The organism is Microvirga mediterraneensis, from assembly GCF_013520865.1.
Taxonomy (GTDB): Bacteria; Pseudomonadota; Alphaproteobacteria; order Rhizobiales; family Beijerinckiaceae; genus Microvirga; species Microvirga mediterraneensis.
On record NZ_JACDXJ010000001.1, the window covers coordinates 4632938 to 4690608 of the forward strand.

A 57671-nucleotide genomic window follows, 5' to 3' on the forward strand; every position below is an offset into this window, starting at 1 on the left:
GGAAGAATTAAGCCGTCTGTCGATTGATGGATCAAGGAGACCTGGGATGGTGGGCGAGACATCGACTGCACCGATTGTAGCAATTGACATTCCGATCCACGGCATGACCTGCGCGTCATGCGTGGGACGTGTCGAGAAGGCGATCCGCGCCGTGGAGGGCGTCACGGCCGCGAACGTCAATCTGGCGACGGAGCGGGCGCATGTGGAGTTCGCCCCGTCCGGAGCCGATCCCGCGGCGGTCGCGGAGGCGATCCGGGCCGTGGGCTACGAGCCGTCCGAGAGCACGGTCGAACTGAAGATCGACGGCATGACCTGCGCCTCCTGCGTCAACCGGGTCGAGAAGGCGCTCACGCGCGTACCCGGCGTGGTGGGAGCCTCCGTCAATCTCGCGACCGAGCGGGCTGCCGTCCGCTATCTCGGCAGCGGGGCTATCGTGAGCCGCCTGATCGGCGCCGTCGAGCAGACCGGCTACGAGGCCAAGCCGGTCCAGCGGGAGGGGGGCCAGGCTGACCGGGAGCGCGAGGCTCGGGAGGCCGAACTGGCCTCTCTGCGGCGTTCGCTCGTTTTATCCGCCGTTCTGACGCTGCCTGTCTTTGTCCTGGAAATGGGCTCCCACTTCGTCCCGGCGATCCACGACTGGGTCATGGACACGATGGGACACCGGGAGAGCTGGTATCTGCAGTTCGCTCTCACGACCCTGGTGCTGTTCGGCCCAGGCTTGCGCTTCTACCTCAAAGGCCTTCCGGCCCTCGTGCGCCTTGGCCCCGACATGAACTCGCTCGTCGCCCTGGGAACGCTGTCGGCCTACGGATACTCCCTCATTGCGACCTTCGCGTCCACACGCCTGCCTGAGGGCACGGTGAACGTCTATTACGAGGCGGCGGCCGTGATCGTGACCCTGATCCTGCTCGGCCGCTTTCTCGAAGCCAAGGCCAAGGGCCGCACGTCGGAAGCGATCAAGCGCCTCATGGGCCTGCAGGCGAAGACCGCCCGGGTGCTGCGCGACGGCGCGGCCCGGGAGGTCCCCCTCGACCGGGTCGAGGCCGGTGACCTCGTCCAGGTCCGGCCCGGCGAGCGGATCCCGGTCGACGGCATCGTCGTGGACGGATCGTCCTATGTGGATGAATCCATGATCACGGGCGAGCCCCTTCCCGTCGAGAAAGCAGCCGGCCAGGAAGTGGTCGGCGGCACCGTCAACCGCACCGGCAGCTTCACCTTCCAGGCCACCCGCATCGGCGCCGACACGGTGCTGGCCCAGATCATCCGCATGGTCGAGCAGGCGCAAGGCTCGAAGCTCCCGATCCAGGCCCTCGTGGACCGGGTGACCGCCTGGTTCGTGCCCGCCGTCATGGCCGCGGCCGCCCTCACCTTCCTGGTCTGGCTTGTCTTCGGCCCCGACCCGGCCCTCACCTTCGCGCTGGTCAATGCGGTCGCCGTGCTGATCATCGCCTGCCCCTGCGCCATGGGCCTGGCGACCCCGACCTCGATCATGGTCGGCACCGGCCGGGCGGCGGAGCTCGGGGTGCTGTTCCGCCAGGGCGAGGCCCTGCAGAGCCTCAAGGAGGTCGGCGTCGTCGCGCTCGACAAGACCGGCACCCTGACCCAGGGCCGCCCCGCGCTGACCGACTTCGTCACGGCTCCCGGCTTCTCCGAGGCCGAGGTGCTGGGGCTGGTCGCCGCTGTCGAGAGCCGCTCCGAGCATCCGATCGCGCAGGCCATCGTGGCGGCGGCCGAGCGGCGCGGCCTGCCTCTCTCGTCGCCCGACGGCTTCGAGGCCGTGCCGGGCTTCGGCGTCTCGGCCCTGGTCGAGGGACGCAAGGTGGAGGTGGGGGCGGACCGCTTCATGGCGAGGCTCGGCTACGACACGGCTGAGTTCATGCCGGCCGCCACCCGGCTCGGCCTCGAGGGCAAGAGCCCGCTCTATGCCGCCCTCGACGGCCGGCTCGCGGCCATCGTGGCGGGGGCCGGTCCGGTCAAGGCGACGACGCCGGAGGCGATCGCGGCGCTGCATGCGCTCGGGCTCAAGGTCGCGATGATCACCGGCGACAACCGCAGGACCGCCGAGGCCATCGCGCGGCGGATCGGGATCGACGAGGTGGTGGCGGAGGTTCTGCCCGACGGCAAGGTCGAGGTGGTCAAGCGCCTGCGCCGGGCGCACGGCTCGATCGCCTTCGTGGGCGACGGCATCAACGACGCGCCGGCTCTGGCGGAGGCGGATATCGGCCTCGCCATCGGCACGGGCACGGACATCGCCATCGAGAGCGCCGACGTGGTGCTCATGTCGGGCGACGTGCGCGGCGTCGTGAACGCCATCGCGCTCTCGAAGGCGACGATCCGCAACATCCGGCAGAACCTGTTCTGGGCCTTCGCCTACAACGTGCTGCTGATCCCGGTCGCGGCGGGCGTGCTCTATCCGCTGGACGGCACCCTGCTCTCGCCGATGGTCGCCGCCGGCGCCATGGCGCTGTCCAGCGTCTTCGTCCTCGGCAACGCCCTGCGCCTGCGCGGCTTCAAAGCGCCCATCGCTACGGAAACGGGCTCACCTGCGGCTTCCGTCCCAGCTGCCGCAGCCGCTTAAGAGGATCGGCGATGGGTCATTCCATTCACATTCGTTCAGCGAACCGAACCGTATCGCCTAGTGATGGCCAGACAATCCTCGCTTCCGCTCTCGATGCGGGTATCGCCTACCCTCATGGTTGCCGCTCCGGGCGCTGCGGTGCCTGCAAGTCGCGTCTCGTCGAAGGTGAAGTCGAGTTGCTACCGCATACGCCTTTCGCTCTGACGGAGCAGGAGCGCCAACAGGGCCTGATCCTCGCCTGCCGCGCCGTTCCGGTTACATCGGGAGAAGTGCTGTGGCTTCAGGACGACGCAGATTCTGTTGTGCATCCGGTCGTCGATCTCAAGGCGCGCATCATCGACATCGTGGATGCAACCCATGACATAAAGCGGATCCGCATGACTGCCGAGGACGGCACTTTCAGTTTCTCGGCCGGACAATATGCGCGGTTGACTTTCCCTGGCGCTCCGGCGCGAGACTATTCAATGGCGAGCCATCCGAAAGTTGAAGAGATCGAGTTCCACATTCGCCGTGTGCCGGAGGGGCGAGCCAGTTCTCATATCGCAACCTCCGCAGATGTCGGCGACATCGTGCGCGTGGAGGGGCCGTTCGGCAGTTCGTATCTGCGAGAACGACATACGGGTCCTATCGTCTGCGTGGCGGGCGGGTCCGGTCTGGCGCCGATCCAATCAATTGTCGAGACAGCCCTGTCGCGCGGCATGCGACAACCGATCAAGATCTACTTCGGAGCTCGGACCGAAAAGGATTTATACCAGCTCGACCTGTTCGCGAAGTTCGAACTCAGCCATGCCAATGTTCGCTTCATCCCGGTTCTGTCGGCTCCATCAGGTCCGACGGTTCGCCGCATCGGGCTCGTGTCGGAGGCGATGGTACAGGACCTTGCCGATTGTGATGGATGGAAGGCCTATGTAGCGGGCCCACCCGCCATGGTGGAGGCGGTCGGCGCCGTTCTCGCCGAACGGGGCTTGCGAGTCGACGACATACATGCCGACGTTTTCTTTACACCCGATTCAGTGCCTGCCGCCTAATCAGACATTGCTGCCAGGAAATGTGCCATGAACATCGGACAAGCCGCCGAGTCGTCGGGCGTATCCGCCAAAATGATCCGCTATTATGAATCCATCGGACTGATCGCGAAGACCGCTCGGACCGCTGCCGGATATCGCGTGTACTCGAACAACGACGTTAACACCCTAGGCTTCATCCGAAGAGCTCGAGACCTTGGCTTCTCCGTGGAGCAGATTACCGAATTGGTGTCGTTATGGCGGGATCGGCAGCGGGCAAGCACGGACGTGAAGCGTATAGCCCTCGAACATGTCGCTCTTCTGGAAACGAAAGCGCGTGAGTTGCAGGAAATGGCCTCCACGCTCCGGCATCTCGCGAAGAGCTGCCACGGTAACGAGCGGCCCGACTGCCCGATCATCGAAGGACTGGCGGATAGTAACGGTCTTCATGCAGTCAATCCGCGACTCAAGCCGCGCTTCGGGACGACAGGCCTACAATCTGCGAACCGGGCGAAGACCGCGATCTGAGCCGCCCGAGGATCGCCCGGATGAGGGCAGAGATTTCTGCGCTTGACCTTACCACCGTTGGAAGCCGCAGCATTCGATTCGCCAACACCCCGGCAGGAGGAACAAGAGATGTGCGGCTGCTCAACCCATGAAATCACGGAGCCCGTGCAGATGAAGCAGATAAAGAATGCCGATCTGACGCTGCGGGTCGATGACATGACCTGCGGCCATTGCGCCGGCACGGTCAAGAAGGCAGTTGAGTCGGCGTTGCCTGGAACACAGGTCGATGCGGACCCCTCTTCGAAGCTGGTGACGATCCGGGGCACGGTCAACCTGTCGGCTGTGAAGGCCATTGTCACGGAAGCCGGGTACACGCCTTCCGAATCCGCTTGATCGACGGACAACACGGGCGAGGCGACCGGAAAGCTGCATATCCTTCGGGGCTGTCTTGCCGAACTGGTTCCTTCATGACACAAATTCGAATCTGACGAACGGAGACTTTCTTTGCGCCTGACGGGCCTCATCATCGCTGCTCTGTTTGCCATCGCCGCGGGGATCCTCACGATCTCCGCGCCGCACGGGCGCGCACCGACAGGTCAATATGCCGTCTCGACATCCATCGACAGCCATGGGAACCATGTGCGCGCGAGCACGGAGATGGGCCATGGCGGCCAATCCATGCTTCATGATCGCGCGTCTGCTCAAGCGGACTGCGATCCTCCCGTCTCAGGTTTCCAAAAGGGCACCGGCACCGAGTGCTGCAACATGGGCGCCTGTCATGCCGTCCAGGTTTTCGCCGCGCCCGTGATCCCTTTACCCTTCGGGTCGGCCGTGACCATCCTTATGGAAGGCGACGAGCAGGTGGAGGGCACCATCCCCGGGGGCCCCGACAGGCCACCGCGAATCGTCTGATTCAGACGCGGGCGATCAAGTCCGCACGAACCGGCGCGCCTGCTCCTGAGAGCCAGCTGCGACCGTCCTGAAGCTCGAACCGGTCACTTTTCCCAGAACGCGATCAGACCGTCAGGCTCGTGATGGATGGACTCAGGGTCCACCAAGCACCTCGCCTTGTCTCTGAACAGCGTTGGGGGAGGTCCGCCCGGAGATAGATCCCATGATCAGACTCTTTTCCCTGCCGGCGCTCGGTCTGGGCTTGGCTGCCTGCGTGCCTTCCCACCACCCCTCCTACCTCGTGTCGGCGGCCGATCCTGCCGTCGGCACTCGCCCCCCGGCCTACTCCTCCGTCACCGCCGGCATCCGCGGTTACGACGTCGTCGAGCCCCTTGACTGGCGCGAACTGAACCGGCGCGTCGGCCCGCAGGGCGATCCCGAGCGGGGCGACTCGGACGACGCCGCGCGACGGGGACGCTAGGCGATGACACACACACTAGTTTCACCCGCCGGCACAGCGACAGCACGGCAGGGCACGCGCAAGGACAATAACGCGATGAAACACAACGGGGGCAGTAGCCGGGCAAGGCCGCGACTTAAGCTGCTTGCCAGCGTGGCCGCCACGATCTTCCTGGGCGGCTGCGTGTCCTTCTCACAGGACGCAGGGCTCTCTGTCGCGCAGACGGTCGCCTACACCGAACTCAACAAGGATGTCGGTAAGATCACGAACGAGGCCGAGGCCATAGGGGCTCAGCAGCGGGTCGAGGAGCTTCTGCGGCGCCCGCTCACGCCGGACGCGGCCGTCCAGATCGCATTCCTGAAGAACAGGGGTCTGCAGGCGGCCTTCAATGACCTCGGCGTGTCCGAGGCCACCTACGTTCAGGCCAGTCTGCCCCCCTCGCCGCGAGTCGTCCTGGGACGAAGCGGCCTTCTGGGCGGCGCGTCCTTCGAGGTCGAGCGGCAGCTTCTGATAGGATTGTTCGAGCTCGCGACCCTGCCGCAGCGCTCGGCTGTGGCCCAGCAGCAGTTCCGCGCCGCCCAGTTCCGGACGGCCGAGGCCGTGTTGAGCCTCGGCGCCGAGGCACGGCGCCAGTACTACCGGGCCATTGCCGCGAACCAGCGGGTCGCCTTCATGCAGCAGGCGCTCGTCACGGCGGAGACGGCTTCCGAGCTGGCCAAGCAGCTCGGTGAGACCGGCGCCCTCAACAAGCTGGAGCAGGCCCGCGAACATGCCTTCTACCAGGAGATCGGGGCCCAATTGGCCCAAGCTCGCATCGACCAGAAGGTCGAGCGCGAGCGCCTGATCCGTCAGCTCGGCCTGTGGGGCCGAGACATCGACTTCAGCCTGCCGGGCAGCCTGCCATCGCTGCCGTCCCGGCTGGCGAGCCTGAAGGACGTCGAGAGCGAAGCCTTGTCCCGGCGCGTGGACCTGCAGGCCATGCGCAACGACCTGAACGCCGTCGCGGGACAGTACAGCCTTGACGTCGTCAACAGCGTCGTCAGCGACATCGAGCTGGTCGAGGGATCGAACTTCGGAAAGAACAAGGTCATCAACCAGGAAGGTCAGGTCGAGGTCGAGAAAGAGAAGACCCGGATCAGGGGGATCGAGGCCTCCTTCACGATCCCGATCTTTGACTTCGGCGAGTCGACCCGGCGGGGTGCCCAGGAAGCCTACATGGCCGCAGCGAACCGGTTGGCGGAGCGAGCGGTCAACGTCCGGTCCGAGGCGCGCGAAGCCTACGTGGTTTACCGAGGCAAGCACGACCTTGCCCGCCACTATCAGAGCCGGGTCCTGCCCCTGCAGAAGAGGATCCAAGACGAGGCCCTGCTCCAGTACAGCGGCATGCTTGTCGATGTGAGCCAGCTCATCATCGACGCCCGCACCCGCATCTTGAGCAACGTCGACGCCATCAACGCCCGCCGCGACTTCTGGATCGCCGCCACCGACCTTAAGGCCGCCCTGGTCGGCGGTCTGGCCGGCGGTGGCGCAAGCGGAGGCGAAACGACTACGGCTGCGGCCGGTGGGGAAGCTGCCGCCGGCGGACACTGAACATCGAGAGGAGTTATCCAATGACCGTATCGCGAAGAGGTTTCCTCGGCGCCGGGGGATTGGCCCTCGCCGGAGCCACCATGGTCAGCGGGCGCACGCAGGCGGCGAGCCTGCCCGAGGCGCCTACCATGACCGAAGCCACGATGCAGCCGCCGCTTTATCCGAAGAGCGGACCGGACTATCAGCCGGTCGTCACCCTCAACGGCTGGACCTTGCCCTGGCGGCAGAGCGGCGATTGGAAGGAGTTCCATCTCGTCGCCGAGCCCGTCGTGCGCGAGATGGCACCCGGCATGAAGGCGCACCTGTGGGGCTACAACGGTCAGTCGCCGGGACCGACCATCGAGGCGGTGCAGGGCGACAAGGTCCGCATCTTCGTCACCAACAAGCTACCGGAGAACACGGCGGTGCACTGGCACGGCCAACTCCTGCCCAACGGCATGGACGGGGTAGGCGGCCTGACCCAGCCGCACATCCCACCGGGCAAGACCTTCGTGTACGAGTTCATCTGCCAGAAGTCCGGCACCTTCATGTATCACCCGCACTCGGACGAGATGGTACAGATGGCAATGGGCATGATGGGCTTCTTCGTCGTGCATCCGCGAGATCCGGTCGAGCGCCGCGTCGACCGCGACTTCGTGTTCCTGCTCAACGCCTTCGATATCGAGGCCGGCTCGTACGTGCCCCGGGTCAACGAGATGACGGACTTCAATCTCTGGTGCTGGAACACGCGCGTGTTCCCTGGCATCGACCCGCTCGTGGTGCGTCAGGGCGACAAGGTTCGTATCCGGTTCGGCAACCTGACCATGACCAACCACCCGATCCACATGCACGGCTACGACTTCAAGGTAACGGGCACGGACGGCGGCTGGGTGCCGGAGACGGCGCAATGGCCCGAGGTTTCCGTCGACGTGGCGGTCGGCCAGATGCGCGCCTTCGAGTTCGTGGCCGACGCGCCGGGCGACTGGGCGATCCACTGCCACAAGTCGCACCACACGATGAACGCCATGGGCCATGACGTGAAGACCTACATCGGCGTCAACATGAAGAAAACCGCGCCCGCCATCAAGAAGGTTGCGCCCGGCTACATGCCTATGGGCTCAACCGGGATGGGCGAGATGGGCTCGATGGAGATGCCTTTGCCCGACAACACCCTGCCGATGATGACGGGCTTTGCCCAGTTCGGTCCCGTCGAGATGGGCGGCATGTTCTCGGTCGTGAAGGTGCGCCCCGGCTTGGCGGCCGACGATTACAAGGATCCGGGCTGGTACAAACACCCGGAGGGTACTGTCGCGTACGAATGGACGGGCGGGAAACTTGCCGAACCGGCCCGTGCGACACCGTCCGACAGTGGCGTGAAGGCTGCGGAGTTCCGCGCCGTCGATCCACGGAAACGGCCCGCCCGGACCTCAGGCGGCCATAGCAATCACTGATCCCACAGGGACCGACTCCGAAGGAGCAATCGATGAAGATGCGCCCATCCACTCTCATGACCACCGCTGTGGCGCTGGCCCTCTCAACCACGCTGACACTGGCCGAGCCTGGCGAGGCCGGCCACAGTCACAAGTCCTTCGCGACCGGTGAACCGGGCGATCCGAGGAAGCCCGTCGCCCGCACCATCGAGGTCGCCATGAAGGAGCTCGAGGACGCCAGGATGCTGTTTGATCCCAACAAGGTCGAGATCAAGCGCGGTGAGCAAGTGAGGTTCGTGCTCAGGAACCAGGGATCGGTCGATCACGAGTTCATGCTCGACACGGTCGAACGCAACGCCAAGCACAAGATCGCCATGGAGAAGAACCCGGACATGGAGCACGACGACCCGAATGGGAAGCGGCTCGCGCCGAAGGGATCCAACGAGATCGTCTGGCGCTTCACCAAATCCGGAACCTTCGAATTCGCCTGCCTGATCCCGGGCCACTACGAGTCCGGCATGCACGGCACCGTCGTCGTCAAGTGACGGTGCTCTTTCCTCACACCCCAAGATAGGAGTCTTAAAATGAAGCGTATCAATATCAGTCTGATCGCAGCCCTGAGCCTCTCCGGCATGGCTTTCGCGCAGAACCTGCCGCTTGTCTCCGGCACGGTAGAGAAGGTCGACACCGCACAGAACAAGATCACGATCGACCATGGTCCGATCAAGAACCTCGACATGGAAGCCATGACCATGGTGTTCCGCGTGCAGGATGCAGCCCTGCTGAAGGACATGAGAGCCGGCGACAAGGTTCAGTTCACGGCCGACCGCGTGAACGGCCAGCTCTCCGTCACTTCGATCAAGAAGGGCAAGTAAGGTCCGAGCCGCCCCGCACAGATGTTCAGCATTACAGGTGCGGGGCGAACCGCTCATTTCGGGAGAACCTCATGAAACGCTTGATTGCCCCCCTCATTGCTGTCGGAGCCATGGCTACCGTAACCATCGCTGGAAGTACCGATGCCTCGCAGGCTCAGCCCGCCAGGGGGACGCCGGCGGCCTACGAACGTGTCCGCGAGGTCATGGACGACCGCTTCAAGGACATGAAGCTCAGCGGCGACCCCGACAAGGATTTCGCGGCGCTCGCGATTGCCCATCATGAGGATCTGATCTTTCTCGCCCGAACCCAGTTGGAGCATGGCGCGGATGAGCAGCTCCGCCGCCTTGCGCAGAAATTCGTCGACGAGCAGCAGAAACAGATCAGCGAACTGAAGGAATGGCAGGTCCGTAACCGTCGGCCCGACTACCGGGCACGACTTGATCAGCCGCCGCACGGATCCGGACCGCTCGATGGAACGGCAGCACCAACGCCTGAATCACAGCTTCAAGCCGCGGCTCCGGCACAGCCCACGGCGCAGCCGGCATCGAAAGACTTGCCGATGGTATCCGGAATGGTGGAGAAAGTTGACGCGGCAGCGGGAAAGGTCACGATCGACCATGGGGCGATCCCTAATCTGAACATGGACGCCATGACGATGGTGTTCCGCGTCCAGGATCCTGCCCTCCTCCAGGGCGTTAAGGAAGGCAACAAGGTGCAGTTCCAGGCCGACCGCGTGAACGGCCAGATCAGTGTCGTCAGGATCCAGAAGCAGAGATGACCAGGATCCGCGGCCATGCGTTGCCTTGAATTAACGCCGCAATGAGCAGCCGCCGATCATCCGATGTTTGGAGCGACTTGACCTTCCCACGATAGGAAGCTCGAGCATTCACCGCAACGTATCAGGCGAGGTGAGCCATGTCCGATAAGCATACTGTCGACCGCCAGTCCCACGATGGGCATCATCATGCTCTCCATGCCCATGGCGACCATACTCAACACCGTCATCATCCCGATCCAGCGGCGGATGCCCGAAAGGTGAAGGATCCGGTCTGCGGGATGGTGGTCGATCCGAATGAAACCAAGCACCGGGCCCAGTACCAAGGCAAGCTGTATCACTTCTGCTCCGCGGGCTGCCAATCGAAGTTCATGGCCGAGCCTGCCGGATATATCTCGCCACAACCTGCGATGAAGGCGGAAGCAATCCTCGAAGGCACGATCTATACTTGCCCGATGCATCCCCAGATCCGCCAGGCCGAACCCGGCTCCTGTCCAATCTGCGGCATGGCGCTCGAACCTGTCCTCACCACTGCCGAGACAGGCCCAAGCCACGAACTCATCGACATGAGGCGCCGCTTCTGGATCAGCCTTATCCTGTCACTCCCCGTGGTGGCCCTTGAGATGGGCGGCCACCTCACGGGCTTGAGCCATTACATCAGCCAGCAGACCTCCAACGGGATTCAGATGCTTCTCGGCACCCCAATCGTGCTCTGGGCGGGCTGGCCCTTCTTTGTCCGCGGCTGGCACTCTCTCGCTACGCGCAGCCTGAATATGTTCACGTTGATCGCAATGGGCACTGGGATAGCCTGGATCTACAGCATGGTCGCCACGCTCGCGCCCAACGTCTTTCCGGCAGCCTTCCAAGGCCCTGACGGCGCAGTGGCGGTCTATTTCGAGGCGGCGTCCGTGATTACGGTTCTCGTCCTACTCGGGCAGGTGCTCGAATTACGCGCCCGAGAGAGTACAAGCGGCGCAATCCGCGCCCTGCTCGACCTCGCGCCCAAGACGGCCCGCAAGATCATGCCGGACGGCTCGGAGCAAGAGGTCCAGCTTGACACCGTGCAAGTCAGCGACCGTTTGCGTATACGCCCCGGCGAGAAGATCCCCGTTGATGGCGCCGTGATAGAAGGGCGCAGTGCTGTCGATGAATCCATGGTTACCGGAGAGTCGATGCCGGTGACCAAAGAGATGGGTGCCACAGTGATCGGTGGTACGATGAACCAGTCCGGCGCGCTTGTCATCGAGGCCCAAAAGATCGGCCGCGACACCATGCTGTCGCAGATCGTGCAACTTGTAGCGGAAGCCCAGCGCAGTCGCGCGCCGATCCAGCGCCTGGCTGATCAAGTCTCCGGTTACTTCGTGCCGGCCGTAATCGTGGTATCCATCCTGGCCTTCGGTGCCTGGGCGATATTGGGACCGGATCCGCGTTTCTCTTACGGCCTCGTCGCCGCCGTGGCGGTCCTGATCATCGCCTGCCCGTGCGCACTGGGTCTTGCGACGCCGATGTCGATTATGGTCGGCGTCGGGCGGGGCGCTCAGGCAGGCGTATTGATCAAGAATGCCGAAGCGCTGGAGCATATGGAGAAGGTCGACACACTGGTCGTCGACAAAACTGGAACGCTCACAGAAGGCAAGCCGTCCGTCACGGCAATCGCGCCAGCTTCAGGCTTCACCGAAGAGGAAGTTCTGCGCTTTTCCGCCAGCGTCGAACGCGCAAGCGAGCATCCGCTCGCCATCGCCATCGTGGCCGCCGCCGAGAAGAGGAACATTGCAATCGCTCAAGTCAGCGATTTTGACTCACCGACGGGCAAGGGTGCCCTCGGAACGGTAGAAGGCAAGCGCATCGTGCTTGGCAACAAGACATTCCTGGCCGAACATGACATTGACGTCTCTCCCTTAGCGGAACAGGCGGACAAGTTGCGTGAGGACGGCGCCACGGCAATCTTCGCCAGCATAGACGGGCGTGTGGCAGGCGCCATCGCCATCGCCGACCCGGTCAAGACGTCGACGCCGGAGGCCCTGGCCGGCCTGAGAGACGAGGGCATTCGGGTGGTGATGCTCACTGGCGACAACTGGACGACAGCTAAGGCGGTCGCCCGCCGGCTCGGAATTGACGACGTGGAAGCGGAGGTTCTGCCTGACCAGAAAAGCGCAGTGGTTCAGCGCTATAAGGCTGCCGGACGCGTGGTCGCCATGGCTGGCGACGGCGTTAACGATGCACCGGCTCTTGCCGCGGCGGATGTCGGCATTGCGATGGGGACCGGCACCGATGTCGCGATGGAGAGCGCAGGCATTACACTGCTCAAGGGCGACCTGACGGGGATCGTACGGGCGCGGCGTTTGTCTCAGGCGACAATGCGCAACATCCGCCAGAACCTGTTCTTTGCTTTCATCTACAATGCGCTTGGTGTACCCGTCGCGGCTGGCGTTCTCTACCCATTTTTTGGCATCCTGCTGTCGCCGATCATCGCGGCAGCCGCCATGGCATTATCGTCGGTGAGTGTAATCGGCAATGCCATCCGCCTGCGGACCGTGAGGCTCTAAACCATGGGGCGCCCACTCAAAGCTGCGCCTGACACTCTAGCATTCTGGCTGGACAAGCAGCTCGCCGTTGTCCAGCCATCTCCAAGGATCGGTTACGGCGGGCTGGCATCAAGGGCCTAAGGTTTGGTAGAATCGCTCAGGATACACGGAAATGAATGACTTATAAGCCCGTCTGTGCCATTACTGGATAGCTTGTTGGTAGTGCTCATCATTGCGTCTTTAGGTTGGATTCTTATACTTCTCCTGGATGCCCTGTGTTCATCTTTTGACGTATCATACGAGCCACGATGCATCTGTTCACACCGAGCCCATAGACATCACCACGGCCGACTCAGATTCTCTTCGGCGCTGCGCAAATTCGGCAAGCGATCATCGACACTCCGGGCTACTTCAAGCGTTGCCCGGTGCCGAACGACCGCGAAGGCCCTAACGGCCATCGCCGCATCACCATGCAATGCATGACGCGGGGAAGATAATTCCCCAGGAATCCGAGAAACCGGCCGCGAAACTAGCGTGCGCGTCGAGGCTCATTAGTGGGCAACAGTTTGGAACTGGCACGGCGCACCGCCTTGGACGAACTCGGGCTGGCCGAATGCCCCTTGCCTTAGCGGCATGCTGGAAGCGCTCCGCTTTCGTGTCTGACGGCGTCAACCTCCCGGCCAGCAGGCTTCAGCGATAGCGACACGCTGTTCCCTTCATTGCCTTATGGACCCAATCCAGTTGTTGCGCGGAAGGCAATGCGCGCGATCAATCGAACCAGATTACTTTAAATGTTGACCTCCACATCTAGAAGCGGAGCATATTGCTGTGCCCCGAAAATATCTGAGTCTCCCGCGCTCCCGCTCGGGCGGCGCCGGAAGATCGTGAACTTAATGGCGCAGGCCGGATCGTATTCGACGAAATCGGCGATGCGGCTTTCCTCGATTCTATAGAGCTTCGCCACTGCCGTTGGCGTGAGCACCTTACTCCGCAGGACCTGCTCGTAGATGTTCCGGTCAGTGAAGATGATGTCGAAGGTGATCTTATCGACGCCGGCATTTTTGCTGCGAATGGTTTTTGCGAGGTCTGACAGCTTTTTCATGAAGAATATCCTCAAGCGCCGATCGTGACGGTGTGGATCGGGAAGAGTTCGATCGGATCGTCGACGGCAAGCGTATGGTTTACCGTCCAGCGATAGGCGGGAGATGCTTTCAGGACTTCATCCAGCACGAAGGCGACACCGCCAGCCGTTCCCTTCACGTCGGGCAGGCGTGCATAGAAGAGTTGGCGCGTCCCGGTCATACAGACTTCCTCGGCCATTTTTTCTGTCGGAGCGACGCCTTGCACGATGATACAGAGTTCATGGGCCGGTGTTTTTACGGGCTCGAGCTCTCCCATCACGCCGTTCTTGCCATAAACGCCGTAGTGCAGCTCGTAGCCCGATTGGCCGAAGCGCTCGAAAACCTGCGCCTGTGCCCAGGCAATGACCTCGTCGATGTGTGCGATGGTATAGGGATCCCGAACCGAGGCGATGCCAATGAAGCGCTCACCGACCTTGCCCGCGCCTTCGAGCTTGACGCGAGTCCGCTCCGCGGGAACGAAGCGCTGCCCCGTGACGCGTGTCGTGCGCGGATCGATCTGCTCATAATGGCAATCCCGCATGTCCAGACGCCCTCCTGCGACGAACTCGTCGTAAGGGTTCGAACGCTCATACATCGCATGTCCCGCCACTGACGCGATGGTGCAGCGCTGATCGGGGTGCATGGCCGTCACCGTCACGCCACTGCCGTTCACCGCGCCGAGAACGGTTTCCTTCGCACCATAGGGCTCGGCACAGAAAGAAGCGCATTCGAGAACCTTGCCGAGGTAATAGGCATCGGCCTCGCTCGTGCCGCGGTGAAGAGCGGCGGCCGCAAAGATTGCACAATCGCTCGATCGGCCCCCGATGATGACGTCGCACCCCTCCTCCAGCAACTTGCGGTAGGGATGAACGCCCGCCATGGCAACGATCCGGTCCGTCGAGTCGAGTTCGGATTGCGTGAGCGGATCGCGTCCGTCGAGGCCGAGCACGGGCTCGTCGCTTCCAATGGCCCCGCGCACCCTCTCCCTGTCAACCTCCGAGTAGAAGTAGCCGAGCTTGAAAGGCGCAAGGCTGTGCTTCTTCGCAAGCTCCCGGATGATAGCAACGTACCGATCAACCCGGCTGTTCGTTCCCGTGTCGCCAGCGGAGCCGATGATCATCGGAACGTTGATCCGGCGTGCGGCCAGGAGCATGGCCTCCAGGTCCTGGCGCTGCCAAGCCTCCGGCGATGTGGACGTGTCCGTCCCAAGAGGAACCGGGCCGATGTCGTCACTCCCGGAATCCGCCGCGATGAAATCCGGCTCTGCCGCCACGCCGCGCTGGAAGCTATCGGGCTTGAGAGGGGCAAAGCCCAAATGACCATTCGGGCAAATGATTTTGATGGACGGCATGATAGGCGTTCTCCGGTAAGCGTCACAGCGCGACGATCAGGGTTAAGCAAGCACCATGCCAAGAAGACAAACCTAAGATAATGTCTTGTAATGCAATGACAATTTTCGCAGCCGTGACGCAGGTCACCGCCCGGAATTTTCAGGATTTGCGGCTTCCACGCATGGATGCGCGGGATACGCGCGCTCAGGTGATGTCGAGCTTCAGCATTTGGTGTCGCAGGGCATGGCGCGAGAGCCCCAAGCGCGTCGCCGCTTCAGTCAGGCTGCCATTGGTCGCCGCCAGCATGTGGCGAATGAGCTTGATCTGGAAAGCCGTAGTCGCTTCATAGTAATCGACATTGCCCTTGGCGATCGCCTCCCTGATCTCGGGTGGCTGCTCGGTCTTCTCGCCCTCCTTGATGTCCCGCAGGATGCGGGCGGGCAGATGCTTCACCATGATCGTATTCTCATCCTCGAGAATGAAGATGCGCTCGAGCAGGTTCTCCAGTTCCCGCACGTTTCCAGGCCAGCGATACCGCCGGAAAACATCGGCCGCATCGATGTCCAGACCCCGGATGACGCGTCCGTAGCGGCTGGAGAGGCGGCGGAGAAAATGATCGGTGAGCACGAAGATGTCCTCACCCCGCTCTCGTAGGGGCGGAACATTGATGGCGACGACTTGCAGCCGATAGTAAAGATCCTCCCGAAACCGGCCTGCATTCACCTCGGACAGGAGAATTCGGTTCGTAGCGGCGATGAAACGTACGTCGACCTCGACTGGATTGATCGCTCCGACGCGACGCAGGCGTTGCGTATCGAGTACGGTCAGCAACTTCGCCTGTATGACAAGGTTCATGTCGCGGATTTCGTCGAGGAAGATCGACCCGCCGTTTGCGGCCTCGATCAAACCGGATTTCCGGGAAATCGCCCCGGTGAACGCCCCCTTCTCATGCCCGAACAACTCGGATTCGAGCAATTGATCGGGAATGGCAGCGCAGTTGACATCGATGAACTCCTGCGATCTTCGAGGCGATTGCTGGTGCACCAGCCGGGCGATCAGACCCTTGCCCGTACCGGTTTCTCCATAGATGAGGACGGCGCGTGCCGCACTCCTGGCGACACGATCAATGAGGCGCCTGACTTCGAGAATCGAGACATGTTCGCCGATCAAGCCTGCTTCGTAGGCCACGCTGGTCCACCCAGGTTAGGGCCTTCTCAGACGAAGTGGACCCCAGTTCGCCGTCCAAAAAGGCACAGAAACAAAGGAATCCGGAGCTGCTTGCGGTGATGGATCCGTAAGTGGCTCTAGGGCCGGCACTCGAAGGAACTCCACTGGCCGGCACAGGGTTCACGGGATGAAAAGTAAAGGCGAAGCTCGGCTGGTGCAAATATGGAACAGGATATCGTCCTCGCATCGCCATCCTGGCCGTGGCGGCACAAGGCCTCACGGCCGTCCTCCGCGTGATATCCCATCAGAGCGGCAATCTCGGAGAGAGGCGGGCAATCGTTCTGGCCTCCAAGCCACGCCTCGATCCGAGCATAACGCCCTCTCGTGCTGACCGCCATGGGATCGCTTGGCGCCGGGAGCCACGAGGGAGCGCATGCCGAAGACATGAAATGGTTCGTCCGCACCACGTAGGGACCGGTCTGGATGGAAAAGGCCTTGTGCCCCAGTTCGACCGCCGCGCAATCTCCCGACGCGTCCGTCATGACGATCGTTCCTCCACCGGCATGCGGGGTCTCGGCGATGAGTTCCAGGGCCTCTTCCACGGAACCGCAGTTCCAAAGAAGACGGGTCATGAGGAAGTAGCGCAGAAGACCCGGACCGTGATCGCTCGTCGAGACATGGGTATCCACAAGGGCGAGGCCGTGCGCGTTCAAGCCGCTGGAAAATGCCCCTGGACTGCCGAGACTTCCGACACAGAGAATCGCCCTGCCCGGCCTCTCCGGATCACGATGGAGAAAAACCCTCTGCAGCAGGGCGTGCTCGCCGCGATAATCGCGATTCTTGACGAGGACAGGCCTACTCGTCGGTGAGGCTCCCCAACTCCAGGCGGAGCAGCCATCCGTCGCGAAGTCGGCAAGAACTCCGAGGTGCAGATAGGCGAGGATGCTATCGAAGCCTCGGTCAAAACCGTCCGCGATGCCGCGCACCTCCGCTGTGGATTCTGGATCGAGGAACTCGAGCAGGCGTGCCTGCTCATCGAGGAAGGCCCGTACGGACGGCTTTTCCAATAAGGGGCCTGCCTGCGCCAGACGCGTATCGATGGCACTTTGCACGGCGTCACGGAGCAGCTCGCCGCAGCGAGCCTGCATCCGTCCGCGCATGTAGGAGTCACCGGTCAGGAGAACGGGAGAAGCAGGTTCGACTTTCATCAGGATGCACTCACCAGGTGACAGGCTGCCTTCATGTCCCCTCCAACATCGCGAAGAACGGGGATCTCATGACGGCAGGGTTCGATGGCAAAGGGGCAGCGCGTATGGAACTTGCAACCGGGAGGCGGCGCCAAGGGAGAAGGCAGATCGCCCGTGAGCTTTACCCTCTCACGCTTCTCTGCCGCGTCGATCTGCGGTACAGCCGAGAGGAGAGCCTTGGTGTAAGGGTGTTTCGGCGCCCTCAACACCTCGCGGCTCGGGCCCATCTCGACGATATCGCCCAGGTACATCACGGCAATGCGATCGCTCACATGGCCGATGACTCCGATGTCGTGCGAGATGAACAGGTAGGTCAGCCCCAGCTCGCGCTTGAGCGATCCTAAGAGGGCGATGATCTGCGCCTGGATCGAAACATCGAGAGCCGAAACCGGCTCGTCGCACACGACGAAGGTCGGATTGAGGATCAGGGCCCTGGCGATCCCGATACGCTGGCGCTGGCCACCGGAGAACTGATGCGGGAAGCGGCCCAGATGCGCGGCTTTCAAGCCGACGCTTTCGAGCATCGCGACCACGCGATCTCGGATCTCTCCACGTCGGGCAACCCCATGGATGGACAAGGGCAGGCCAACGATGTCCTCGACGGATTTCCGCGGATTGAGGGAGGCATATGGGTCCTGGAAGATGATCTGCATGCGGCGGCGCAGGGCTGTCATCTCTCGATGCGACAGCTTCGTGATTTCGGTGCCTTCGAAGCTGATGCTGCCGGCAGTGGGTTCGTGCAAGCGCAGGACTGTCCGTGCAAGTGTCGATTTCCCACAGCCGGACTCGCCGATGAGGCCAAGCGTCTCGCCCGGCTGGACAGAGAAGCTCACCTTATCGACGGCGCGAAGATCGAGCGCAGGCTGCCGGGCAAGCCTTTGCATGATGCCGCTGTTGAGGTGATAGACCTTTTCGAGATCACGAACGTCAAGAAGAGGGTGGCGCTGCGCATCGCTCATGAGAAGTACTCCTCGGCTCGGATGCAGCGCGCTTGACGGTCGGGCCCGATATCGATCATAGGAATATCGGACCGGCACTGGGGTAATCGGTCGTCGCAGCGATCATGGAAGCGGCAGATTCCGCCGAGCCCGATGAGTTCCGGGACCTGCCCCTCGATCGGCCTGATCGGGGCGTCGAGATCCGATAGGCGCGGAATCAAGCCTATGAGGCCGCGGGTATAAGGATGCTTGGGAAGGCTGATGAGATCGCGGGTCGGACCCGTTTCGACGACTTGGCCAGCATACATCACCGCGACCCGGTCGGTATGCTCGGCCACGACGCCGAGATCGTGCGTGATGAGAACCACGCTCATGCCGAGCTCACGGCGAAGATCCCCGATCAGGTCGAGCACCTGCGCCTGGATCGTCACATCGAGCGCAGTTGTCGGCTCGTCCGCGATCAGTAGCTTCGGGCGGCACGACAGGGCGATGGCGATCATGATGCGCTGGCGCATTCCGCCCGAGAACTGGTGCGGGTAATCGTCAATCCGCTTGTCGGGAGCTGGAATGCCGACAAGCCGGAGCATCTCGATCGCACGTGCCCGTGCGGCCTCCCGGCGTCCCGTCCGGGGTAGATCCGTGGTATGGGCGAGCAGGACCTCCTCGATCTGCTCCGCAACCGTGAGGGCCGGATTGAGCGCAGTGAGCGCGTCCTGCATCGTCATGGAGATGTCGCGACCCCGGAGGCGCCGCCACTTCTCAGCGTCGAGATGCCTCAGATCAATGCCATCGAAGCGGATCGTCCCCTCGGCAACATAGCCCGGCGAACGCACGAGGCCGATGACGCTGGCGAAGGTCACGCTCTTCCCCGAGCCGCTCTCGCCCACGATGCCGAGGCACTCGCCAGGATAGAGATCGAGATCGACCCCGTCGACGGCCGTTACCAGACCTGCGCGGGTGGGAAAGCAAGTCTTGAGGTTGCGGATCGAGAGGAGAGGCTCCGGCATCTCAATCACTGAACTTCGGGTCAAAAGCATCGCGAAGGCCCTGGCTTGCCACATTGATCGAGAGGACGAGGATGAGGATGGCGATGCCCGGGAAGGTGCTGACCCACCACGCATCCAGGATGAAGCCCCGTCCGTCCGCCACCATCGATCCCCACGATGCCGTGGGGGGCTGAACACCGATGCCGAGAAAGGACAAGCTTGCTTCCAGGATGATCACGTGCGCCATGCGGATGGTGGAAACGACGATCACCGGCGAGAGAATGTTCGGCAGGATTTCGCGGAACATGATGTGAAGACGCGGCGCGCCGATTGCCCGGGCAGCCTCTACATATTCCATCTCGCGGGCAGCGAGCACCTCGCCGCGAACGACGCGCGCAGGAACGACCCACTCCTTATAGACCAGCGCCAGGATGATGTTCTGCAGGCCGGGGCCCATCATAGCCATCAGGGCGATGGCGAAGATGAGATAGGGAAAGCCGAGAAGAATATCCACGACACGCGAGATCGCGATATCGACCCAGCCACGCATGTAGCCCGCAGCGAGACCGAGCACCGTCCCGATGGCGGTCGCGATGAGGACGACGGCCAGTCCTATGGTGATCGAAACCTGGGAGCCATAGATGATACGAGAAAGGATATCTCGACCGAGCGCATCGCAGCCGAGAAAGTAGCTCCAATCCCCCCCTTCCATCCAGGCCGGAGGCTGGAGGCGGCGCAAAAGATCCGTCTCGTAGGGATCGTGAGGCGCAAACCAGGGCGCCAGAAGCGCCAGCAGGACGAAGATGAGAACGATAATTGCGGCCGATACGGAGAACCCATCGCCGGAGAACCGGCTCAGACTCTGCCATGTGGGCGTCTCTGCACGCTCCGGCACGGTAGCGGGTGCTTGAATGGCGGCACTCACAGGCGAACCCTCGGATTGAGAAGCGTATAGAGGATATCGGCGACGAAGTTCAGCAGTACGTAGGTGACGGCGTAGAGCAGCACGGCTGCCTGCACGAGGGGATAGTTACGAACGAAGATGCTCTCGACGACGAGACGGCCAAGCCCGGGCCAGCCGAACACGGTTTCAACCACCATATTGCCTCCGAGGAGAGAACCGGTCTCGATGGCCGCGACTGTGACGGTGGGCACCAAAGCGTTCTTGAGGGCGTGGCGCCAGAGGATCCGACGGCGCGAGAGCCCCTTGGCCTGGGCGAAGACGATGTAGTCGGACCGCAGCACCTCCAGCATTGCCGCCCTCTGGACACGGGTGAGAACGGCCGCCATGGGCAGTGCCAGCGTGAGCGCGGGAAGGACCAAGTGCGACAGGGCATCGGCGAAACAATCGGGCCGTCCGCGCAACATGCTGTCGATGGTCATCAGCCTGGTGATCGGAGCCACCTCGCAGGCGAAATCCATACGCCCGGAAACCGGCAGCCACCGCATCTGCACGGCGAAGAGAATGATGAGGATGATGCCGAACCAGAAGCCCGGCAGCGAGACGCCAAAAAGCGATCCGATCGCCGCGAGCCTGTCGACGAGGCGATTCTTCTTGACGGCCGCCACCACGCCGAGAGGGATCGAGATCGCGAGAGCCAAAAGCAGCGCCGCGAGCGTCAGCTCTATGGTCGCGGGAAGACGTTCAGCGATGACGTCGAAGACCGGACGGCGGTGGAAGAAGCTCAGGCCGAAATTGCCAGTCAGGGCATTTCCGATAAAGATTCCGAACCGTTCCAGCGCTGGACGGTCCAGTCCCATATCATGGCGGAGCACCTGAGCCTGCTCAGGAGTAGCCTGCTGGTCGGCCAGCATGATCTCCACAGGATCGCCGGGCGTCAGGGCCATCATCACGAAAACGATGACGCTGACGCCGAGGAGAACCGGCAGGAGCTGGACGACACGCCCTATGAGCGCCAACGGTTTCATCGGGCTCTTTCTCCTTGAGCAGGTGGTAGGCCGACGCTTACTTCACGCAGGCGTCATGCAGGTTGATCTTGCTGTCCGCACTTGGCTCCCAGCCGCTGACGCGCTTCGAGACACCATAGATGTCCTGCGGCAGCCACAGGAAGATCCACGGAACGTCCTTATTCACGATCACCTGCGCCTTCTTGTAGAGATCGGCACGCTTGGACTGGTCGAGTTCGACATTGGCCGCATCCAGCAGCGCATCAACGTCCTTGTTGGAATAGAACGCGCTGTTGCCACGATCTCCGGTTTTCAGGGTCGGCACGAAGATATCGGCTGGATCGAGGGAGCCGTTACCCCAAGAGGTGAAGTACATGTCGCCGCTCTTCTCGCCCTTCGGTGCCCACTTCGCCCGAAGTGTCGAGCCTTCACCCACATTCACCTTAGCGCGGATGCCAGCCTTCGTCAGCATCGAGGCGACGGCCTCCGTCATCTCCTTGAAGGCGCCTTCCGAATCGATGGTCACGTCGACACCATTCGGATAACCCGCCTCTGCAAGGAGCTTCTTCGCCTTCTCCGGATCGAAAGCATAGGCGGGAAGATCGGGATTGTAGCCGAACGCATCGGGGCTCATGACGCCGTTTAGGGGAATGGCGGTTCCAAGCAGGACCTTGTCGATGATGAGCGCCTTGTTGATCGCCATGTTGGCGGCTTGGCGCACGCGCGGATCATCGAAGGGCTTCTTCACGTTGTTCAGGGCGACGAAGAACGTGCGCGTGCCGTTGACCTTCATCACTTTCGTGTTCACATTGGCCTCCACCTTCTTCATGTCGAAAGGCGGCAGCTCGTTGATGATATCGACTTCACCCGCGAGGAGAGCGGCGACGCGGGAGGCGTTCTCCGGAATGATGCGGAAGATGGCGCGGTCGACGCAGGCCTTGCCGACAGGCGGGATATCGGTCGCCCCGCCGTAATATCCGTCGAAGCGCTCCATGATGATGGAATCGCCCTTGCGCCATTCCACCAGTTTGAAGGGTCCGGTTCCATTGGTCTGGGTCGCAAGCCCCTGCGACCCGACCTTCTCGGTAAAGGCCTTGCTCACCACTTCTTGGAAGGGAAGCATTGCAGGCAGAATCGGCCATGGCTCGCTCAAGGTGAACCGCACCGTCCGGTCATCGACCTTCGTGATCGTCTTGACTGGGCCGACGAGATCCTTGCGCGGGCTGGTCTGCCCGCCCATGGCGCCGTCCTTGGTGAGGCGCTCGAAGGTAAAGACGATATCGTCCGCGCTCATCGGAGAGCCGTCGTGGAACGTCACCCCCTGCCGGATCGTGAAGTCATAAGTCAGGGGATCGACCTGCCTCCAAGATTCAGCCAGCTCCGGAACGACCTTCATCTTGGCATCGCGGGTCAGGAGGCCATCGTAGATGTTCCGGATGATGGTTTCCGTTTCGCGCTTGCGGTGGTTCGCAGGATCGAGTGTCAGTGCATCGAGGGTAAATCCAACCCGAAGTTCACTTGCAGCCGCATGAACGGACATCGCCGTCGTGAATACGAAAGCTGTGAGTGTGAGAGCTTTGAACATTCTTCCTCTCCATTCCGCGTTCGGTGTTCCCTGAGCTTATGCTTACGCGGACATGGCCAAGTTAGCAAAAATCATGCCAGTCAGAAGAAAAGATAATTCCGAATTCATATCAGCAACTTACCATACTCCGCTCCAAGCGCCTGATATCCTCCTGGCGTGAAAATCCCGCGTGGTGCGCAGATTACACCCATGGTCCGGAGGCGCCTCGTTCCAAGAACCTGGAATCCTATATCCGGCACAACTGTCAAGGCGGACTTACGATCACAGGTATCCCCTATCCTGTTCCCAGGACATAAGGCCACTTCAGAGACAGGTCAGCACGCCTTGTACCTCGTCACCGCAGATAAGCTCACTGGCCCAGCGGCGCATCATGTGCTGGCTGTTGGGGATTGGGCCGATCTTGCTGATCGGACGAACACCATCGGCAGTTCAAGGTCGGAGGCGGAGCGCGCCATGTCTCCAGCAAGGATGCCGAGGCTGCCCGCATAGGTGTGCACCCCGAACCTCAGGGCGATCTCCATGCTGAATTAGGCGATCCAGATTCGCTGCAAATAGCTTTCGATCACCGACACGGCCTTTCCCTCATTCGCGCCCGTCAGCTCGCCGCCGCATAGAGGCGCTCGACATCCTCCCGCCGGCAAAGCTCGGTCCCTGGTGTCATCAATGTCGCGGCGCCCGCGGCCATCCCCAGGCGGACGGCGTGGCGAAGATCGAGGCCCTGTGTCAACCCAAACACGATGGCGCCGACCATGCTGTCTCCCGCCCCGACGGCGCTCCGGACGGGGACCTTGATAGGCCTCAGTCGCTCGGCGCCCTCGCCGGACACAAGAAGGGCCCCCTCCCCGCCGAGGGACACCACCATGACCTCGCAGGCACCCTGTGCAATCAGGCTTCGCGCAGCGGCTGTCTGTGCGGCCTCGTCCGGAAGATCCCGGTCGACCCATTCCCGAAGCTCGCGGAGGCTCGGCTTCAGGAGATACGCTCCCGTGCGCGTTTGACGCAGAGCATCGCCCGATGTGTCGAGCACGAGGCGGGTCCCGAGATGCTTTGCTAGGTCGGCCACCTGCTGAAAGAAACCGGCTGGAACACCGGGCGGCAGGCTGCCGCTGGCGACGATGAACCGGGCACCCTCGGCAAGGCGGGCCAGACGGGCGAGGCAAGCCTGCCACTCCTCTTCGATCAGGTTCGGACCGGGCAACATGAAACGGTATTGCTGGCCGCTCCGCCGCTCATCGACCGTGAAGCTCTCGCGTGTCGTTCCTGCGATCGGGACGCGATAATAGAGAATGTGCTCCCGGTCCAGCAGAGCATCCAGAGCCATCCCGGCGGCCCCGCCGGCGGGAAAGATCGCGAGCGCATCGCCGCCAAGTCTGCGGATCACCCGCGCCACGTTGATACCCCCGCCGCCTGGATCGTATCGCGGTGCCTCGCAGCGGACCTTGTCCGTCGGGAGAACCGCGTCTGCGCTCGTGGCAATGTCCAGCGCGGGATTCATAGTCAGCGTCACAACCTGCGGCATTCGGCGCCTCCTGTGTCGCGCACCGGCGGATCCCGCCAGGACGCGTCCCTTTCAGAATGGACCGCTTCCGGCACAGGCGGAAGACCTGCACCTTCCTCTGGTATGACGGAGCAGGCCATTTCACCCAGGGATCGAAGGGTGTGGAGTTTAAAGAAATCCATTGCTGATCTATGATGGATAGGTCTGCTTCTCTGCGAGAGGGTGCCATGGAACTCAACCCGGCTGCTTTTTCTCTGCCCGCAACACTGGAGCCCGAGCTAGATCGCCCTCGGACCTATTGGAAAGATTGCATCCGTGGGAAGAATGCCATGCCTTTCTCGGACGATGTCGACCTGTCCCAAATTCCCGAGCTCACCAGTCGCACCTTCCTGGTGCAGGTGCTCGAGGCACCGGAACGCTTCCGCCTCCACGTCGGAGAGTATGTGAACTCGCAATACGGTGCCCATTTGAAGGGGAGTTCAAGGACGAGGCTCCGCATCAGGGACCGTTGCAGGAACTGACACAGCAATGCAGCGCGACGCTCGCCCGCTGTGCTCCGACATATTTCCGATCTCCCGCGGGTGAAAGGCACGCGGTTTATGGCGCCTTCTCCTGCCGACATGGGGAGAAGGCCATATCATGCTGCTCCTCGGTGCGGTGGCCATCCCCCGATGAGGTTACCGAGCCAACCTAGAGAATGTCCGTCAAGCCAAGTTTGCGTTAAGTCAAATTCGAGCGTGTTCTTTGTGGCATCTTCTTTTCAAGGTCGGAGAGCGATTGATCGTCAATCCGCACGGCTTTGCAGGAGGACAGCATGGCTCTCAAGGATCTGCTGGTCTTGACGGGCACCGGCATGGAAGCTGCCGGAACCTATGCTCTTTCGCTATCGACCACGTGTGGCGCTTGTCTGACCGCAGCCGTTCCGACCATCGAGCCATCGCTACCTCCCGGCCTCGCCGCCGAACTGCCGGACGACCTCCTCTCACGCATGAAAGAAGAGGTCGAAGTTGCGGCGAGCAGGGCCGTCGAGCAATTCGCGCAGGTCGCCCGAGAGGCCGATAAGTCGATCGATATCGTAAGGTTCAGGGCCATTGCCGGAGAAGTCGGCTACTCCTTGAGCCAAGTGGCGCGCTGCTTCGACGCCGTCATCCTGCCGCAGCCCAATCCGGACGGCACTGATACCTCGGATATCATCGAGGCATGTCTCTTCGGCTCCGGGCGGCCTATCGTCATCGTGCCCTATATCCGCATCCGTCCCGACATCGATTCGATCCTGATCGCCTGGGACGGTGGTCAACCCGCAGCACGAGCCGTTGCCGATGCTTTGCCTCTGCTGTCGCTCGCCCACCACGTGGAGATTGTCACCATCGGCAAGGGAGAGAATGGGAACTCCCATCTCTCGGGCAGGATCCTGGCCAGACATTTGGCCCGGCATAGAATCCAGGCCGAGGCAAAAAGACTCCCCATCGATGAGGTCGATGTCGCGAACATGCTCCTGTCTCATGCGGCCGACATGAATGCGGACCTGATCGTGATGGGCGGCTACGGTCATTCGCGCCTGCGGGAGGTAGTCCTCGGCGGCACGACCCGGGAGGTTCTCCGCTCCGTGACCGTACCGGTGCTCATGTCGCACTGAACCGGTGAGGAGGAGCGAGCCGCCATGACCCTCGAGGCTTCCGTTCCCCTTCACGACCCACGGGACAGTGCCCTGCATCGCCACCCGAAGTGGAAGTTGAAGCAGGACGCCAAGGAGCCTCTGATCGAACTTTCTGGTAACTGGAGCGCCGAGCAGGCCTCCGCCATGGAAATCGCCGTGGCGGACCTGATCACGGACGTCAAGGGTGCCCGCGCGACGTTCGACCTTTCCGGCGTCGAGCGTCTCGACACCGTCGGCGCTTGGCTCCTGGATCGCACTCGACACGACCTCAGGATCAAAGGCTGTACTCTTGCTTTTGAGAACGCGCGCGAAGAGCATGGCATTCTGCTTGATGAGGTGGATCACTATGACGTTCCTCCCGAGGCAGAGGTGACGCGTCATCGGGTGTTCGATCTCTTGGACGGCCTTGGCCACGCGGTCCTGAATTTGGGCCGGGATCTCCTCTCAGGCTTGGCTTTCCTGGGGGAGTTCATGATGGCCTTGGGGCGTGTCGTCACGCAGCCGCGGCGGTTTCGAGGAACCTCTCTGGTTAATCAGCTCGACTTCGTCGCCCTGCGGAGCGTCCCGATCATGGCGCTGATCTCCCTCTTGGTCGGCGGCATCATCGCCCAGCAGGGCATCTTCCAATTGCGCCAGTTCGGGGCGAGCGCCTTCGTGGTCGACTTGGTCGGCATCCTCGTTCTCCGCGAACTCGGCGTTCTGCTCACGGCGATCATGATCGCAGGCCGCTCGGGATCCGCCTTCACGGCCGAACTGGGCTCGATGAAAATGCGGGAGGAGATCGATGCAATAAGGGTCATGGGACTCGATCCGATGGAAGTGCTGATCATCCCTCGTCTCCTCGCCCTGATCATCGGTCTGCCGATGCTGACCTTCCTGTCGGATCTGTCCGCGCTGTTCGGAGGCGGCTTGGTCGCATGGCTTTATGAGGGAATTGGCCCGCGTATCTTCATGTCGCGCCTGAAGGAAGCCATTGCCCTCAACACGTTCCTGGTCGGCATGATCAAAGCTCCCTTCATGGCCTTGATCATCGGCATGATCGCCTCCATCGAGGGACTTGCCGTTCAAGGGTCGGCCGAATCCCTGGGAAGGCATGTCACGTCATCAGTCGTGAAAGCGATCTTCATGGTGATCGTCGCCGACGGACTCTTCGCCATGTTTTTTGCAGCCATCAAGTACTGACGGCAGGATGCCAGATTTCATGACGAACGATTGTCCGAGCAGCGGAAATGCCCTTTTCTCCGATCTTTATCAATTGACCATGCTGCGCGCCTATGGCGAACTCGGCATGAATGCGGTTGCGTATTCGACCTGTTCTTCCGCAAGTTTCCGCCGCAGCGGAGCTATCTTCTGGCCTGCGGCCTGAACCCCTTTTTGGAGGATTTGGAAAACCTCTCCTTCAGCGAAGAGGACCGTGCGTATCTCGATTCGAATGCCCTATGTCCTTAAGCCTTCATCGATCAGCTTAGGGATTTCCGGTTCAAAGGCGAGATTCATGCGGTGCCCGATGGGACTCCTATCTTTCCGGACGAGCCACTTCTCGAAATCATACCTCCCATCGGTCAGGCGCAAATCATCGAGACCTTTGTTCTGAACCAGATCGGCCTCCAGACGATCCTCGCCTCCAAGGCGGCTCGGATTGTCGCCGCCCAAGGTCGACCCGTCGTCGATTTCGGCGCTCGGCGTGCGCAGGGGATGGATGCGGCACTGAAAGGCGCCAGGGCCTCCTTTATCGCAGGCGCATCAGCAACCTCGAACCTAGCAGCGTTGGGGCATCCCTGGTTTTCCGGACACAACCCTGTTCGTCGACACCTACGACACCCTGGAAGGAGTACGACGAGCCGTCGAGCTTGCAAGGAAGCCGGCCCGGACAGCCGAATTCGCGGAGTTAGGTTGGACACCGGGAACTTGGCAAAATTGACCAACGGGACGCAATCCATCCTCGATGCAGCTGGACTGCGGGGCATCCAGATTTTCCCGGCGGCGGACTCGATGAGCACAGGATCGTCGCGCTCTACGCCATGGGAGCGCCCATCGATGCCTTCGAGGTCGGAACCAGTATGATCATGTCCGAAGACGTGCCCGCGCTCGACATCGCCTAGAAGCTCTTCGAGTATGGCGGCATGTCCTCGTATTGACGGCCGATTCTGTTCGCCTTGAAATCGCCGGCGGACTTTAGAGAACGCATCGCTCATCCTAAGCCAGCTACGTCATCTCCATAAAGAGCGTGAATTCGAGGGTGGCGAACATAAGACAAGGCCTCTCGTCGATGTGCGCAGAAGAGATGTCTATGTGATCGCAGGCCTCCATGGCGGCTCCGCGCAGAGCTTTGCCGTCTGCTGTTTTTCGTTGGCGCCTTGAAGGACGCGGGAGCAGATCGGGTCACCGCAGTGACACCCTATCTTTGCTATCCTCGCACGGATCGGTAGACGAAAACTTACGATCCCATCACGACGCGCTAAGTCGGCCAGCGCTTCGAGAGCGGTCGGAGCGGGCCATCACCATGGAGGTTCACAACCTCTCGGCCTTTCAGAATGCCTTCCGCTGCAACACAACCCGTCTGGGCGCCTATGAGGTGTTCGGCCTTCATGTTGCCGGTATGGTTGGCGAAAGCCACCTTGCGGTCGTATCGCCCGATATCGGCAGAGCCAAGCGAGCGGAATTCTTCCGACAGAGACTTGAGGATATCCTCGACCGCCCGGTTTCCAAAGGCCTTGCGGACAAGCAACGCAGCACGGGACAGATTCCAGGCGATCTGTTTTCCGGAGACGTCTCCGGCTGCACCGCGATCATTCTGGATGACCTGATCAGCTCGGGCACCACGATGGCGCGGGTTGCACAGCAGTGCCGCGAGCGCGGCGCGAAACGGGTAATCGTCGCGGCGACTCATGGCGTGGGTGGGATTACCGCTCTTCCCAACCTGACGCAGCCGTCCATTGACGCGGTACTCCTGGCGAACACGATCTCTCAGACAGCTGAGTTCGTCTCTGCCCTTTCTGGCCGGCTCACGGTCCTTGACATATCGCAGATCTTTGCGCAGGCGTTGAAGGTCGAAATGCCCGACAAGAGGTTTCCCTGATTTACGCCTGTCTCGGAAGGGCCATCGCCATGGCCCTTCCGAGACAATTCTCACGCGGCCTTCACGTCGATTTTCTTCTCCTTCCTGGCCTCTTCGGTCTTGGGGAGTGCGACCGTCAGCACGCCGTTCTTGAAGGTGGCCTCGATCTTGTCCGCATTGACACCTTCGGGAAGACGGAAGCTGCGCTGGAATGAGCCGTAGCGCCGTTCGGACATGTAATAATTCGCTTCCCTTTCTTCTTTCTCTTCCTTCTTCTCACCCGAGATGATCAGGCTGCCATTCGCCAGCTTCACTTCGATATTCTTCTCGTTCATGCCTGGCAGCTCTGCCGTGACCTCGTATCGGTCGGGGCGCTCGACGAGGTCGGAGATGGGCTCCATGATACGCCCCCTGGCCCGCCAGAGCCGCTCGATCTCAGGCATGCTCCATCGGGCTGGGAATCCGAAACCTCGCCCAAATTCCTCGAAGAGATTGTCCATCTCCCGGCGCATCCGCTCAAGGGGAAGCCACCCAGCCTCAACCGGTGCCGCAGGTTCTTTTTTGAGAGGGAGCTTTGTCGTCTCAGCCATAGGAATCTCCAATGATAGGCCCCAGCCCGCAACCTCAAAAAATGCGTTGATCAACCCAACGCGCTTTGCGTTCAGTCAATTTAGAAAGACATTCGAGCAAGCGTCGGTATCCATTTCAGCCGATGTCGTGCTTGACTAGAGGTTCTGGTGTCAACGAAGCCCGTGCTTGCCAAGCAGCCTAACGCTGCTGGCCTGCGGCCCCTTGTCTCCACTTTCCTCGGAGAAGTTTACCCGCGTCCCTGGTTTGAGTTGCCCGAAGGCATCGCCGAGAACGCTGTTCCGGTGAAAATAGATTTCACGTCCGTCGGGGGACTCAAGGACTCCATATCCTTCTTCAGTATTCATCTGTCTGACTGTCCCAATCGGCTGAGGCTCATGCATCTTGACTTCACCTTGCATGTGTCGGATTGCATCCTGGAGCTGCCGCCGGGCCCGGTTGAAGGAATCGTTGATCGCAAATGATGCATCGGAGAACCGCTCGTTCTCAGGCGGCGTCCGATCGACCGTGGCCTCATGCCCGCCGGGCAGAACCAGATGGATATTGACCTGATACTGACCACCGGTTCGCTGATGTTGTCCGGGTCCTTTCATCACCACATGGCAGGCCATGATGCGGTCGAAGAACTTGTCGAGGTCCGCCATTCTCTCTTCGATCAAGGTACGCTGCCTCCCCGTCGGCTCGAACCCCTGAAAATCGACTTGAGCCGGGATCTGCATGATGATGCTCCTGCTCCGTTGAGAGGGAAGAACTGGCTGAGAGCATGGTCCGCGCTGCCTTGCCTTCATTGAGGATTGTCAAGAAGCGCCGGCTGGGAGGCGATTGAGGATGCCGATGACCTCCTCATCGGAAACCTGTCGGAAATTGGCATAGTAGAATCCGATAGCTCCGAAAAACTCATGCTCTTCGAGGCAGATGAGATCATCGACCTCGTTCCGAAGCTTGGCGAGAGTATCCGATGGCGCCACTGGAATTGCCAGAACAAGCTGTCTTGGTGTGCGCCGACGGATGCCTTGCAATGCCGCGCGGGTCGTCGCCCCGGTGGCGATCCCGTCATCGATTACGATGACCGTTCGCCCGGTGACGACCGCCCGTTCGCGATGCCCGAGATAGCGCCGGCGCCGCCGCTCGATCTCGGCAATCTCGGAATCGCAGAGAGATTTGAATTTCCGATCCTCGATCCCAGACAATCGGATGACGTCCTCATTGCGCACCACGATCGGCGTTTCGCCGTCGACGACGGCTCCCATGGCCAGCTCGGGTTGTGAAGGCACGCCGATCTTGCGCACGATCACAAGGTCGAGCGGTGCGCCGAGCGCCGCGGCAACCTCAGCCGCGACGGGAACACCACCCCGCGGCAGCGCAAGCACGACCGGATCCTGATCCTGATACTTCTGGAGGGCGGCAGCAAGCCTGCGACCGGCATCGGATCGGTTGGCGAAAGGCATCGGCTCACACCTCGATCTTTTTCATTGATCCATTAGCTTGGCGCATCGTGCGGTACGGCCCCGGGCTCAATGTCTGGCTTTGATGATTAGTCGTTGTCGAGCGAACTCATCCCTAGGTCCGCTCGTTGGCAATCGACTGCGGAAGAAAATTCTCCGCTCCATTCGAATAATCAGGCATTTGCGTCCCTCCGGGAGCCGGTGGAGAAGCCCCTGGGCGACATCATTCGTGCCGAAGGGGGCCCTGGATGTCACCATGACTGACCTGGACTTGGCGTCCTCTGGCAAGCAGGCCCATTTGGCCTGCAGGTCCAGGAGGGTGAAATCCTAGTGTATCGCGAGTGTCTCCACCCGAGCGAACATGAGCATGGATGGCAGATACCGATCTTGCGTTTGGTCAACTTGCCCCGAAATCCGAGTTGATCCCTATCCCACCTATCGTTGTTACGGAGGACCTCCGGTGTTTGAGGGACCAGCCCCATGGCGGATTGGATTCCTTGTGCTAGTTACTAGCGTATCAACATAGTACGGCGGGGCTCCCATCCCCTGACGGCAATGGAGCAAGCTCTGCCCATGAGGGCCAATTCTGATCGGACGCGGAATGATTTCGTTCTTCACACCCTACCGCCATGACTTTGTCCGCATCGCAGCCTGTGTCCCGCAGACCGAGGTCGCGGACCCAGCCTTCAACGTCGACCGGACCCTCGAGCTTCTGCACCAGGGGCACCAGGAACGAATCGCTCTGATGGTGTTCCCAGAACTCGGCATATCCGCCTATGCCATCGACGATCTCCTGCATCAGGATGCCCTGCTGGAGGCCGTCGAACGCGGACTTGCCCGCTTGGTCGCGGAAAGCGCCAGCCTCTTCCCGGCCTTCGTGGTCGGGGCTCCTCTCCGCCTGGACGGCCGCCTCTACAACGCCGCCGTCGTTATCCATGCCGGACGCATCCTGGGAGTGGTGCCGAAGGCCTACCTGCCGAACTACCGGGAGTTCTACGAGCGCCGGCATTTCGCCCCGGGAGCAGGGATTCGAGGACGGATGATCGCCGTTGCCGGGCTTCAGGTTCCCTTCGGGATCGATCTTCTGTTTCGGTCGGCGGGCAGCTGCGCCTTCACGTTCCATGTGGAGGTGTGCGAAGACATGTGGGTACCACAACCGCCCAGCACCACGGCCGCCCTGGCGGGCGCCGAGATCCTCCTCAATCTCTCGGCCAGCAACATCACCATCGGAAAGGCCGAAGATCGGCGCCTCCTATGCGGTTCCCAATCCATGCGCTGCGTCGCAGCCTATGCCTATTCGGCGGCGGGCCCGGGGGAATCGACCACCGATCTCGCCTGGGACGGCCACGGCGGCATCTTCGAGGACGGCCTGCGGCTTGCCGAAACCGAGCGCTTTCCACCGGGATCAACCATGGCCGTGGCCGATGTCGATATCGGGCGCCTGCGCCAAGAACGTATGCGGAGGGTCACCTTCCGCGATTGCGCCGACGAGTTGATGGTCCTTCCGGACGACTTCCGCATCGTTTCCCTTCACCTTGATGCGCCGGAGGAGGCGCTCACCCTGCGCCGGCCGATCGAGCGGTTTCCCTACGTTCCCGCAGACCCCGCCAAGCTCACGGAGAATTGCTACGAGGCTTACAACATCCAGGTCCAGGGGCTCGCGAAACGTCTGCAGGCAACGCGAACGGAGAAAGTGGTCATCGGCGTGTCGGGTGGCCTCGATTCCACCCAAGCCCTTCTCGTCTGCTGCCGCGTCATGGACAAGCTGGGTCTTCCCCGGACCAACATCCTCGCCTACACGCTGCCTGGCTTCGCGACGAGCGAGGGTACGAAAGGCAATGCCTGGGCGCTCATGCGAGCCCTCGGCGTCAACGCGTCGGAGATCGACATCCGCCCGGCGGCACGGCAGATGCTGAAGGATCTCGATCACCCCTTTGCCGAAGGTGAGCCAACCTACGACGTGACATTCGAGAATGTTCAGGCGGGTCTTCGGACCGATTACCTGTTCCGACTCGCCAACCACCATCGTGGCATCGTAGTGGGCACCGGCGACCTCTCAGAACTGGGGCTCGGCTGGTGCACCTATGGTGTCGGCGACCAGATGTCCCACTACAATGTCAACGCCTCAGTGGCGAAGACTCTGATCCAACATCTGATTCGCTTCGTGGCGACCTCCGGGGACGTGGACGAGGACACTGCCGATATCCTCCATGCGATTCTGGCCACCGAGATTTCCCCCGAGCTCGTGCCGCAGGATGCCTCCGGGCAGATCCAATCGACGGAGGCCATGATCGGACCTTACGCGCTGCAGGACTTCAACCTCTACTATCTCACGCGCTACGGCTTCCGTCCCTCCAAGATCGCTTATCTCTCCTGGCATGCCTGGAGAGATAAGGAAGCGGGCACGTGGCCGCCCAACATACCGGAAGCCTCGCGCCTGGCTTACGAACTCGGTGAGATCAAGATATGGCTGCGAGCCTTCCTCGGCCGTTTCTTCACCAGCCAGTTTAAGCGCACGGCCATGCCAAACGGACCGAAGATCTCGTCCGGTGGATCGCTGTCGCCGCGCGGCGATTGGCGCGCGCCATCAGACGCAGGCCCCGGCGTATGGCTCGCCGAATTGGAGTGCGGCGTCCCAAATGCCGAACCCTCATAGTTTAATTTTAGGCCGCATCGAACGTCTTGAGGGTTGCGAATAGTCAAAGTCGGCTTGTGCTTCACGGCGCATTTTAGACATTTGAGCCTGATGACTCGCGAGGGACGAAAGATGCACCTATGGACCCCTGGAGCAGGCTTGCTGTCTGATGAATCGCTCCTTACGCCAACACCCACCGAGCATGGCCTTCTGTACGGGAGCCGACCATGATCCGCTGGCTCCCCATGCTTCTCATGATGCCGGTCGGGCTGCATGCACAGGAATTCGGGAATTCGGAAGCGGGCCTGCGCGTGGCTCGCGAGGCTTGCGCATCCTGCCATGCGGTCGAACCCGGTCAGAACCAGTCTCCTCGCTCGCAGGCGCCGACCTTCACCCGGATCGCACGAATTCCAGGCATGACCACGACCGCTCTGACGGTCGCCATGAGGACCTCTCATAAGACGATGCCCAACATCATGCTGGAGCCGGGGGAACTCCGGGATGTCACGGCTTACATCACGAGCCTGCACAAGCACCCCTGACGGTGTGGCTTCATGGGCGATCTCAGGCTGAATCTCTCCATTCTCATTCTCCTGGGGGTCGCGAACGGCACGCCGATCCTCCTCAAAAGAATTCTTGGAGATCGTTTTGCGGTGCCTATCGATTTCGGCCTGACATGGCTGGATGGACAGCCGCTTCTGGGCTCTTCGAAAACGTTCCGAGGCCTTGCGGTGGCGATTGCGGCTACAGCGATTGTTGCCGCAATGCTCAAATTCGGCTGGCGCTTGGGTGCAGAGATCGCGTTCATGTCCATGATGGGAGATGTTGCCGCAAGCTTCCTCAAGCGACGCTTAGGGCTCGAACCTCATGCCCGCGCCTTCGGCCTGGATCAAATTCCTGAAGCTCTCCTTCCTCTCGTGATCCTGAGGCGGCCACTCGGCTTGAGTGGGCTCGAGATCGTTCTTCTGGTGATGGCCTTCATCCTTCTGGAAATATGGCTGTCCCGCCTGTTCTTCATGCTCCACATTCGGGACCAACCCTATTGAACCAACATGGCATGCTGCAATCGTCCAGGACATGATGAGAAGGCAGCAAGAGATGCCTTCTCATCACAAATCTATTCGGGAGATCATTGCATGCACTTAGGCAGTGCGCGACGCTCCTGCTCCGGCTGCCTTGAAATGCGCAGCAACCTGCTCGGCTTTCGAGAAGGCCTGCTGCATATCCGCCGGCGTCATAGCAAGCATCGTCTTCAGGCTTGAAACGCCTCCGGTAGCGGATGCAACGATCGCGGAGGTCGCGACACCCTCGAACGGGCCTTCCGATACGATCATGAAGTCATAGTCGCCGAAGGTCATGTAATAAGCCAGGAGCTTACCGCCCGAATGGGAGAAAAGCTCACGCACGGCATCCGGCGTGAAGCGGCCCTGGGTGATGAAAATCGGCATGTCTCCCTCCTTCTCGTTAATAATCCTATTCTTCGTCCGGTGGATTGATGTTGCGATTTATCAAGACCTCTGAGGGCGCAGACGACACTCCTAACCTGCAGATGCCACTCCCAAACAATGACGCTTGGCAGATTGATAAATGGCAAGGCCACCGGTAGTGCGATCAGCTAGGTGAGGACGAAGCGGTGTTGGGGACGATGACATCCATGCCCAAATACTTCTTCAATATCGTCCTGGATGGTCAGTCGACATTGGATGGGCTGGGACAGCCTTTTCCGGATGAAATTACCGCGCGAGCGCATGCTCGCCACCTTACCCTGCTCCTTGCGGACCGCTGCCGCGATCCGATGAACAGTTTTGTCGCCGTAAGCGGGATGGATGGTCGTCTGATCTTCAAGGTAGCGTTTCAGCCATCCGAGACACAGACCTGAAGATTGAATAGGAGTCTCGATAAGCGCTGGTTAGAAAACGACGCAGTGTGCGCCTCCTAGTGGAATGAAGGCGATCTTGCGCCCTCTGTCCCATAACTCTACAGCGTTGCCGTTGGCATATTCCTTGGCCTTGCTGATCGCCTCCTCGTCAGTCTGGCAGATCAACGCATGAGCGATCAGAATCCCGCCCTTGGGGTCGATCACATAGGCGCGGTAAGCCGGATGGCTGGTGAGCGGAGCGTCCATAGCAACCCTCGACCACCGGCATTCGGTGGAAGGTAGTTCTGGTTAGACACTCACGCTTTTAAACCATGTTAATGCGCAGTGACAGGCGCCAAATTGTCTCTATCGGTCTAATCCAAAAGTCTGATACCGAGTGACATGATGAAAATGCGCGCGCCGTGTGGTGGTGACCCTCACCCGGGCAGTTTCGCCTTGAGCAAGCGTAAGGGCGGATAAGACGACCGCGAGCACGAGCGGGAAGACCATAACGGCCAGTGCAACCATGAAGACCTCTCCTCTGGGATAGAGAGCCGCTACGGGCTCGGAATCGTGATCGAGACGGCAACGCCGACGATGAGAGGAAGGCCGACGAAGCTCCTGGATTGAGGTTGAACCGAAGATGTAGTTCCGGTCCAGCCGCGACGGCTGTGTTGTGCCCGCTTGCCACTTCTAGACCCGGCTAGGATGATGCGTAGATAGGTCAAAGTCTCATCGTTGTCGTTGAGCGCGGATGCATCGAAAACGGGCATGATGGCCCCCATTCAAATCAGGTGAATATGGGTGAGGAGGTCAATGAAGCGGGGTGCTTGCCTTGCCCCCTTCTTCAAGCGAAGCCAAAGTCGGGGCGTGCCGCATGACGCCGTCCACCCGCATTTGAATCGCGCTTTGACTGAAGGCTAGTCCGGTGACGAGATCCGCTGCCCCGACGAGAACCGTCAGCGCAAAGGCAGCCCGTGCGCCTGCACTTAGAGCACCGTGCGGAAAAGTGGCCCCGGATTTCCGCCCCGAACGATGCACTAGGCTAAAGAATAAGTATCGAATAGATCCCAAAAACGGATTCCACCTTTGGGTGCGATTCACGAGGGAGGAGATAGGACGAGCGATGTTCATGGCTGGCTCCCATCTTGGTTCACAACAGCATGAAAGCTTGATTCTGTTACGCCCGAACCGCACAGCCGTGATATCATGTGTTGTTTTGTAACCGTTTGTAATATCCCGGCGAGCCCATAAGCGTGACATGTCCTGCAGACCGAAACATAACTCAGCTCGGCCTATAATCCCGTAGTATCGAGAACCTCTCTGAGGGTCCGCGCCAGCTCCAGGGTGCTGTAGGGTTTCTTGAGCCAGCGCGCCTCGGTTTCTTGCCCCCGCCGCACCACATCCAGCTCGGCATAGCCTGACGTGAACAGCACCTTGATCTCGGGTCGCCTGACCCGCACGGCCTCGGCCAAATCGGTGCCTGTCATGCCGCCGGGCATCACCATATCGGTAAACAGCAGGTCAATCTCCGGATGCAGGTCCAACAGTGCCAGCGCCGCCGGGCCGTTGGCGGCATCCAGCACGCGATAGCCGAGATCCTGCAGGCGGGCGGCCGTCATCCGACGCACCCGCGGCTCGTCCTCGACCAGCAGCACGGTCTCGTTACGTCCTCGCAAGCCCTCCATAGGTGTTACGGGTGCGGGCGCCTCCACGACGTCCTCCGGAATCGCAGCGCGTGGCAGGTACATCCTGATCGTCGTCCCATGTCCGGCCTCGCTGTAGATCGTCACATGACCGCCCGACTGCTTGACGAAGCCATACACCATCGATAGGCCAAGCCCGCTACCGGCTCCCACCTCCTTCGTGGTGAAGAAAGGTTCGAACGCGCGCTCCTGTATCTCCCTGGGCATGCCCGTGCCGGTATCGGTGACGGCCACTAGTACATAGCGCCCAGCCCGAACCTCCGGGTGCATCCGGGCGTAGTCCGGCTCAAGCTCCACATTCTCGGCCATGATCGTTAACCGACCGCCGATGGGCATGGCGTCGCGGGCATTGATAGCCAAGTTCAGGATCGCGTTCTGCAACTGGCTCGGATCGACCAGTACCTGCCAAAGGTCGCTGTCCGATCGGCTCCTGACTTGAACCGTCTCACCCAAGGTACGCCGCAAGAGCGGGGTCATCTCGCCCAGGAGATCCCCGACATCGATCAGCTTGGGCTGAAGCGGCTGCCGGCGCCCAAAAGCGAGTAGCCGCTCGGTCAATTGGGCGCCGTGCTCAGCCGTCTCCCGCACCTCCTTCACCAGTTCCAGCTCTCGATCGTCCGCCAGCCGCATCTCAAGCATCTCGATATTGCCGAGAATGACGGTGAGCAGGTTGTTGAAGTCATGCGCAATACCGCCGGTCAATTGGCCGACGGCCTCCATCTTTTGAGCCTGCCGCAGCTCCTGCTCGACTTTCTGAGTCGCAGTGAGATCACGTATAAAGCCGGTGAACATGTGCTGCCCACCCACCTTCACCTCGCCCACGGCGAGCTCCATAGGGAACACACTGCCATCCTTACGCTGACCACTGACGACACGGCCGATGCCGATGATGCGCTTCTCGCCGGTCCGCAGGTACCGCTCCAGGTAGCTGTCATGCGCCTCCCGATAGGGCGAAGGCATCAGCATACTAATGTTTCGCCCGACCACCTCATCGGGCTGGTAACCGAACAGGGCTGATGCCGAGCGGCTGAAGGACTCGACAACTCCCTTCTCACTGATCGTAATCAGAGCCTCCGGCACCGTTTCCAGAATGGAATGAAGCCGCGCCTCGCGCTCCTGCAGAACAGCCTCTGAATGCTTACGGGCTGTGATGTCGACGGCGGCGGCAATCGCTCCGACCACGGCGCCTGAGCGATCCCGCAGCGGTGAGGCATTGTACAGCAGGTCGACACGCCGCCCATCCTCGAAGCGCCCCCCCCATTCCTCATTGCGTACTTCCTCACCTTGAAGCGCCCGTCGCAGAGGCACCTGATCCAAGGCGACTTCCAAGCCGCCCTGGAAGATGCGGCGGTGGGACAGCTTCCCAGATTCTCGATCAGACAGACCGAAAACGAGGGGAAGTTCGAGCAGCTCGGAGGCGAGCCGATTGGCCCTCACCTCCCGCAGGTCGGGATCATGGGTGAACCATACCGCCACCGGGGCGGTCTCGACTAGGGCCTCCCACTCCGTCGTCCGTGCCTGCAGGGCCGCTTCGGAAGCCTTGCGCTCCGAAAGGTCGAGTACGAACACCGCGAAGGTGTGCCCATTGTTGACCGAAGCCAATTTCAGGAGAACCGGGAGGCGTTCGCCTTTCCGGAGATATTCCTTCTCATACATGGACGAGACGCCGTGGGCCCGTGCCTCGGCGATGGCCCGCTCGTCGGCGGCCAGCCATTCGGGCGGTGTGATCTCGTCCCAACGCACACGGCCTGCGCGAAGATCATCCAGTGAGCGCCCGATCAGATCGAGATAAGCCTTGTTGGCCTCGATCACCCGGCCGTCGGCGTCGGACAGGATCGCCCCAATGGGGATAGCCTCCAGCACGGTGCGCAGCCGGGCCTCGCTCGTCCGTTGCACTTCCTCGGCCTGCTTGCGCTCGCCGATATCCTCGACGATGGAAAGTCGATAGGGATGCTCGGGGTCGGCTTCAGCCAAGGACGAGGTCACGCGAACCCAGGCGGTTGCACCATTCTTGCGCAGGTAACGTTTCTCGATCCGATAGCTGGGGATCTCGCGCGCCATGAGTTGGGCCGCGAGCGCCAAAACCCGCGGCTGGTCCTCGGGATGAACGATCTCCTCGAAGCTGCGCCCGATCAGCTCATCCCTGGCATAGCCGAGCAGGGCGCACACGGCGGCGTTCACGTCGAGCAGGCGGCCGTTACTATCCACCAGCTCAATGCCGACCACGGCTTGATCGAATACCTGCTGGAAAAGCGAGTGATCGGGACCGTTGACCAGCTCGCTCGCTCCTCCGGCAGAACCAGACGGATATTTCCTTTTAACATCCTGGCCTTTGACATCCTGGCCCATACGATCCGATCCCTGACCCTGTCCCGAACTCTGCGGGCCAAAAGCGAAATTGCCGTCTCGCCCCGAGCGATCGCCGGCAACTTCCCGTCAGCCCGGAATATGATTGCTCAGCCACCCTCTCTGGGTCAGTCTCCAGACTAGAGCATCGCGCGGAAAAGTGGACTTGCACTTTTGGGACCGACCTGATGCTCCTCCACAGATGCACATGGCTGGAGGAGAAGGCACGGCCTTCCGGTCTATCAATGAGGCCACTTGGCCGGGGTCCAGGTCGGAGCCAGCGGCTCAGCGTCGTCGAATTCACCAGCGAGGTGCTGAAGATCCGTCATCCGAAGCAGGACGATCCTGTGACGTCCTTCCAGGGCGATCAATCCATCTCGCTTGAGCTTCGACAAGACACGGCAGACAGTCTCGATCGTCAGGCCAAGATAATCGGCGATGTCCTGACGCGTCATCGGCAGCTCGATGGTAACGGGGCGTCTCCGGTCGGCTCCCGTGCGGCGTGCCGCGGATACCAGGAAATGAGCTGTCCGCTCCTCGGCCCCCAGCTGCCCCAGCACGATGATATGCTGCCGGGCATCTCGGATCTCCTCGAAAACTTTCTCAAGCAACAGCGATTGCAGTTGCCTGACCTCATCGCTCATCGCCCGCAGGCGGGCGCGGCTCAACCGACGCAGCCGCACAGGGGTGACGGCCTCGGCCGTGTAGCAATAAGTGTCCTCGCAGGAGAGCCCGAGTGTCTCGCCGGAGAACCTGAAACCCATGATCGCGCGCCGTCCATCGGGCAGTATACGGTACAGGCGCAGGCAGCCCTCGACGATCTGGAAGATGTCGGATGCCGTATCACCCTCCCAGAACACGCCTTCTCCAGCGGCGAATTTATCTGCGGGCTGGCCGACAAACAGCTGCTCCAAGGTCGAAGGCTCCGATGATGTGCCGAATACCGGGAGGGGCGCGCTTCCAGCTGAGGAAAGGAGATGGGTGGAGTACATGGGATGCTCCGATCACGATCCTGATTGTGGTGATTAATGCAAGCCAATGTCACACCCGTGCCGTTGTCCTGTGTGATTATGTGCCAGCTTGTAACAGTTCGTAACAGAGGCGTGGATTGGAAGCCCGCAAACATTCGCGAAGGACATTCGCCCGAGGTTGAGCGATCGTTTCAGGAACAAGCCACCGCCGGACCATGGCAATTCAGGAGGATTTCCAAATCCCTGGTCAGTCCGATAACGTAGCAGCACCAACGTCAGGAGCGACGGAACTCATGGACCTTGGCCGGTGATGGCAGATGCGCCGCATATCCTCGTTGTCGACGACGATGCCAGAATTCGTCAGATGCTCACTCGGTATCTGTCCGATGAAGGCTTTCAGGTCAGCGCGGCCGCCAATGGCGAAGCCATGCGGGAATGCCTGACCCACGCGAAGATCGATCTGGTGCTTCTGGACTTGGTCCTGCCCGGTGAGGATGGCTTTCAGCTTGCCCGGGAAGTCCGCGCGCGACCGAGCACATGCAAGACCGGCATCATCATGCTGACCGGCCGGTCCGACATAGTCGACATGGTGGTCGGCCTGGAGGTGGGAGCTGACGATTACATTGCCAAGCCGTTTCATCTACGAGAAGTCCTCGCTCGGATCAGGAGCGTCCTGCGCCGCACCCAATCCACCTTGCCGGTGGCATCGAGCCCCATAGCCCAGCCGGAAGCTGGCGAGGTCATCCGGTTCGACGGATGGCGGCTCGATCTAGGACGGCGGGAGCTGAAGGCGCCGGACGGTTCCGAGATTGCGCTGACCACTGGGGAATTCGAGCTTCTGGCGACCTTTGCCCGCCATCCCGGCCGGGTGCTCAATCGCGATCAGTTGATGGACCTGACGCGCGGGCGGCACTGGGAAGCCATCGATCGTTCGATCGACGCCCAGGTGGCGCGCCTGCGGCGCAAAATCGAACCGGATCCGAAGCACCCTATGCTCGTGAAATCGGTGCGGGGCGTGGGATATGTGTTCACGGGGCACGTTCATTAGAACCGGATCCGACGCGACGTTTCTTACACAACTCCGTTCCCTTGAAGGATGGAAAGACGCGCTCACATAGCCTCCCGGTTTCCAGATGGCTGTGCGCCGTCTATGCCGCTGATGCGGTCGAGCCCGTGGAAGACCGTCATGGAGTCGCGGCGGGCGATCCCGATGAGCATAATATCCAGTTGCCGCGCCCGCTCCAAGGCGAGCGAGGTCGGTGCCGAGATCGAAACGAGGGTCTTCGCCCCAAAGGCGGCAACTTTCTCAACCAGCTCGAAGGAACAGCGGCTCGTGACGACGGCGAAACCGCTGTCCGGCTTCGTGTCAGTCAGGCATGCGGCGCCGATGAGCTTATCGAGAGCATTATGGCGGCCGACATCCTCGCGGACGTAGCGGATCGTTCCATCGAGATCGGCCCAGGCGGCCGCATGCACGGCATGGGTCAGCTCGTTGAGAACCTGCCGGCGATCAAGGTCCTGGAGGGCCGAATGGATGGCCGACAAGGCGATGACCGGGGCATTCCCTTCTGGAGTTCGGGCGTGCGGCAGAGCCTTGAGATCATCGATGCCGCACAATCCGCAGCCCGTTCGCCCCGACAGAGCGCGTTTGCGCGCCAGATGCTCGTGCAGCCTGTTGGGGACCAGATCGATGGCAAGACGAAGGCCGCGCTCATCCGGCTCGACGCGAATGCCGCGAATGTCCTGCGGATGCTTGATGATGCCCTCGGTCAGGCTGAAGCCTAGAGCAAAATCCTCAAGGTCGGAGGGCGTCGTCATCATGACGGCGAACGGAATTCCGCCATAGACGAGATTGACCGGCACCTCCGACGGGATGGCCCGCGCTCCTCGCGACACTCCGGTCCCATTGAAAGGGATGACCGCAATCGGCGCCTCCAGAGCCGTGGGGCAGGCGGAATTCTCATTCTCCTGCCTGGCATCGTCAACCGCATTCATCGGATCCCCTGCTCCCAAGCACATTCCTGGCCAGTCATTGGCAGCCGCTCCATAGGGGCACTGAGCTCAACGAAACGCAAGATCCCGTTCCTGCTCCGGAGGGCTTGGCTTTCAGGGCAACGCCGCGGAGACGGACGTGGTTGCGTTATGGTCCCGGACCTGAAACCATGGTTTGGCGATGGGAGGAAGACGCTCATGGATACGCACAACGTTCGGCTCAGTCATTTGTCCCATGGCGGCGGATGCGGATGCAAACTGGCACCGTCCGTCCTCCAGCAACTCCTCTCCGAACAGCCGGTGGCCGGACCGTTCCGGCAACTCCTCGTCGGCACCGAAACGGCGGATGATGCCGCGGTCTGGCAATTGGACGACGAGACCTGCATCATCGCGACCATGGACTTCTTCATGCCCATGGTTGATGACCCGTTCGATTTCGGACGCATCGCGGCGACCAATGCCATTTCCGACATCTACGCCATGGGCGGCCGCCCGATCATGGCCTTAGCGATCCTCGGCATGCCGCTGGGCAAGATCGCGCCTGCGACCGTCCGGGACATTCTGAAAGGGGGCGCCGCGATCTGCGCCGAGGCCGGCATTCCGGTGGCTGGCGGGCACTCCATCGACTGCCCCGAACCTGTCTACGGCCTTGCGGTGATCGGAACGGCGAAACCCAGCGAGATTCGCCGCAACAGCGGCGCGCAAGCCGGAGACGTGCTGATCCTGACGAAATCCCTCGGCATCGGCATCTATTCGGCGGCCTTCAAGAAGGATGCACTTTCCCCTGAGGCCTATGCGGAGATGATGAACTCAGTCACCCTGCTGAACAGGATCGGCGCCGAACTCGCTCGGGATCCCGACGTTCATGCCATCACGGATGTCACCGGATTCGGCATTCTCGGCCACGGCCTCGAAATGGCCCGTGGGTCCGGCCTGACCCTGAGCATCGACCATGCCCTCCTGCCCCTGCTCCGGGAAGCCGAGTCGCTTGCCCGGAACGGTTATGTGACAGGCGCCTCGACCCGCAACTGGGACAGCTACAGAGACGGCATCCTGCTGCCCGACGGCCTCGAGCCATGGCGGAGGCAGTTGCTCACGGACCCCCAGACCTCGGGCGGGCTCCTCGTCGCCTGCGCACCGGAGCGGGCAGAGCGCATTCTCGGGCAAATCGTCGAGGCGGGCTATCCCTCCGCCCGGATCGTCGGCTACGCGGAGGCGGGTTCCCCGCAGGTCAATGTGGTCTAGAAGGTTCCGGAACCCGTTGTGCTTCGCCACGTTGCTCCAACAGCTTAGCCAACAGGAGCCGGATGCGATGCGTGCCCCCCTGATCCTTTTCGTTGCGGCTGTCGGCTTGTCGACACCATGCTTAGCGCAGAGTGCAGCACAGAACCCATGCCCTGAAGAGCCTGCAACCACCGCCGCCACGGCACCTGATCCGAACAACCAGGCCTCGGGCACCTCGCCGGGAACGGCAGGATCGACCGGCTGGACGGGCGGTCTCGGTGGCTCCTATATCGGCACAGCTCCAAAGGGACCCACTCCGGGATCGGCGTCAGATCATCCCGCGACAGCAAGTGGCCTCGACCCGACGAAAAACACTGCCGCGGCTCCGGCCGCGCAGTCCCGCGGATGCGCGCCATCCCGTTGAGCGAGGTACTGGGTGACGGTTGCTAACATCGTCCGTGCGTCAGGCCGCCGGGGGATGATGGCGGAAGAGAGTGGGAGTCGAACCCACCTAGGACCGGCTCGCGGCCCCACCCGGATTTGAAGTCCGGACGCCCCACCGGGGACGCCTCTCCTCCATGAGCATCATCGATCGGCGGAATCGCGCTAAAGAGATCCAGCCGATGAGGATTGATGCGACGAAGATCGCCGCGACGCAAGGTGACACCGTGACGGTCGAAGAATTCCAGGATCTGGATGGCGACCTTGCGCCCATTCTGGACGCAGTCCCGGAACTGCGCCGCCGTAAACTGCCCGTCGGGCGCATGAGAAGCGAGCTCCCGGATGATCCCGACCATTTCGTCGACCGTGCTGCGCAGGAAGAAATGGTCTTGAGCAACCTCGTCGAGTTGTCCGAGACGGCTCAGAAGCTTGCAAAGACGACGGATCTCATTTTCCGGTACGCCCATCTGGCTAGCGATGTCGCGCACGCGAGGGGGACGGAAGCGCTCCTCACCCACAAGAAGCGGCTGAATCGCCCGCCACGTGCCCTCCTCCCGGTCGTCGAGACGCACCTCGTGCCCCGGCAGGCGCACCCATGAACCGTCGAGCTTGATGCAGCCATTCGCGACGAGGGACTGCAATGCAACCCGGAAGGCCGGTGCCGGCAGGCGCGGTTCGCACTGAAGGCGCAGGCGCTCGAAACCCATCCCTTGGAGATCCGGGTTCTCCCTGTGGAACACGTCGAGACTACCGATCAACCCGGCCTCGAAGGCAACCCAACGCTCTCCTGCAAGCGCCAGAATGGCCGGGCCTGCAGCAAGGCGTACGCATCCAAGCCTGTCGGCAAGACCGGTGACGACGTCGAGCGACATGGCACGGTCCCGAGCGAAGGTCACGAGGTCGAGGAACCAAGGCTGCACTGCGGTCAAGCTCTTCATGGCGAGGGCCGGATCGGCCTCTGCCAGAGCGGAGATTTGCGCGTGCCGCTCCCCACTGCGCCGGTGACGGGTGGGAGCGCGCAGGTCGATAAAGAATCCGCCTCCGATGGTCCGCTGGGCGGAGGTGTCGCGTACCACGAAGCGATCATGCGCGGCGGCGGAGATCGGCCGGTCGAGGACGAGTTGCACCATGCTTCTCGCGCCCGGCTGCAAGGGCTCGTCCTGCAGAATAACAATTCGTGCTCCGACCTCAACGGCTGCATGATGCAGGCGAACGGGAAACCATTGGCCCACGGGTTTCTTCTCGCTCGGGAGAATGCGCAGGCTCGCATCGATCCTGTCGGTCGGCGCATGAATCTCAGGTGCGAGCACCATATCGCCCCGGACGATGCTATCCTTCGATATGCTCTCTCCTACCAGATTAAGGGCGCAGCGCTGCCCTGTGACGCCGCGTTCCGCAGCGCGGTTCTGGGCATGAAGCGAACGTACGCGGACCGTGCGTCCAGATGGGCTGACGACCACCTGATCACCGATGGAAACCGAACCGGAGAGCACGGTTCCCGTCACCACCGTCCCAGCGCCGGATAGGACGAAGCTGCGGTCGACCGACAGGCGAAAGAGGCCGGCCTCGTCCCTCTCTCTCCTGGTTGATGCCGCTGCTTGCAGACATGATTTGAGCGCCTCGCGTCCTTCGCCGTTGACGACCGACACGGGAAGAATGGGGAACTCTGCCAAGACCGTGCCTGCTAGAGCATGACGGATCTGCGCGGTCGCCTCTGCGCGGCGTTCCTTGCTTGCGAGGTCGGCTTTGCTGAGCACAACAACGCCCTGATCAATTCCCAGGATGTCGATGATCGCAAGATGTTCGAGCGTCTGCGGCTTCACAGCATCGTTCGCCGCGACCACGAGCATGACGAAATCGACGCCGCCGGCACCCGCGACCATGGTATGGACGAATCGCTCATGGCCGGGCACATCCACGAAGCCGATCACGTCGCCGTTGTCCTGAGGCCAGTAGGCGAAGCCGAGATCGATGGTGATGCCGCGCGCCTTTTCTTCCTTGAGACGGTCCGCGTCGACACCCGTCAGTGCTTTGACGAGGGCCGTCTTGCCGTGATCGATGTGGCCCGCCGTGCCGACGATCAAGAGGTGACCTCGATGCGTAGGAATGAAAGATTTCTCCGGAAAATGCCCTCGTCTTCCAGGCACCTGAGATCGAAGACGAGCGCCCCGTCGGCCACGCGCCCGATCACGGGCCATGGAAGCTTTCTGAAGGCCGCGCTCAGCGCTTCTACCGCCCGCCCTCCATCTTTCGTCCGCATCAAGAGTCCGAAGCTCGGGATCGTATCGAGCGGCAAAGCCCCCGAGCCGATCTGGCTTGCGCATGGCGCGGCTTCGACGACGGCGCTGCCTCCCAGGATTTCGGCCAGAACTGGGGCGAGGCGAAGGGCCTGCTGCCGCACGTCTTCCACGTTCCGCGCCAGGAAACCCATGGTGGGAAGTCTCTGGGCGAGCCGGTCGGGATCGCGATAGAGTCGCAAGGTCGCCTCGCAGGCTGCGAGCCGCATCTTGTCCACCCGCAAGGCACGCTTCATGGGGTTGCGGTTGATGGTGGCGATGAGATCCTTGCGTCCGACGATGAAGCCCGCCTGCGGCCCGCCGAGAAGCTTGTCACCGGAGAACGTGATCAGGTCCGCCCCCTCCTCTACCGCCTCGCGGACGGTAGGTTCCTTCCTGAGGCCGAACCGGGACAGATCGACCAGCGTTCCCGAGCCGAGATCGTTGACGAAGGGCACGTTGCGCTGCCGCGCGAGCTTCGCAAGTTCGCGGGCGCCGACCTCCGTGGTAAAACCTTCGATGCGGTAGTTCGAGGTGTGGACCTTTAGGATGAGCCCAGTCTCAAGACTCATCGCGTCCGCATAATCGCGTGGATGGGTGCGGTTCGTGGTGCCAACCTCGCGCAGGAGGACTCCTGCCCGCGCCATGATCTCAGGCATGCGGAACGCGCCGCCGATCTCGATCAGTTCGCCACGAGAGACGATGGCTTCCCTACCCTGCGCGAGGGTGTTGAGGACCAGAAGCACCGCCGCTGCATTGTTGTTGACGAGGGTCGCATCCTCCGCGCCCGTCAACTCGCAGACGAGCGCGCGGACATGGTCGTCGCGCTCTCCTCTCCTGCCACTGGCGAGATCGAATTCGAGGGAGACGGCATCGCGCATGGCAGCCGTTGCGGCTTTGATGGCTTCTTCCGCCAGAACCGCGCGACCGAGATTGGTGTGGAGCACTGTACCGGTCAGATTGAAGACCGGCTTCAGCCGTGGCTCCGCCCGCGCGTCGAGATGGGCCAGGACGGACGCGACAATGGTCTCATCGTCGATCTCCGCTCCAGGCCGCACGTCCTCCCGCAGCGCCGCGAGGGTATCGCGTACGGCTTGCGTGGTTTCCGCGCGCCCGTGTTTCTCGACAAGGGCCGCGACATTCGGCTGACGAAGTACGCGGTCGACCGAAGGGAGACGACGCAAGGGAGAAGGAGCCACTTCGGTCATTCCTAAATCCCGAGCAGGAAGGGGTTGAAGCTGCCGCGGCGATATTCCCCATCCTTTAAGAGAATGTCGAGCCCAAGGCTGGCGATGTCGTCCGCAACCGGATCGAGCGTCATGTCCTTCTGCTGGTAAAGGATTTTGACATAGCTTCGGCACGTGTCACAGCACTCCGCCTTGATCGTCCCGGCTCCGCCTTCGATCTCCTGATATCCGATCCCTTTGCCTGAGCTGCACAGCACACATTTCACGCGAACGACATTCCAAAGCGTTCCGCACAGGGAGCAGGAACAATAGCGCGTGCCTTCGGCTTCCATCCATCCGACCACGAGGGACGAGGTGGGCGCACCGCCGCAGCAGGGACATACGCCATCGGTAATCCGGGTGAGTTTATCCTTGTCGAGCCTCGCCGCCAGGCGGGCGAAATGAACCTGTAATCCCGCCGCCACATAGACGTGCTCCGCGATGGCATCGGCTGGGATGGAATCGGTGAGGACGCTGCGCATCATGACGCGCATCTCTTCCGCCGGGGCCGCTTTCACCCGCGCAAGAGCAGCCTGCGCCTCATTCGGCTTGGCCAGGGATACGACAGCATCGAAGAGACGGCCCAGGGTTGTGCATACGACGTCGTCCATATCGACCCGATTGCGGTCGAGTGGCGGCATGGCGAATTTGCGGGCACGGTCGAGGGCATCCGTGAATGGAAGCTGGGGCTCAGGCAAATTATCCTGAATGGCACTCTGGGCCGCCGCGATACCTGCGATGAATCGCAGGTAAGGCGCCAACTCGTTCGCCTGCGCCAAGAATTCGAGCCGCTCGCTTCGCGCCTCGAACAAGCGTCGCGGATCGGGCAGCTTGACAAATGGAGGGGCAGGGACGCGACCGATGGAAGCGGGATTGGGATCGACGGAACCTGGATGTGTCATGCAACCTCACGAACCGCACGGGTCACGTGTCATCATGCGCCTACTCGGCAGGTGTAACCGGCTTCTTCACTCTATGACGATCCGCCAACTCCTTCAACCAGAGCCGGTGATGCTTCCAGGCCCAGCCACCCGTCACCGAGCCGCGCGTCATGGCCCTGAGCGTTCCCCGCGCCCAGATCGCCGCATAAACATGGGCGATCCAGATGCAGATCAGCGCCACGGCCGTGAGCGAATGGATGAGCACCGCGACACGTTTCTGGGGAATGGTGGTCCAGTCGTAGAAATACTGATCCCAAATCGCGAGCCCGGTCAGGATCAAAGCAATGATCAGGAGCGACATGACCCAAAAATTGAACTTCTGGATCGGATTGTAGCGCCCGACCGGCGGTACCTTCTCCTCGTCGCCCTTGATCATGTCGCCGGCATGGGCGAGCCAGGCCCGATCCGCCTTCTCCGGCAGGTTGGCGCGCCAGAACCGGATGAAGAGACCCGCGAAGCTGAAAAACAGAACGACGCCAATCCAGGGATGGAGGGCCCGGGCGCTTTGTCCGCCGCCGAACAGGCCCGTCAGGAAGAAGAGGGAGGGATGGAAAAAGGCAAGGCCGGAGAGAGCAAGAAGGACGAGCGATATCGCCGTGATCCAATGATTGGCCCGCGCGCCCAGATTATAACGATCGACGACGACCGGTTTACCCGGATGGATCGCATCTTCCTTCTCGATGCTCGTCTGTGCCATCAGGTCTTCTCCTTCACGAGATCCTCGGCCTTTTCCTCATCCTCCCGCGTGACCCGATTTGGGCTGACCAGCGCCGAATGGAGAACGCCTGCCGCCGCCGCGAGCCCCATGGCGGCGAAGCCGAGATACTTGGCCATTCCCTTCCAGGCATTCACGATGGGGCTGACCTTTGGGTCCTTCGGCAGTCCCGCATAGATCTCCGGCTGATCGTTGTGGTGCAAAACGTACATCACATGCGTTCCTCCGACGCCCGGCGGATCATAGAGGCCGGCATTATCGTAGCCACGCGACTTGAGATCCTCGATGCGGCTGTCGGCCAGCTTCTTCATGTCGTCCTTTGTGCCGAAGCTTATCGCGTGGGTCGGGCAGGCCTTCGCGCAGGCAGGTCCCTGCCCCACGGCGACCCGGTCTGAGCAGAGCGTGCATTTATAGGCCGTATGATCGACCTTGGAGATGCGCGGGATGTTGAACGGACATCCCTTGATGCAATAGCCGCAGCCGATGCAGTTCTCGTGCACGAAATCCACGATGCCGTTGGAATACTGCACGATGGCTCCGGGCGCGGGGCAGGCCTTCAGACAGCCAGGATCTTCGCAATGCATGCAGCCGTCCTTGCGGATCAGCCATTCGAGATTGCCCGTCTGCGGATTGTCCCATTCGGTGAACCGCATCAGGGTGAACATGTCGGGCGTCAGGTCATGCGGGTTCTCGTAGACACCCGTGTTGGTCTCGATCGCCGGATGAGTATCGTTCCACTCAATGCATGCCGACTGGCAGGCCTTGCAGCCGATGCATTTCGATACGTCTATGAGTTTCGCGACGGGTTCCAGCTGCCGCGCGGGCGGTGGTATGGTCGAAGCGGAGCGGCGAACGAGATCCCGCTCCGTCAGGTTTGTATTGGCGGCGGCGACCGGCGGATTGCTGGTTGCGGTATGAGGACTGGGTTCCATTCCGCTTCTCCTCAGACCGTTGCCGGCGCCGTCGTGGGCTCGATGTTGACCAGGAAAGCCTTGTATTCAGGCGTCTCGATATTGGCGTCGCCAACGAAAGGCGTGAGAGAATTCGGCCCCCAGCCCTTGCGCGCCTGGCCGGTGAAGCCCCAATGCAGCGGAATGCCCACCACATGGACGGACTTGCCGTCGCAGATGAGAGGCTTGATGCGCTTCGTCACGACGGCTTTCGCCTTCACCTCGCCGCGCTTGGACCAGACTCGCACCCATGAACCGTGCGCGATGCCCTTTTCCGCCGCGAGCTGCTCGGAGATCTCTACGAAGAATTCCGGCTGAAGCGCCGCGTTCACACGATTGTGCTTCGTCCAATAGTGGAAATGCTCCGTGAGGCGATAAGAGGTCGCCGCATAGGGGAATTCCTCCGATGTGGCGAACTGCGCAACATCGCTCTGGAAGATACGCGCGACGGGATTGCCCCGGATTTTCGGCGCGATCACGTTGGCGATCGGAGCCTCGAATGGCTCGTAATGAACCGGGAATGGCCCTTCCCGCATGAGACCGCGGGCGAAGAGACGCGACACGCCTTCCTGGTTCATGATGAAGGGGCCGACTTCGCCAGGCTTCGCAGTGGGTGCGATGTCCGGAACGTCGTAGCCTGACCATTTCGTTCCATCCCAGGCGATCAGCTTGCGCGTCGGATCCCAAGGGTTGCCCTGTAGGTCCGCCGAGGCGCGGTTGTAGAGAATGCGCCGGTTGAGCGGCCAGGAGAACGACCAGTTGGGATAGGCACCCGTGTCGTCCGGGTCGGTATTGTCCCGGCGCGCCATGTTGTTGCCGGCCTCGTTGAAGCAGCCGGAATAGATCCAGCAGGCGCAAGCGGTCGTGCCATCATCGCGCATGACGGAGAAGTTGACGAGCTGCTTGCCCTTCTCCAGCACGACCTTGGCCGGATCCGCCGGATCGGTGAGGGTCTCGACCGCATAGCCGTTGAGTTCCTTGGCGAGTTCTTCAGGGGAAGGCTCGTTCGGGTCCTGGTAGTTCCAGGTGAGATTGAGGATCGGATCCGGGAAGGCTCCGCCCTCTTTCTCGTAGAGCGCGCGCAGCCGCCGGTAGATCTGCGCCATGATCCACGTATCGTGCTTCGCCTCGCCGGGAGGGCTCCCGCCCGCCCAGTGCCATTGCAGCCAGCGGCCCGAATTGACCAGTGCGCCATCATCCTCCGCGAAGCAGGTCGAGGGAAGCTGGAACACCTCCGTCTGGATGGAGGAGGGATTCACGTTGTTGTACTCGCCGTGGTTCTCCCAGAACCGGGACGTTTCCGTCTCCAGGGGATCCATGGTCACGAGCCATTTCAGCCGCGACAACGACTCCGTGATCTTCTGGCGGTTGGGGAAAGCCAGAAGCGGATTGAAACCCTGGCAGAAATATCCGTTCACCTTGCCCTGATGCATCATCTCGAAGGTGCGCAGCACGTCATAGGCGGGCACGTCGAGCTTGGGCAGGTACTGGTAGGCGAAGTCATTCTGCGCCGTCGCCGCGTCACCCCACATGATCTTCTGGAAGCTGACGAAGAACTTCTTGTAGTTCTGCCAGTAGCTGGTCTGGTTCGGCCGCAGCGGCTTGAACGCCCGGCTCGACATGTAGGTCGCGAAATCAGCCTCCCGCTCCACCGGGATGTTCAGGTAGCCCGGTATCAGGTTCGACATGAGACCGATATCGGTCAGACCCTGAATGTTCGAATGTCCGCGCAGGGCATTCATGCCGCCGCCACGCACGCCGATATTGCCAAGGATGAGCTGCAGCATCGCCATGGATCGGATGTTCTGCGATCCTTTGGAATGCTGGGTCCAGCCGAGCGCATACATCGACGTCATAGTCTTTGTCGGAGACGAGCATTCGGAGATCATCTGCGCCACCTTCAGGAACTTGTCCTTGGGCGTGCCGCAGATACGTTCGACCATTTCGGGCGTGTAGGTCGCCACATGAGCCTTGAGCATGTTCCAGACGCAGCGCGGATGCTGCAGTGTATCATCGACCACGGCAAAGCCGTCCGGACCGATCTCGTACTCCCAAGTCGAACGATCGTAGTCGCGCTTGTTCTCGTCGTAGCCCGTGAACAGGCCGTCGTTATAGGCAAAGCCCTCCTTCACGATATAGGCCGCGTTGGTGAAGGCCTTCACGTATTCCCACTGCACCTTGTCGTTCTGGATGCAGTAATTGATCACGCCGAGCAGGAACGCGATATCAGTCCCCTGCCGAATGGGTGCGTAGAAGTCTGACACCGAGGCCGAGCGGGTATAGCGCGGATCGACGACGATCAGCTTCGCGCCACGATTGGCCTTCGCTTCCGTGACCCATTTGAAGCCGCACGGATGCGCTTCAGCGGCATTGCCGCCCATGATGACGACGAGATCCGTATTACGGATATCCGTCCAAGAATTGGTCATCGCGCCACGACCGAAAGTTGGGCCCAGACTGGACACCGTGGGGCCGTGTCAAACGCGCGCCTGATTATCGAATGCGACGATTCCCGTGCTGCGGACGACCTTATAGGTCAGCCATGCTGTTTCGTTCGTGGTTGCCGAGGCGGCCAGGAAGCCGACCGTCGTCCAGCGATTGACCGGGACGCCGGCCTCGTTCGCGGCGATGAAGTTCGCGTCGCGATCTTCCTTCATCAGCCTTGCAATGCGGTCGAGCGCCTGATCCCATGATATCCGCTCGAACTTGTCGGAACCCGGCTTGCGGACCATTGGGTATTTCAGGCGGGTCTCCGCCGTCACGAAATCCTTGAGGGCTGCCCCTTTCGGGCAGAGGGTGCCGCGGTTCGTCGGGTGGTCGGCATCACCTTCGATGTGGACGATCTCGGCAGTCTCGCCCTTCCGGAGGTCCCCCTTCGAATACATGATGATGCCACAGGCCACGGAGCAATACGGGCAGGTATTGCGCGTCTCCATCGTGTTCGTCAGCTTGAAGGGCCTAATGGCCGCGGCCTGCGCCGCCTCAAGATCTGCGAACCCGAAGGCTCCCATCGTGGTCCCGGCAACACCCACGCCTGCAGCCTTGAGGAAGCCGCGTCGTGAGAGTTCCATGTTCATGGTCACCCTCCCTATGATTTCGCACTGCAACAACTTCTCTACTGTAAAATAGGTTAGTTTCGAACATTTCTAGTGTCAAACTTCGCACGCTTGATCTGGACCTTTCCGCGTATGAAGCGTGGCCTACATGTGAAACATCGGGTCGGCGATTGGGACAGGCCATTCCTCGTATACCTGCGTGTCGAAGAGTGCATCGTTGAGCGAGATCCCAAGTGTCGGCATCGGCAAAAATTCGGATCCACTTTTCCGCCCGATGCGCTAGAGAGGCTCACGCCATATCCAGACAGGGGTTAGGGCACGCGAGATGGGGTCTAGGGGTTGGGCGGCTTTCCGCCATATGGATTTCCGGTTGTTCTGCGCAGCCCGGTTTGCCATGGCGCTTGCCGTTCAGATCCAAACCGTAGCCGTTGCATGGCTCGTTTACGACATCAGCGGCTCTGCGCTGAATCTCGGCCTTGTCGGGCTCGCGTCGTTCCTGCCCACGATGGCCCTCGTGCTCGTCACCGGCCTTGTCGCAGACCGGTACAGCCGGCGTTGGATCCTCCTCCTCGTCTTCTCGGCGATGGCCCTGACCGCTCTCGGCTTGCTGGTGCAGGTGCATGCGAGTGTGCCGAGCCTCTGGCCTATCTACGGCCTTCTGGTGGCCTTCGGTGCGGCCCGAGCCTTCGGAAACCCCGCCGCGCAGGCGATCGTTCCGACGCTGGTGCCCACGGGCGATCTGGCGAACGCGATCGCCTGGAACTCGTCCGTCATGCAGGTCGCCACCATCAGCGGCCCGGCAGTCGGAGGCATTCTCTATGCGGTTCATCCGACAGCGCCGTTCCTGGGGTCGGCCGCCTGTTTCGGGCTGGCCGCCCTGCTCATCGCCGCTTTGCGCCTGCGGCCCGCCGAGGTCAAACGGGAGCCTGTGACCTGGTCCCGTCTCGTGGCAGGCCTAGTCTTCCTGCGGACGAGACCGCTTCTGCTCGGAGCGATCTCCCTGGACCTGTTCGCCGTCCTTCTCGGAGGAGCGACGGCCCTGATGCCGATCTTCGCCCGCGACGTGTTCCATGTGGGTCCATGGGGGCTTGGCCTCCTGCGCTCCATGCCGGCCGTCGGCGCCGTCACCATGGCGATCGTGCTGGCCCACTCGTCCCTTATCACCCGCCGCGCCGGCCTGCGAATGCTGCAGGCAGTCGGTATCTTTGGACTGGCGACGATAGGCTTCGGATTGTCGACGAGTTTCGGCCTGACGCTCGTGCTGCTCGCCGTCCTCGGCGCCGCCGACATGGTCAGCGTGGTCGTCCGCCAGACCCTCGTCCAAGCGGAGACGCCGGATGAGTTACGGGGCCGCGTGGCAGCGGTGAACACGGTGTTCATCGGTGCCTCCAATGAACTCGGCGAGTTCGAGTCAGGGACGCTGGCTTGGCTGGTAGGGGCTCCCGCGGCCGTCGTGATCGGCGGCATCGGGACCTTCACGCTTGCGGTTCTCTGGAGATTCTGGTTCCCCGACCTTGCCCGTCGGGACCAGCTCGTCCGCAGCGAAGTGACGAGAAACGTCGAACCTCAGAAGGCATAGTCCTTCAGCGCCGAGGCCGATGAGCATTCCCGCGACAATTTTCTCTCCTACGACCTCATCGGCACGGCGCTCTTCGATGGCATGGGAAGCTGCCCCGGCCGCGAAAGGGGAATGTCGAACACGATGCGGCAGCGTCCATTGCCCTCGATATCGACACCTGTTCCGTACTCCGCCAGGATGTCTTCCACGATCCCAAGGCCGAGCCCGCTCGAGTCCGGATCGGAGCGTGCCGGCACGCCGCGCTCGGGTCTCTCCCCGCGAGCATGACCGGCGAAGCCTGGTCCGTCGTCCTCGACGCTGATCCGAGCCTTGTCGCCCAGCCTCTCGATTTGGACCGTGACCTGCGTCTTCGCCCACTTGCGGGCATTGTCGAGGAGATTGCCCATAACCTCGCCGAAGTCGTGAGGATCCATGTCGACCGCCAGATCCGCAGGGATATCGGCCTCCCACATCAGCCGCTCTCCTCTGGGCATGTGCTGCATCAGTCTCAAGAGGCGGGCAATGGTCTCGTCCACCTGCGTATAAGCGCCGCAGCCCACGGATGCGCCGCTGGTGCGGGCGCGCGCCACCTCGCGCTCGACATGCGTGTAGATCAGCTGCAGCTGCTCCTGCATGCATCCCGCGACATCCTGCAGGCCCGCCTGTTCAAGCCGCCTCACCTCCCCGCGAAGAATCGTCAACGGGGTCTTCAGCCCATGGGCCAATGCGCCGGCGCGATCACGAGCCTTGCGGACAAGATCCTCCTGCCGGTCGAGCAGCCTGTTGATGCTCTCGGCGAGCGGCTCCACCTCTACGGGGAAGCGTTGCATCATGCGCCGGATCTGGCCGGTCTGAACGGCACTCAATTCTTGCCCTACGGCCCGCAAGGGGCGCAGGCCCAGCGAGAGCTGGAGCCATGCGAAGAGGACGAGGACGGCCGCTATGGGGATGAGGACCCGTGTGACATCCCACCCGAAGGCCTGACGCAGCTCGACGACCTGGCCATGATCGAGGGCGACGGACAGGCTGACACGGCGCGGCCCCTGGTCGCCGTCCACCGTGACCTCCCGTTCGATCACGTAAAGCTCCGATCCATCGGGACCGTCGATCTCGAAGGCCTTGTCCCGATCAGTCTCTTCACGCGATCCGGCCAAGGGAAGTTCCTTGTCCCAGAGCGAACGCGACCGCATGATCGGGCGCCCGCCCTCGGAAACCTGCCAATAGGCCCCGCCATACGGCTGGTGATAGCGCGGGTCCGTCAACTTCTGGCCTATCCCGGCCTCTCCTTCCGTGCCGAAGGCCGTCGCAAGCTCCGTCCAATGGATGTTGAGATCCTGCTCGACATAGCGGAGCACCTGTCGTTCGAAGAACACGACGAGGGAGGCGCCAGCCACCGCAATCGTCACAAGGATGGATGTCACGGCGACGACCAGCAGCCGCAGACGAATGGAATTGCAGATCATGGCACAGGCGTCTCCATGATGTAGCCGTGGCCGCGCCGGGTGCCGATCGTGTCCGTTCCGATCTTGCGCCGGAGACGGGCCACGAGGGCCTCGACCGCATTGCTTTCCGGCTCGTCCGAACCATAGACGTGCTCGACGAGTTCGCTCTGGGCGACGACGCGATCCCGGTTGTGAGCCAGGTATCTGAGCAGACGAAACTCGAGGGGCGACAGCTCGATGGCTCTGCCGTTGAGCAGCACCCGCAGTCGCCGTGTATCGATATGCAGGGCCCCGACCTCGATTAGCGGCGTGACATGACGCCCGACCCGCCGCAACAGGGCGGCCAGCCGGGCCAGCAGCTCCTCCATCTCGAAGGGCTTGGTCAGATAATCGTCGGCACCGGCATCGATGCCCTCGACCCTTTGCAGCCAGGAGCCCCGGGCCGTGAGAACGAGGATCGGGACGGTGCTGGCCTCGTCCCGCAGCCGCCGCACCACGGACAAACCGTCGAGCTTCGGCAATCCCAAGTCCAGGATGAGCGCATCGTACTCTTCGGTCGAAGCCCGGAACCAGCCTTCCTCCCCATCGCGGACGACATCCACCACATACCCGGTTCCGGCCAGTGCGTGCTGGATGTCGCGGGCAATGGCCAGCTCATCTTCGACGAGAAGAACTCTCATTAGCGTCTCCGGATCTGGAGGATCTGATTGTTGCGGGCATCGACAACCACCTCCTGATAGCGGCGGTCCCGAGTGAGAACGAGAAATTCGTAACGCCACTGGCCGCTCCAGGATTGCCGGAGATCGACCTCCAGGATCTTACCGGGAACGGCCCGCGAGACAGTCGGCAGCACCGCGTTCAGGGCAAGGGCCCAGCCCTGCGAGACGGCCTCCCGGGCATTCTCGGATGAGGTCCTGCCCCAGCCGCGTTGGGTCGGCTCGTCATCGTCCCCGCCACGTCCTCGCCCGCGTCCGCGCCCTCCATCGTCGCCGCCCTTGTCCTGGCCGCGGTCATCCCCACCTCCTCGGCCGCTGCTGTCTCCGCCCCCATGGCCGCCTTCTCCCCCTCCTCCACCGCCGCCATCGCCATCCTTGGCGGCCGCGGTGAAGGGCCAGGAGCTCTCCAGGGCGGTAAAAGCCACGGTGGCCGCGAGGAGGACTATAAGCTGACGTCGGATCATGAAATCTTCC

The 57671-nt window shown here is 61.7% G+C and carries 51 protein-coding genes, 1 tRNA gene and 1 pseudogene; 25 read left to right on the top strand and 28 right to left on the bottom strand.

Features of this window, described 5'->3' with window-relative positions:
- Positions 1-46 precede the first annotated feature (46 nt).
- The 12 genes from H0S73_RS21985 to H0S73_RS22040 all read left to right on the top strand — a co-directional run bounded on the left by H0S73_RS21985 (position 47) and on the right by H0S73_RS22040 (position 12636).
- On the top strand, positions 47-2578 hold the full coding sequence (locus H0S73_RS21985; protein ID WP_181054128.1) for a heavy metal translocating P-type ATPase: 2532 nt from the start codon (positions 47-49) through the stop codon (positions 2576-2578).
- Positions 2579-2589: 11 nt separating this feature from the next.
- Positions 2590-3606 (top strand): 2Fe-2S iron-sulfur cluster-binding protein, encoded by a 1017-nt coding sequence (locus tag H0S73_RS21990; protein WP_181054129.1) that lies wholly within the window; start codon positions 2590-2592, stop codon positions 3604-3606.
- A 27-nt stretch (positions 3607-3633) separates the two neighbouring features.
- Positions 3634-4110: a Cu(I)-responsive transcriptional regulator gene (cueR, locus tag H0S73_RS21995; protein ID WP_181054130.1), complete on the top strand. Its 477-nt coding sequence runs from the start codon at positions 3634-3636 to the stop codon at positions 4108-4110.
- Between the two features lie 42 nt (positions 4111-4152).
- Positions 4153-4482: a heavy-metal-associated domain-containing protein gene (locus H0S73_RS22000; RefSeq protein ID WP_202049846.1), complete on the top strand. Its 330-nt coding sequence runs from the start codon at positions 4153-4155 to the stop codon at positions 4480-4482.
- A 111-nt stretch (positions 4483-4593) separates the two neighbouring features.
- Entirely contained in the window at positions 4594-5001 is a 408-nt protein-coding gene (locus H0S73_RS22005) for a hypothetical protein (protein ID WP_181054131.1), read from the top strand.
- A gap of 202 nt (positions 5002-5203) precedes the next feature.
- Positions 5204-5461, top strand: a complete 258-nt coding sequence (locus tag H0S73_RS22010; RefSeq protein ID WP_181054132.1) for a hypothetical protein — start codon at positions 5204-5206, stop codon at positions 5459-5461.
- Positions 5462-5536: 75 nt separating this feature from the next.
- Positions 5537-7030, top strand: coding sequence for a TolC family protein (locus tag H0S73_RS22015; RefSeq protein ID WP_181054133.1), 1494 nt, complete (start codon positions 5537-5539; stop codon positions 7028-7030).
- A gap of 20 nt (positions 7031-7050) precedes the next feature.
- Positions 7051-8460 carry a multicopper oxidase family protein gene (locus H0S73_RS22020; protein ID WP_181054134.1) on the top strand — a complete coding sequence of 470 codons (1410 nt, stop codon included), beginning with the start codon at positions 7051-7053 and terminating at the stop codon, positions 8458-8460.
- Positions 8461-8498: 38 nt separating this feature from the next.
- Positions 8499-8984, top strand: a complete 486-nt coding sequence (locus H0S73_RS22025; protein ID WP_425488237.1) for a cupredoxin domain-containing protein — start codon at positions 8499-8501, stop codon at positions 8982-8984.
- 39 nt (positions 8985-9023) lie between these two features.
- Positions 9024-9314, top strand: a complete 291-nt coding sequence (locus tag H0S73_RS22030; protein WP_181054136.1) for a copper-binding protein — start codon at positions 9024-9026, stop codon at positions 9312-9314.
- A 71-nt stretch (positions 9315-9385) separates the two neighbouring features.
- Positions 9386-10093, top strand: a complete 708-nt coding sequence (locus H0S73_RS22035; RefSeq protein ID WP_181054137.1) for a copper-binding protein — start codon at positions 9386-9388, stop codon at positions 10091-10093.
- Positions 10094-10230: 137 nt separating this feature from the next.
- Complete coding sequence (locus H0S73_RS22040) at positions 10231-12636, top strand: heavy metal translocating P-type ATPase (RefSeq protein ID WP_181054138.1); 2406 nt, start codon at positions 10231-10233, stop codon at positions 12634-12636.
- A 766-nt stretch (positions 12637-13402) separates the two neighbouring features.
- Here the strand turns inward: H0S73_RS22040 and H0S73_RS22045 are convergent.
- The 10 genes from H0S73_RS22045 to H0S73_RS22090 all read right to left on the bottom strand — a co-directional run bounded on the left by H0S73_RS22045 (position 13403) and on the right by H0S73_RS22090 (position 24417).
- Positions 13403-13717 (bottom strand): DUF4387 domain-containing protein, encoded by a 315-nt coding sequence (locus tag H0S73_RS22045; RefSeq protein ID WP_181054139.1) that lies wholly within the window; start codon positions 13715-13717, stop codon positions 13403-13405.
- Positions 13718-13728: 11 nt separating this feature from the next.
- Positions 13729-15087, bottom strand: a complete 1359-nt coding sequence (locus tag H0S73_RS22050; protein ID WP_181054140.1) for an acyclic terpene utilization AtuA family protein — start codon at positions 15085-15087, stop codon at positions 13729-13731.
- A gap of 184 nt (positions 15088-15271) precedes the next feature.
- Entirely contained in the window at positions 15272-16255 is a 984-nt protein-coding gene (locus H0S73_RS22055) for a sigma 54-interacting transcriptional regulator (RefSeq protein WP_181054141.1), read from the bottom strand.
- Positions 16256-16371: 116 nt separating this feature from the next.
- Positions 16372-17442: a C45 family autoproteolytic acyltransferase/hydrolase gene (locus tag H0S73_RS22060; RefSeq protein WP_181054142.1), complete on the bottom strand. Its 1071-nt coding sequence runs from the start codon at positions 17440-17442 to the stop codon at positions 16372-16374.
- Positions 17442-18440 (bottom strand): ABC transporter ATP-binding protein, encoded by a 999-nt coding sequence (locus H0S73_RS22065; protein WP_181054143.1) that lies wholly within the window; start codon positions 18438-18440, stop codon positions 17442-17444. Before H0S73_RS22065 ends, H0S73_RS22060 begins: the two co-directional genes overlap by 1 nt.
- Complete coding sequence (locus H0S73_RS22070; protein ID WP_246389153.1) at positions 18437-19426, bottom strand: ABC transporter ATP-binding protein; 990 nt, start codon at positions 19424-19426, stop codon at positions 18437-18439. The genes H0S73_RS22065 and H0S73_RS22070 overlap by 4 nt, the downstream gene beginning before the upstream one ends.
- A gap of 1 nt (position 19427) precedes the next feature.
- A complete protein-coding gene (locus H0S73_RS22075) occupies positions 19428-20330 on the bottom strand; it encodes an ABC transporter permease subunit (RefSeq protein WP_181054145.1) in 903 nt (300 codons plus the stop codon).
- Complete coding sequence (locus H0S73_RS22080) at positions 20327-21334, bottom strand: ABC transporter permease (RefSeq protein ID WP_181054146.1); 1008 nt, start codon at positions 21332-21334, stop codon at positions 20327-20329. The genes H0S73_RS22075 and H0S73_RS22080 overlap by 4 nt, the downstream gene beginning before the upstream one ends.
- A 37-nt stretch (positions 21335-21371) precedes the next feature.
- Positions 21372-22898 (bottom strand): ABC transporter substrate-binding protein, encoded by a 1527-nt coding sequence (locus tag H0S73_RS22085; protein WP_181054147.1) that lies wholly within the window; start codon positions 22896-22898, stop codon positions 21372-21374.
- Between the two features lie 595 nt (positions 22899-23493).
- On the bottom strand, positions 23494-24417 hold the full coding sequence (locus H0S73_RS22090) for a 1-phosphofructokinase family hexose kinase (protein WP_181054148.1): 924 nt from the start codon (positions 24415-24417) through the stop codon (positions 23494-23496).
- A 793-nt stretch (positions 24418-25210) separates the two neighbouring features.
- Between H0S73_RS22090 and H0S73_RS22095 the strand changes: the two genes are divergently transcribed.
- The 6 genes from H0S73_RS22095 to H0S73_RS22115 all read left to right on the top strand — a co-directional run bounded on the left by H0S73_RS22095 (position 25211) and on the right by H0S73_RS22115 (position 29132).
- On the top strand, positions 25211-26032 hold the full coding sequence (locus H0S73_RS22095) for a universal stress protein (RefSeq protein ID WP_181054149.1): 822 nt from the start codon (positions 25211-25213) through the stop codon (positions 26030-26032).
- Positions 26033-26056: 24 nt separating this feature from the next.
- The gene (locus tag H0S73_RS22100) at positions 26057-27235 is read left to right on the top strand and encodes an ABC transporter permease (protein WP_181054150.1); all 1179 of its coding nucleotides are present in this window, start codon (positions 26057-26059) and stop codon (positions 27233-27235) included.
- Positions 27236-27242: 7 nt separating this feature from the next.
- Positions 27243-27419 carry a hypothetical protein gene (locus H0S73_RS25910; RefSeq protein WP_246389351.1) on the top strand — a complete coding sequence of 59 codons (177 nt, stop codon included), beginning with the start codon at positions 27243-27245 and terminating at the stop codon, positions 27417-27419.
- Between the two features lie 134 nt (positions 27420-27553).
- Positions 27554-28117 carry a beta/alpha barrel domain-containing protein gene (locus H0S73_RS22105; RefSeq protein ID WP_425488207.1) on the top strand — a complete coding sequence of 188 codons (564 nt, stop codon included), beginning with the start codon at positions 27554-27556 and terminating at the stop codon, positions 28115-28117.
- A gap of 293 nt (positions 28118-28410) precedes the next feature.
- The gene (locus H0S73_RS26385) at positions 28411-28482 is read left to right on the top strand and encodes a hypothetical protein (RefSeq protein WP_425488238.1); all 72 of its coding nucleotides are present in this window, start codon (positions 28411-28413) and stop codon (positions 28480-28482) included.
- Between the two features lie 74 nt (positions 28483-28556).
- Positions 28557-29132, top strand: coding sequence for a phosphoribosyltransferase family protein (locus H0S73_RS22115; protein ID WP_181054151.1), 576 nt, complete (start codon positions 28557-28559; stop codon positions 29130-29132).
- A gap of 50 nt (positions 29133-29182) precedes the next feature.
- Here H0S73_RS22115 and H0S73_RS22120 read toward each other — a convergent pair whose 3' ends face one another.
- The 3 genes from H0S73_RS22120 to H0S73_RS22130 form a co-directional block, all read right to left on the bottom strand.
- A complete protein-coding gene (locus H0S73_RS22120; RefSeq protein ID WP_181054152.1) occupies positions 29183-29701 on the bottom strand; it encodes an Hsp20/alpha crystallin family protein in 519 nt (172 codons plus the stop codon).
- Positions 29702-29851: 150 nt separating this feature from the next.
- On the bottom strand, positions 29852-30418 hold the full coding sequence (locus H0S73_RS22125; RefSeq protein WP_181054153.1) for a cold shock domain-containing protein: 567 nt from the start codon (positions 30416-30418) through the stop codon (positions 29852-29854).
- 78 nt (positions 30419-30496) lie between these two features.
- The gene (locus tag H0S73_RS22130; protein ID WP_181054154.1) at positions 30497-31147 is read right to left on the bottom strand and encodes a phosphoribosyltransferase; all 651 of its coding nucleotides are present in this window, start codon (positions 31145-31147) and stop codon (positions 30497-30499) included.
- Between the two features lie 598 nt (positions 31148-31745).
- Here H0S73_RS22130 and H0S73_RS22135 point away from each other — a divergent pair.
- The 3 genes from H0S73_RS22135 (at position 31746) to H0S73_RS22145 (ending at position 34825) form a co-directional block, all read left to right on the top strand.
- Positions 31746-33800 carry an NAD(+) synthase gene (locus H0S73_RS22135; RefSeq protein ID WP_181054155.1) on the top strand — a complete coding sequence of 685 codons (2055 nt, stop codon included), beginning with the start codon at positions 31746-31748 and terminating at the stop codon, positions 33798-33800.
- Between the two features lie 206 nt (positions 33801-34006).
- Entirely contained in the window at positions 34007-34321 is a 315-nt protein-coding gene (locus tag H0S73_RS22140) for a c-type cytochrome (protein ID WP_181054156.1), read from the top strand.
- Between the two features lie 12 nt (positions 34322-34333).
- The gene (locus tag H0S73_RS22145; protein WP_181054157.1) at positions 34334-34825 is read left to right on the top strand and encodes a CDP-archaeol synthase; all 492 of its coding nucleotides are present in this window, start codon (positions 34334-34336) and stop codon (positions 34823-34825) included.
- 96 nt (positions 34826-34921) lie between these two features.
- On the opposite strand, the gene H0S73_RS22150 is transcribed toward H0S73_RS22145, so the two are convergent.
- Positions 34922-35227 (bottom strand): GYD domain-containing protein, encoded by a 306-nt coding sequence (locus H0S73_RS22150; protein ID WP_181054158.1) that lies wholly within the window; start codon positions 35225-35227, stop codon positions 34922-34924.
- Positions 35228-35433: 206 nt separating this feature from the next.
- Here H0S73_RS22150 and H0S73_RS22155 point away from each other — a divergent pair, with 206 nt between their 5' ends.
- Entirely contained in the window at positions 35434-35658 is a 225-nt protein-coding gene (locus H0S73_RS22155) for a DUF6894 family protein (protein WP_181054159.1), read from the top strand.
- A gap of 30 nt (positions 35659-35688) precedes the next feature.
- On the opposite strand, the gene H0S73_RS22160 is transcribed toward H0S73_RS22155, so the two are convergent.
- From H0S73_RS22160 to H0S73_RS22170, 3 genes are all read right to left on the bottom strand, one after another.
- Entirely contained in the window at positions 35689-35904 is a 216-nt protein-coding gene (locus tag H0S73_RS22160) for a hypothetical protein (protein ID WP_181054160.1), read from the bottom strand.
- Between the two features lie 1028 nt (positions 35905-36932).
- A complete protein-coding gene (locus tag H0S73_RS22165) occupies positions 36933-39692 on the bottom strand; it encodes a hybrid sensor histidine kinase/response regulator (protein WP_181054161.1) in 2760 nt (919 codons plus the stop codon).
- A gap of 239 nt (positions 39693-39931) precedes the next feature.
- Entirely contained in the window at positions 39932-40603 is a 672-nt protein-coding gene (locus tag H0S73_RS22170) for a helix-turn-helix domain-containing protein (protein WP_181054162.1), read from the bottom strand.
- A gap of 367 nt (positions 40604-40970) precedes the next feature.
- Between H0S73_RS22170 and H0S73_RS22175 the strand changes: the two genes are divergently transcribed.
- The gene (locus H0S73_RS22175; RefSeq protein WP_181054163.1) at positions 40971-41708 is read left to right on the top strand and encodes a response regulator; all 738 of its coding nucleotides are present in this window, start codon (positions 40971-40973) and stop codon (positions 41706-41708) included.
- Positions 41709-41770: 62 nt separating this feature from the next.
- Here the strand turns inward: H0S73_RS22175 and fdhD are convergent, their stop codons facing one another.
- On the bottom strand, positions 41771-42655 hold the full coding sequence (gene fdhD, locus H0S73_RS22180) for a formate dehydrogenase accessory sulfurtransferase FdhD (RefSeq protein ID WP_181054164.1): 885 nt from the start codon (positions 42653-42655) through the stop codon (positions 41771-41773).
- A 195-nt stretch (positions 42656-42850) separates the two neighbouring features.
- Between fdhD and selD the strand changes: the two genes are divergently transcribed.
- Positions 42851-43897: a selenide, water dikinase SelD gene (gene selD / locus H0S73_RS22185; RefSeq protein WP_181054165.1), complete on the top strand. Its 1047-nt coding sequence runs from the start codon at positions 42851-42853 to the stop codon at positions 43895-43897.
- Positions 43898-44358: 461 nt separating this feature from the next.
- Here the strand turns inward: selD and H0S73_RS22190 are convergent.
- The 7 genes and pseudogenes from H0S73_RS22190 to fdnG all read right to left on the bottom strand — a co-directional run bounded on the left by H0S73_RS22190 (position 44359) and on the right by fdnG (position 53502).
- Positions 44359-44454, bottom strand: a tRNA-Sec gene (locus H0S73_RS22190).
- Positions 44455-44568: 114 nt separating this feature from the next.
- Positions 44569-46515, bottom strand: a pseudogene (selB, locus tag H0S73_RS22195) (selenocysteine-specific translation elongation factor); the annotation flags it as partial.
- Positions 46398-47801, bottom strand: a complete 1404-nt coding sequence (selA, locus tag H0S73_RS22200; protein WP_181054166.1) for an L-seryl-tRNA(Sec) selenium transferase — start codon at positions 47799-47801, stop codon at positions 46398-46400. The gene selA and the pseudogene selB, both read right to left, overlap by 118 nt.
- A 2-nt stretch (positions 47802-47803) precedes the next feature.
- Positions 47804-48721: a formate dehydrogenase accessory protein FdhE gene (gene fdhE / locus H0S73_RS22205; RefSeq protein WP_181054167.1), complete on the bottom strand. Its 918-nt coding sequence runs from the start codon at positions 48719-48721 to the stop codon at positions 47804-47806.
- A 40-nt stretch (positions 48722-48761) separates the two neighbouring features.
- A complete protein-coding gene (locus H0S73_RS22210) occupies positions 48762-49457 on the bottom strand; it encodes a formate dehydrogenase subunit gamma (protein ID WP_181054168.1) in 696 nt (231 codons plus the stop codon).
- The gene (gene fdxH, locus H0S73_RS22215) at positions 49457-50407 is read right to left on the bottom strand and encodes a formate dehydrogenase subunit beta (RefSeq protein WP_246389155.1); all 951 of its coding nucleotides are present in this window, start codon (positions 50405-50407) and stop codon (positions 49457-49459) included. The genes H0S73_RS22210 and fdxH overlap by 1 nt, the downstream gene beginning before the upstream one ends.
- 11 nt (positions 50408-50418) lie before the next feature.
- Positions 50419-53502, bottom strand: a complete 3084-nt coding sequence (gene fdnG, locus H0S73_RS22220; protein WP_181054169.1) for a formate dehydrogenase-N subunit alpha — start codon at positions 53500-53502, stop codon at positions 50419-50421.
- Between the two features lie 304 nt (positions 53503-53806).
- Between fdnG and H0S73_RS22225 the strand changes: the two genes are divergently transcribed.
- Positions 53807-55060, top strand: a complete 1254-nt coding sequence (locus tag H0S73_RS22225) for an MFS transporter (RefSeq protein ID WP_181054170.1) — start codon at positions 53807-53809, stop codon at positions 55058-55060.
- Between the two features lie 47 nt (positions 55061-55107).
- Here the strand turns inward: H0S73_RS22225 and H0S73_RS22230 are convergent, their stop codons facing one another.
- From H0S73_RS22230 to H0S73_RS22240, 3 genes are read right to left on the bottom strand one after another with little or no spacing between them, the layout of a single operon-like run.
- Positions 55108-56502 (bottom strand): sensor histidine kinase, encoded by a 1395-nt coding sequence (locus H0S73_RS22230; protein WP_181054171.1) that lies wholly within the window; start codon positions 56500-56502, stop codon positions 55108-55110.
- Positions 56499-57161: a response regulator transcription factor gene (locus H0S73_RS22235; RefSeq protein ID WP_181054172.1), complete on the bottom strand. Its 663-nt coding sequence runs from the start codon at positions 57159-57161 to the stop codon at positions 56499-56501. The genes H0S73_RS22230 and H0S73_RS22235 overlap by 4 nt, the downstream gene beginning before the upstream one ends.
- Positions 57161-57661 (bottom strand): PepSY domain-containing protein, encoded by a 501-nt coding sequence (locus H0S73_RS22240; RefSeq protein ID WP_181054173.1) that lies wholly within the window; start codon positions 57659-57661, stop codon positions 57161-57163. The genes H0S73_RS22235 and H0S73_RS22240 overlap by 1 nt, the downstream gene beginning before the upstream one ends.
- Between the last annotated feature and the right edge of the window lie 10 nt (positions 57662-57671).

Coding starts and splice junctions, on each gene's coding strand:
- H0S73_RS22015 (WP_181054133.1), top strand. CDS start 5,537: ATGAAACACAACGGGGGCAGTAGCCGGGCAAGGCCGCGACTTAAGCTG.
- H0S73_RS22140 (WP_181054156.1), top strand. CDS start 34,007: ATGATCCGCTGGCTCCCCATGCTTCTCATGATGCCGGTCGGGCTGCAT.
- H0S73_RS22165 (WP_181054161.1), bottom strand. CDS start 39,692: ATGGGCCAGGATGTCAAAGGCCAGGATGTTAAAAGGAAATATCCGTCT.
- H0S73_RS22240 (WP_181054173.1), bottom strand. CDS start 57,661: ATGATCCGACGTCAGCTTATAGTCCTCCTCGCGGCCACCGTGGCTTTT.
- cueR (WP_181054130.1), top strand. CDS start 3,634: ATGAACATCGGACAAGCCGCCGAGTCGTCGGGCGTATCCGCCAAAATG.
- H0S73_RS22020 (WP_181054134.1), top strand. CDS start 7,051: ATGACCGTATCGCGAAGAGGTTTCCTCGGCGCCGGGGGATTGGCCCTC.
- H0S73_RS22035 (WP_181054137.1), top strand. CDS start 9,386: ATGAAACGCTTGATTGCCCCCCTCATTGCTGTCGGAGCCATGGCTACC.
- H0S73_RS22150 (WP_181054158.1), bottom strand. CDS start 35,227: ATGCCGATTTTCATCACCCAGGGCCGCTTCACGCCGGATGCCGTGCGT.
- H0S73_RS22175 (WP_181054163.1), top strand. CDS start 40,971: ATGGCAGATGCGCCGCATATCCTCGTTGTCGACGACGATGCCAGAATT.
- H0S73_RS22135 (WP_181054155.1), top strand. CDS start 31,746: ATGATTTCGTTCTTCACACCCTACCGCCATGACTTTGTCCGCATCGCA.
- H0S73_RS22090 (WP_181054148.1), bottom strand. CDS start 24,417: ATGCCGCAGGTTGTGACGCTGACTATGAATCCCGCGCTGGACATTGCC.
- H0S73_RS22030 (WP_181054136.1), top strand. CDS start 9,024: ATGAAGCGTATCAATATCAGTCTGATCGCAGCCCTGAGCCTCTCCGGC.
- H0S73_RS22040 (WP_181054138.1), top strand. CDS start 10,231: ATGTCCGATAAGCATACTGTCGACCGCCAGTCCCACGATGGGCATCAT.
- H0S73_RS22235 (WP_181054172.1), bottom strand. CDS start 57,161: ATGAGAGTTCTTCTCGTCGAAGATGAGCTGGCCATTGCCCGCGACATC.
- H0S73_RS22065 (WP_181054143.1), bottom strand. CDS start 18,440: ATGAGCGATGCGCAGCGCCACCCTCTTCTTGACGTTCGTGATCTCGAA.
- H0S73_RS22045 (WP_181054139.1), bottom strand. CDS start 13,717: ATGAAAAAGCTGTCAGACCTCGCAAAAACCATTCGCAGCAAAAATGCC.
- H0S73_RS22145 (WP_181054157.1), top strand. CDS start 34,334: ATGGGCGATCTCAGGCTGAATCTCTCCATTCTCATTCTCCTGGGGGTC.
- H0S73_RS22100 (WP_181054150.1), top strand. CDS start 26,057: ATGACCCTCGAGGCTTCCGTTCCCCTTCACGACCCACGGGACAGTGCC.
- H0S73_RS22120 (WP_181054152.1), bottom strand. CDS start 29,701: ATGGCTGAGACGACAAAGCTCCCTCTCAAAAAAGAACCTGCGGCACCG.
- H0S73_RS22070 (WP_246389153.1), bottom strand. CDS start 19,426: ATGCCGGAGCCTCTCCTCTCGATCCGCAACCTCAAGACTTGCTTTCCC.
- H0S73_RS22210 (WP_181054168.1), bottom strand. CDS start 49,457: ATGGCACAGACGAGCATCGAGAAGGAAGATGCGATCCATCCGGGTAAA.
- H0S73_RS22115 (WP_181054151.1), top strand. CDS start 28,557: ATGGAGGTTCACAACCTCTCGGCCTTTCAGAATGCCTTCCGCTGCAAC.
- H0S73_RS25910 (WP_246389351.1), top strand. CDS start 27,243: ATGCCAGATTTCATGACGAACGATTGTCCGAGCAGCGGAAATGCCCTT.
- H0S73_RS22155 (WP_181054159.1), top strand. CDS start 35,434: ATGCCCAAATACTTCTTCAATATCGTCCTGGATGGTCAGTCGACATTG.
- H0S73_RS21990 (WP_181054129.1), top strand. CDS start 2,590: ATGGGTCATTCCATTCACATTCGTTCAGCGAACCGAACCGTATCGCCT.
- H0S73_RS22095 (WP_181054149.1), top strand. CDS start 25,211: ATGGCTCTCAAGGATCTGCTGGTCTTGACGGGCACCGGCATGGAAGCT.
- fdhE (WP_181054167.1), bottom strand. CDS start 48,721: ATGACACATCCAGGTTCCGTCGATCCCAATCCCGCTTCCATCGGTCGC.
- H0S73_RS22085 (WP_181054147.1), bottom strand. CDS start 22,898: ATGTTCAAAGCTCTCACACTCACAGCTTTCGTATTCACGACGGCGATG.
- H0S73_RS22130 (WP_181054154.1), bottom strand. CDS start 31,147: ATGCCTTTCGCCAACCGATCCGATGCCGGTCGCAGGCTTGCTGCCGCC.
- H0S73_RS22160 (WP_181054160.1), bottom strand. CDS start 35,904: ATGGACGCTCCGCTCACCAGCCATCCGGCTTACCGCGCCTATGTGATC.
- fdxH (WP_246389155.1), bottom strand. CDS start 50,407: ATGGAACCCAGTCCTCATACCGCAACCAGCAATCCGCCGGTCGCCGCC.
- H0S73_RS22050 (WP_181054140.1), bottom strand. CDS start 15,087: ATGCCGTCCATCAAAATCATTTGCCCGAATGGTCATTTGGGCTTTGCC.
- fdhD (WP_181054164.1), bottom strand. CDS start 42,655: ATGAATGCGGTTGACGATGCCAGGCAGGAGAATGAGAATTCCGCCTGC.
- H0S73_RS22025 (WP_425488237.1), top strand. CDS start 8,499: ATGCGCCCATCCACTCTCATGACCACCGCTGTGGCGCTGGCCCTCTCA.
- H0S73_RS22060 (WP_181054142.1), bottom strand. CDS start 17,442: ATGAAAGTCGAACCTGCTTCTCCCGTTCTCCTGACCGGTGACTCCTAC.
- selA (WP_181054166.1), bottom strand. CDS start 47,801: ATGACCGAAGTGGCTCCTTCTCCCTTGCGTCGTCTCCCTTCGGTCGAC.
- H0S73_RS22010 (WP_181054132.1), top strand. CDS start 5,204: ATGATCAGACTCTTTTCCCTGCCGGCGCTCGGTCTGGGCTTGGCTGCC.
- selD (WP_181054165.1), top strand. CDS start 42,851: ATGGATACGCACAACGTTCGGCTCAGTCATTTGTCCCATGGCGGCGGA.
- H0S73_RS21985 (WP_181054128.1), top strand. CDS start 47: ATGGTGGGCGAGACATCGACTGCACCGATTGTAGCAATTGACATTCCG.
- H0S73_RS22125 (WP_181054153.1), bottom strand. CDS start 30,418: ATGCAGATCCCGGCTCAAGTCGATTTTCAGGGGTTCGAGCCGACGGGG.
- H0S73_RS22230 (WP_181054171.1), bottom strand. CDS start 56,502: ATGATCTGCAATTCCATTCGTCTGCGGCTGCTGGTCGTCGCCGTGACA.
- H0S73_RS22080 (WP_181054146.1), bottom strand. CDS start 21,334: ATGAAACCGTTGGCGCTCATAGGGCGTGTCGTCCAGCTCCTGCCGGTT.
- H0S73_RS22225 (WP_181054170.1), top strand. CDS start 53,807: ATGGGGTCTAGGGGTTGGGCGGCTTTCCGCCATATGGATTTCCGGTTG.